Annotated in this window: 56 protein-coding genes and 5 pseudogenes (2 of these 61 only partly in view); 15 read left to right on the top strand and 46 right to left on the bottom strand. The window is 70.9% G+C overall.

Translation table 11 applies throughout. The features are described from left to right. Positions 1-597: pseudogene (locus tag ACFYP5_RS34115) on the bottom strand (phosphodiester glycosidase family protein); it reaches 2,831 nt to the left of the window's first position. Positions 598-819: 222 nt separating this feature from the next. Between ACFYP5_RS34115 and ACFYP5_RS34110 the strand changes: the two are divergent. Beyond that, positions 820-1,329, top strand: a complete 510-nt coding sequence (locus tag ACFYP5_RS34110) for an NUDIX domain-containing protein (RefSeq protein ID WP_389043013.1) — start codon at positions 820-822, stop codon at positions 1,327-1,329. Here the strand turns inward: ACFYP5_RS34110 and ACFYP5_RS34105 are convergent. From ACFYP5_RS34105 to ACFYP5_RS34090, 4 genes are all read right to left on the bottom strand, one after another. Further along, entirely contained in the window at positions 1,307-1,975 is a 669-nt protein-coding gene (locus ACFYP5_RS34105) for an NAD-dependent epimerase/dehydratase family protein (protein ID WP_389043011.1), read from the bottom strand. The two genes, ACFYP5_RS34110 and ACFYP5_RS34105, sit on opposite strands and share 23 nt — an antisense overlap. Positions 1,976-2,024: 49 nt before the next feature. Next, positions 2,025-3,674, bottom strand: a complete 1,650-nt coding sequence (gene abc-f / locus ACFYP5_RS34100; RefSeq protein WP_389043009.1) for a ribosomal protection-like ABC-F family protein — start codon at positions 3,672-3,674, stop codon at positions 2,025-2,027. A 332-nt stretch (positions 3,675-4,006) separates the two neighbouring features. Continuing rightward, the gene (locus tag ACFYP5_RS34095; protein WP_389043008.1) at positions 4,007-4,948 is read right to left on the bottom strand and encodes a M48 family metalloprotease; all 942 of its coding nucleotides are present in this window, start codon (positions 4,946-4,948) and stop codon (positions 4,007-4,009) included. Then, positions 4,945-5,409: a BlaI/MecI/CopY family transcriptional regulator gene (locus ACFYP5_RS34090; RefSeq protein WP_389043006.1), complete on the bottom strand. Its 465-nt coding sequence runs from the start codon at positions 5,407-5,409 to the stop codon at positions 4,945-4,947. Before ACFYP5_RS34090 ends, ACFYP5_RS34095 begins: the two co-directional genes overlap by 4 nt. 113 nt (positions 5,410-5,522) lie before the next feature. Here ACFYP5_RS34090 and ACFYP5_RS34085 point away from each other — a divergent pair, with 113 nt between their 5' ends. The 4 genes from ACFYP5_RS34085 (at position 5,523) to ACFYP5_RS34070 (ending at position 8,204) form a co-directional block, all read left to right on the top strand. Beyond that, positions 5,523-6,191, top strand: a complete 669-nt coding sequence (locus ACFYP5_RS34085; protein ID WP_389043005.1) for a DedA family protein — start codon at positions 5,523-5,525, stop codon at positions 6,189-6,191. Then, complete coding sequence (locus ACFYP5_RS34080; RefSeq protein WP_389043003.1) at positions 6,191-6,793, top strand: phosphatase PAP2 family protein; 603 nt, start codon at positions 6,191-6,193, stop codon at positions 6,791-6,793. Before ACFYP5_RS34085 ends, ACFYP5_RS34080 begins: the two co-directional genes overlap by 1 nt. Continuing rightward, a complete protein-coding gene (locus ACFYP5_RS34075; RefSeq protein ID WP_389043001.1) occupies positions 6,790-7,524 on the top strand; it encodes a phosphatase PAP2 family protein in 735 nt (244 codons plus the stop codon). Before ACFYP5_RS34080 ends, ACFYP5_RS34075 begins: the two co-directional genes overlap by 4 nt. 89 nt (positions 7,525-7,613) lie before the next feature. Then, a complete protein-coding gene (locus tag ACFYP5_RS34070; protein WP_389042999.1) occupies positions 7,614-8,204 on the top strand; it encodes an isochorismatase family protein in 591 nt (196 codons plus the stop codon). Between the two features lie 105 nt (positions 8,205-8,309). Here the strand turns inward: ACFYP5_RS34070 and ACFYP5_RS34065 are convergent, their stop codons facing one another. From ACFYP5_RS34065 to ACFYP5_RS34055, 3 genes are all read right to left on the bottom strand, one after another. After that, positions 8,310-9,521: a PP2C family protein-serine/threonine phosphatase gene (locus ACFYP5_RS34065; protein ID WP_389042998.1), complete on the bottom strand. Its 1,212-nt coding sequence runs from the start codon at positions 9,519-9,521 to the stop codon at positions 8,310-8,312. 220 nt (positions 9,522-9,741) lie between these two features. Continuing rightward, entirely contained in the window at positions 9,742-10,503 is a 762-nt protein-coding gene (locus ACFYP5_RS34060) for a GNAT family N-acetyltransferase (protein WP_389042997.1), read from the bottom strand. Beyond that, a complete protein-coding gene (locus tag ACFYP5_RS34055; protein ID WP_389042995.1) occupies positions 10,500-11,423 on the bottom strand; it encodes an NADP-dependent oxidoreductase in 924 nt (307 codons plus the stop codon). The genes ACFYP5_RS34060 and ACFYP5_RS34055 overlap by 4 nt, the downstream gene beginning before the upstream one ends. A 917-nt stretch (positions 11,424-12,340) precedes the next feature. Here ACFYP5_RS34055 and ACFYP5_RS34050 point away from each other — a divergent pair. After that, positions 12,341-12,868: a nuclear transport factor 2 family protein gene (locus tag ACFYP5_RS34050; RefSeq protein WP_389042994.1), complete on the top strand. Its 528-nt coding sequence runs from the start codon at positions 12,341-12,343 to the stop codon at positions 12,866-12,868. On the opposite strand, the gene ACFYP5_RS34045 is transcribed toward ACFYP5_RS34050, so the two are convergent. The 3 genes from ACFYP5_RS34045 to ACFYP5_RS34035 form a co-directional block, all read right to left on the bottom strand. Next, on the bottom strand, positions 12,844-13,740 hold the full coding sequence (locus tag ACFYP5_RS34045) for an NAD(P)-dependent oxidoreductase (RefSeq protein ID WP_389042992.1): 897 nt from the start codon (positions 13,738-13,740) through the stop codon (positions 12,844-12,846). The two genes, ACFYP5_RS34050 and ACFYP5_RS34045, sit on opposite strands and share 25 nt — an antisense overlap. Positions 13,741-13,795: 55 nt before the next feature. Then, complete coding sequence (locus tag ACFYP5_RS34040) at positions 13,796-14,425, bottom strand: adenosylcobinamide amidohydrolase (RefSeq protein ID WP_389043085.1); 630 nt, start codon at positions 14,423-14,425, stop codon at positions 13,796-13,798. Positions 14,426-14,549: 124 nt separating this feature from the next. Next, on the bottom strand, positions 14,550-15,785 hold the full coding sequence (locus ACFYP5_RS34035; protein WP_389043084.1) for a cytochrome P450: 1,236 nt from the start codon (positions 15,783-15,785) through the stop codon (positions 14,550-14,552). A 545-nt stretch (positions 15,786-16,330) separates the two neighbouring features. Between ACFYP5_RS34035 and ACFYP5_RS34030 the strand changes: the two are divergent. Next, a pseudogene (locus ACFYP5_RS34030) lies at positions 16,331-16,661 on the top strand (PRC-barrel domain-containing protein); the annotation flags it as partial. Positions 16,662-16,956: 295 nt separating this feature from the next. On the opposite strand, the gene ACFYP5_RS34025 reads toward ACFYP5_RS34030, so the two are convergent. From ACFYP5_RS34025 to ACFYP5_RS34000, 6 genes are all read right to left on the bottom strand, one after another. Beyond that, a complete protein-coding gene (locus tag ACFYP5_RS34025; RefSeq protein WP_389042990.1) occupies positions 16,957-18,180 on the bottom strand; it encodes a beta-ketoacyl-[acyl-carrier-protein] synthase family protein in 1,224 nt (407 codons plus the stop codon). Next, a complete protein-coding gene (locus ACFYP5_RS34020) occupies positions 18,177-18,455 on the bottom strand; it encodes an acyl carrier protein (protein ID WP_389042988.1) in 279 nt (92 codons plus the stop codon). Before ACFYP5_RS34020 ends, ACFYP5_RS34025 begins: the two co-directional genes overlap by 4 nt. An 89-nt stretch (positions 18,456-18,544) precedes the next feature. Then, positions 18,545-18,718 (bottom strand): hypothetical protein, encoded by a 174-nt coding sequence (locus ACFYP5_RS34015; protein WP_389042986.1) that lies wholly within the window; start codon positions 18,716-18,718, stop codon positions 18,545-18,547. Next, positions 18,715-20,586: an acyl-CoA dehydrogenase gene (locus ACFYP5_RS34010; protein WP_389042985.1), complete on the bottom strand. Its 1,872-nt coding sequence runs from the start codon at positions 20,584-20,586 to the stop codon at positions 18,715-18,717. Before ACFYP5_RS34010 ends, ACFYP5_RS34015 begins: the two co-directional genes overlap by 4 nt. A gap of 71 nt (positions 20,587-20,657) precedes the next feature. After that, complete coding sequence (locus ACFYP5_RS34005; protein ID WP_389042983.1) at positions 20,658-21,887, bottom strand: beta-ketoacyl-[acyl-carrier-protein] synthase family protein; 1,230 nt, start codon at positions 21,885-21,887, stop codon at positions 20,658-20,660. Further along, a complete protein-coding gene (locus tag ACFYP5_RS34000) occupies positions 21,874-22,959 on the bottom strand; it encodes a beta-ketoacyl-ACP synthase 3 (protein WP_389043083.1) in 1,086 nt (361 codons plus the stop codon). Before ACFYP5_RS34000 ends, ACFYP5_RS34005 begins: the two co-directional genes overlap by 14 nt. Positions 22,960-23,243: 284 nt before the next feature. On the opposite strand from ACFYP5_RS34000, the gene ACFYP5_RS33995 reads away from it, so the two are divergent. Next, positions 23,244-24,557, top strand: a complete 1,314-nt coding sequence (locus ACFYP5_RS33995; RefSeq protein ID WP_389042981.1) for a hypothetical protein — start codon at positions 23,244-23,246, stop codon at positions 24,555-24,557. 99 nt (positions 24,558-24,656) lie between these two features. Here ACFYP5_RS33995 and ACFYP5_RS33990 read toward each other — a convergent pair whose 3' ends face one another. Continuing rightward, entirely contained in the window at positions 24,657-25,589 is a 933-nt protein-coding gene (locus tag ACFYP5_RS33990; protein WP_389042979.1) for a carbohydrate kinase, read from the bottom strand. 121 nt (positions 25,590-25,710) lie between these two features. Between ACFYP5_RS33990 and ACFYP5_RS33985 the strand changes: the two genes are divergently transcribed. After that, positions 25,711-25,929, top strand: a complete 219-nt coding sequence (locus ACFYP5_RS33985) for a hypothetical protein (RefSeq protein ID WP_389042977.1) — start codon at positions 25,711-25,713, stop codon at positions 25,927-25,929. Between the two features lie 234 nt (positions 25,930-26,163). Here the strand turns inward: ACFYP5_RS33985 and ACFYP5_RS33980 are convergent, their stop codons facing one another. Then, positions 26,164-26,427 carry a type B 50S ribosomal protein L31 gene (locus ACFYP5_RS33980; protein ID WP_030920486.1) on the bottom strand — a complete coding sequence of 88 codons (264 nt, stop codon included), beginning with the start codon at positions 26,425-26,427 and terminating at the stop codon, positions 26,164-26,166. 226 nt (positions 26,428-26,653) lie between these two features. Next, positions 26,654-26,839 (bottom strand): annotated as a pseudogene (locus ACFYP5_RS33975) (phosphodiester glycosidase family protein); the annotation flags it as partial. A 129-nt stretch (positions 26,840-26,968) separates the two neighbouring features. On the opposite strand from ACFYP5_RS33975, the gene ACFYP5_RS33970 reads away from it, so the two are divergent. Together ACFYP5_RS33970 and ACFYP5_RS33965 are read left to right on the top strand one after the other, a co-directional pair. After that, positions 26,969-27,379, top strand: coding sequence for a phospholipase domain-containing protein (locus ACFYP5_RS33970; RefSeq protein WP_389042975.1), 411 nt, complete (start codon positions 26,969-26,971; stop codon positions 27,377-27,379). Between the two features lie 157 nt (positions 27,380-27,536). Then, complete coding sequence (locus tag ACFYP5_RS33965; protein WP_389042973.1) at positions 27,537-28,388, top strand: GntR family transcriptional regulator; 852 nt, start codon at positions 27,537-27,539, stop codon at positions 28,386-28,388. A 33-nt stretch (positions 28,389-28,421) separates the two neighbouring features. Here ACFYP5_RS33965 and ACFYP5_RS33960 read toward each other — a convergent pair whose 3' ends face one another. From ACFYP5_RS33960 to ACFYP5_RS33945, 4 genes are all read right to left on the bottom strand, one after another. After that, positions 28,422-30,056 (bottom strand): TauD/TfdA family dioxygenase, encoded by a 1,635-nt coding sequence (locus ACFYP5_RS33960; protein ID WP_389042971.1) that lies wholly within the window; start codon positions 30,054-30,056, stop codon positions 28,422-28,424. Between the two features lie 415 nt (positions 30,057-30,471). After that, entirely contained in the window at positions 30,472-31,356 is an 885-nt protein-coding gene (locus tag ACFYP5_RS33955) for a hypothetical protein (RefSeq protein ID WP_389042970.1), read from the bottom strand. 84 nt (positions 31,357-31,440) lie between these two features. Then, positions 31,441-32,322, bottom strand: coding sequence for an ABC transporter substrate-binding protein (locus ACFYP5_RS33950; protein ID WP_389042968.1), 882 nt, complete (start codon positions 32,320-32,322; stop codon positions 31,441-31,443). A 159-nt stretch (positions 32,323-32,481) separates the two neighbouring features. Then, positions 32,482-33,108, bottom strand: coding sequence for a GNAT family N-acetyltransferase (locus ACFYP5_RS33945; RefSeq protein WP_389042967.1), 627 nt, complete (start codon positions 33,106-33,108; stop codon positions 32,482-32,484). A gap of 198 nt (positions 33,109-33,306) precedes the next feature. Here ACFYP5_RS33945 and ACFYP5_RS33940 point away from each other — a divergent pair, with 198 nt between their 5' ends. Next, entirely contained in the window at positions 33,307-33,663 is a 357-nt protein-coding gene (locus tag ACFYP5_RS33940; RefSeq protein WP_389042966.1) for a YciI family protein, read from the top strand. Then, positions 33,663-34,964 (top strand): RNA polymerase sigma factor, encoded by a 1,302-nt coding sequence (locus ACFYP5_RS33935; protein WP_389042964.1) that lies wholly within the window; start codon positions 33,663-33,665, stop codon positions 34,962-34,964. The genes ACFYP5_RS33940 and ACFYP5_RS33935 overlap by 1 nt, the downstream gene beginning before the upstream one ends. 7 nt (positions 34,965-34,971) lie before the next feature. On the opposite strand, the gene ACFYP5_RS33930 is transcribed toward ACFYP5_RS33935, so the two are convergent. Next, complete coding sequence (locus ACFYP5_RS33930; protein ID WP_389042962.1) at positions 34,972-35,865, bottom strand: LysR family transcriptional regulator; 894 nt, start codon at positions 35,863-35,865, stop codon at positions 34,972-34,974. An 80-nt stretch (positions 35,866-35,945) separates the two neighbouring features. Here ACFYP5_RS33930 and ACFYP5_RS33925 point away from each other — a divergent pair, with 80 nt between their 5' ends. Beyond that, positions 35,946-37,193, top strand: coding sequence for an MFS transporter (locus ACFYP5_RS33925; protein ID WP_389042960.1), 1,248 nt, complete (start codon positions 35,946-35,948; stop codon positions 37,191-37,193). A gap of 67 nt (positions 37,194-37,260) precedes the next feature. Here ACFYP5_RS33925 and ACFYP5_RS33920 read toward each other — a convergent pair whose 3' ends face one another. The 10 genes and pseudogenes from ACFYP5_RS33920 to ACFYP5_RS33875 all read right to left on the bottom strand — a co-directional run bounded on the left by ACFYP5_RS33920 (position 37,261) and on the right by ACFYP5_RS33875 (position 46,589). Further along, the gene (locus ACFYP5_RS33920; RefSeq protein WP_389042959.1) at positions 37,261-37,578 is read right to left on the bottom strand and encodes a cupin; all 318 of its coding nucleotides are present in this window, start codon (positions 37,576-37,578) and stop codon (positions 37,261-37,263) included. An 80-nt stretch (positions 37,579-37,658) separates the two neighbouring features. Continuing rightward, the gene (locus ACFYP5_RS33915; RefSeq protein ID WP_389042957.1) at positions 37,659-39,281 is read right to left on the bottom strand and encodes a glycoside hydrolase family 13 protein; all 1,623 of its coding nucleotides are present in this window, start codon (positions 39,279-39,281) and stop codon (positions 37,659-37,661) included. A gap of 115 nt (positions 39,282-39,396) precedes the next feature. Further along, on the bottom strand, positions 39,397-40,347 hold the full coding sequence (locus tag ACFYP5_RS33910) for a carbohydrate ABC transporter permease (RefSeq protein WP_389042955.1): 951 nt from the start codon (positions 40,345-40,347) through the stop codon (positions 39,397-39,399). Between the two features lie 13 nt (positions 40,348-40,360). After that, on the bottom strand, positions 40,361-41,320 hold the full coding sequence (locus ACFYP5_RS33905) for a carbohydrate ABC transporter permease (protein WP_389042953.1): 960 nt from the start codon (positions 41,318-41,320) through the stop codon (positions 40,361-40,363). Positions 41,321-41,407: 87 nt separating this feature from the next. Then, entirely contained in the window at positions 41,408-42,832 is a 1,425-nt protein-coding gene (locus ACFYP5_RS33900) for an extracellular solute-binding protein (RefSeq protein WP_389042951.1), read from the bottom strand. A gap of 272 nt (positions 42,833-43,104) precedes the next feature. After that, positions 43,105-43,477 (bottom strand): annotated as a pseudogene (locus ACFYP5_RS33895) (hypothetical protein); the annotation flags it as partial. A 298-nt stretch (positions 43,478-43,775) separates the two neighbouring features. Beyond that, positions 43,776-43,991 (bottom strand): hypothetical protein, encoded by a 216-nt coding sequence (locus tag ACFYP5_RS33890; protein ID WP_389042949.1) that lies wholly within the window; start codon positions 43,989-43,991, stop codon positions 43,776-43,778. A gap of 214 nt (positions 43,992-44,205) precedes the next feature. After that, a pseudogene (locus ACFYP5_RS33885) lies at positions 44,206-44,997 on the bottom strand (IS5 family transposase). Positions 44,998-45,465: 468 nt separating this feature from the next. Beyond that, positions 45,466-45,954, bottom strand: coding sequence for a GNAT family N-acetyltransferase (locus ACFYP5_RS33880; RefSeq protein ID WP_389042948.1), 489 nt, complete (start codon positions 45,952-45,954; stop codon positions 45,466-45,468). Between the two features lie 458 nt (positions 45,955-46,412). After that, positions 46,413-46,589 carry a hypothetical protein gene (locus ACFYP5_RS33875; protein ID WP_389042946.1) on the bottom strand — a complete coding sequence of 59 codons (177 nt, stop codon included), beginning with the start codon at positions 46,587-46,589 and terminating at the stop codon, positions 46,413-46,415. A 494-nt stretch (positions 46,590-47,083) separates the two neighbouring features. Between ACFYP5_RS33875 and ACFYP5_RS33870 the strand changes: the two genes are divergently transcribed. Next, positions 47,084-47,704: a hypothetical protein gene (locus ACFYP5_RS33870; RefSeq protein ID WP_389042945.1), complete on the top strand. Its 621-nt coding sequence runs from the start codon at positions 47,084-47,086 to the stop codon at positions 47,702-47,704. Between the two features lie 338 nt (positions 47,705-48,042). On the opposite strand, the gene ACFYP5_RS33865 is transcribed toward ACFYP5_RS33870, so the two are convergent. The 11 genes from ACFYP5_RS33865 to ACFYP5_RS33815 all read right to left on the bottom strand — a co-directional run. Further along, positions 48,043-48,615: a hypothetical protein gene (locus ACFYP5_RS33865; protein WP_389042943.1), complete on the bottom strand. Its 573-nt coding sequence runs from the start codon at positions 48,613-48,615 to the stop codon at positions 48,043-48,045. Positions 48,616-48,822: 207 nt separating this feature from the next. Then, positions 48,823-49,620, bottom strand: a complete 798-nt coding sequence (locus tag ACFYP5_RS33860) for a hypothetical protein (protein ID WP_389042942.1) — start codon at positions 49,618-49,620, stop codon at positions 48,823-48,825. Between the two features lie 66 nt (positions 49,621-49,686). Beyond that, complete coding sequence (locus ACFYP5_RS33855) at positions 49,687-50,247, bottom strand: hypothetical protein (RefSeq protein WP_389042941.1); 561 nt, start codon at positions 50,245-50,247, stop codon at positions 49,687-49,689. Positions 50,248-50,356: 109 nt separating this feature from the next. After that, the gene (locus ACFYP5_RS33850) at positions 50,357-50,707 is read right to left on the bottom strand and encodes a hypothetical protein (protein ID WP_389042939.1); all 351 of its coding nucleotides are present in this window, start codon (positions 50,705-50,707) and stop codon (positions 50,357-50,359) included. A 62-nt stretch (positions 50,708-50,769) separates the two neighbouring features. Continuing rightward, positions 50,770-51,477 (bottom strand): hypothetical protein, encoded by a 708-nt coding sequence (locus ACFYP5_RS33845; RefSeq protein WP_389042938.1) that lies wholly within the window; start codon positions 51,475-51,477, stop codon positions 50,770-50,772. Between the two features lie 66 nt (positions 51,478-51,543). Then, a complete protein-coding gene (locus tag ACFYP5_RS33840) occupies positions 51,544-51,846 on the bottom strand; it encodes a hypothetical protein (protein ID WP_389042936.1) in 303 nt (100 codons plus the stop codon). An 81-nt stretch (positions 51,847-51,927) separates the two neighbouring features. Then, a complete protein-coding gene (locus ACFYP5_RS33835) occupies positions 51,928-52,116 on the bottom strand; it encodes a DUF4314 domain-containing protein (RefSeq protein ID WP_389042935.1) in 189 nt (62 codons plus the stop codon). A 351-nt stretch (positions 52,117-52,467) separates the two neighbouring features. Next, entirely contained in the window at positions 52,468-52,854 is a 387-nt protein-coding gene (locus ACFYP5_RS33830) for a hypothetical protein (protein WP_389042933.1), read from the bottom strand. A gap of 8 nt (positions 52,855-52,862) precedes the next feature. Beyond that, complete coding sequence (locus ACFYP5_RS33825; protein WP_389042931.1) at positions 52,863-53,576, bottom strand: hypothetical protein; 714 nt, start codon at positions 53,574-53,576, stop codon at positions 52,863-52,865. A 100-nt stretch (positions 53,577-53,676) separates the two neighbouring features. After that, positions 53,677-54,057: a hypothetical protein gene (locus tag ACFYP5_RS33820; RefSeq protein ID WP_389042930.1), complete on the bottom strand. Its 381-nt coding sequence runs from the start codon at positions 54,055-54,057 to the stop codon at positions 53,677-53,679. A gap of 156 nt (positions 54,058-54,213) precedes the next feature. Further along, positions 54,214-54,279, bottom strand: the end of a protein-coding gene (locus ACFYP5_RS33815; protein WP_389042929.1) for a hypothetical protein. Its footprint extends 372 nt past the window's final position; the window shows 66 of its 438 coding nt (coding positions 373-438); its start codon lies beyond the right edge, outside the window — the gene reads right to left on this strand; the stop codon is at positions 54,214-54,216.

Raw genomic sequence — 54,279 nt, 5'->3', positions numbered from 1 at the left:
CGGCCGGCACATTGGCGGCGTTGTACGCGGCGAGCTGCTGCTGCCCGGACGGCAGGGTGAGCGTGCCCTCGAAGTACAGGTTCAGGATGCGGCCCGCACTGTCGGGGCCGATGCCGACGGCCCGGTTGACTCCGGGGCCGGGGACTGGACGGTTGCTCCGTCCTCGATGCCGACGCCCTCGGGCGCACCGGTCTGGTTGATGTCGAAGAAGTCGGCGTTGATGGCGGCCACGGTCCGGCGGCCGGGGCCCGCGTCGTGTCCGGCTGCGAGCTCGGAGACCGTACGCCGGTCGGACACCTTGCCGGTGGAGAGGTAGTCGGCCTGTGCGCCGCTGCCGTCGAGCTCGACGGAGAGGGAGTCGACCCGCAGCCACTTGTCCGACTCGAGCCGGTCGTAGGAACTGAGGCGGATGCCGGGTGCGATCGGGCGGGATGTGCGGGCTGTCTCGATGCCGTCGCTGTCCACGACGGATCGAGGCGCTCCGAGTGCCTTGCTCGCGGCCGGTGGTGCGACGGGTCTGAGGACCTCGGCGGCGTTACGAGGACGGGGGTCGGGGGTCGAATCGGCGACGGCGGGGGCGATGGCTCCCACCGTCATCGCGGAGACCGTCGCAAGCAGTACGAGGGCTCGCGTTGCTCTGCCGACTATGCCAGGTCCCACAGATCCTCCTGGAATGGCGGTGGTTGGGCGGGCAGTAAGCGCTGTCGGCGGACAGCATGGCCGCGCGTACCGCCACGCACCAGAGGGCCTCGGGAACCTCAGGGGAAACAGGGTGCGGCGACTCGATGACACACGTGATCATTGGGGAGACTTGACGTCATGTCGTCTCAGAAGCGCAGTGCGGGTCTCCTGCTGTTCCGGTCCACGGACGGGGGCGCCGGGTTCGAGGTACTCATCGGGCACATGGGCGGCCCGTTCTGGGCGAGGCGCGAGGCGGCGGCGTGGTCGGTCCCCAAGGGCGAGTACGGCCCCGACGAGGAGCCCGAGGCCGCTGCCCGCCGGGAGTTCGAGGAGGAGTTCGGCCGACCGGTACCGGACGGTGCGTGGGTGCCGCTCGGTGAGTCCCGTCAGGCCGGTGGCAAGTCGGTGGTCGTGTGGGCGATGGAGGCCGATGTCGATCCTGCGCGTGCCGAGCCCGGGACGTTCACCATGGAGTGGCCCCGGGGGTCCGGCGTGCAGAAGGAGTTCCCGGAGATCGACCGCTTCGCCTGGTGCACGCCGGATGAGGCGGCGGAGCGTCTCGTCACGGGCCAGCGGGTCTTCGTCGAGCGGCTGGCGGAACACGTCCGGGACGGACGCCGAGAGGCTATGCGCCGGCCGCGCGATTGATCTCCTGGCTGTGCAGGACGTGCTCGCCGGAGCCCTGCCGGCCGACGACTGCGATCATGGCGCGCCCCAAGTTGTCCGTGGTCGTCACATGGTTCGGCAGGACCCGCCGAAGCACCGGGTACAGCCAGGAGACACCGCGGTACATCCAGCGGTACGAGGCGGTCTTCGACGTCGCGCCGTGCAGCGGCTGGATGTAGCCCGGCCGGAACATGTACGCGTGGAAGTCCATCGCCAGGAGCTCGTTCTCGGTACGCCCCTTGACCCGCGCCCACGCGGTGCGGCCCTTCTCGCTGCTGTCCGTGCCTTCCCCGGACACGTACGTGAAGGTCAGCCCCGGGTTGTGGGCGGCGACCGCCCGGGCCGCGGCCAGGGTGTACGTGTACGTGATGCGGGAGTACTCCTCCTCGCTCAGACCGGCCGAGGTGACGCCGAGACAGAAGAAGCACGCGTCGAGGCCGGTGAGTTCGGCGTCGATCGCCGAGAAGTCCGTGAAGTCGCGGTGGACGACCTCACGGACCTTCGGGTGCCGCACGCCTCCGGGCGTACGGCCGACGATCAGGACGCTTTCGACCCGGTCGTCGAGCAGGCAGGCCCGCAGTACGCCTTGGCCCACCATCCCGGTGGCGCCGAAAATGATCACTCTCACAGCAGCTACTCCGGGTGGCTCGTCTCGCGTCGGTCGTGCCGCTCGAACTCTACGTGCGGGTCCCGGCGACCGGTCGACCGGCACGGAGCTCCAGTTGGTCGCCGGTGAACCTGCTGCGGAAGCTGCGGTCGTGCGAGACCACGACCACCGCTCCGGTGTACTGCGCCAGTGCAGCCTCCAGCTCCTCCACCAGGTCGAGCGCGATGTGGTTCGTCGGCTCGTCCAGCACCAGCAGATCGGCCGGGCGGGTGACCAGCCGGGCGATGGCGAGCCGTCGTTGCTGACCGACGGAGAGGGCGGCGACGGGCACCGTAAGGTCCTCCGGCCGGAACAGGCCCAGGGCGAGCAGGTGTTCCGCCCAGGTTTCGGGGTGGCCGGGACGCCCGGCCGCAAAGGTCGCAAGGAGCGTACGGCGGGTCGGCCTGGCGGGAAGTTCCTGCGGGAGGTAGCCGATCCTGGCCCGACGTCGGACCGCGCCGCGGTCAGGGCGGAGATCTCCGGCCAGGACCCGCAGCAGAGTGGTCTTCCCGGCACCGTTGGGGCCGGTGACCAGCAGTCGCTGTCCCGGATTCACCTGCCAGGCGGGCAGGTCGAGCCGGTCGCCGACCACGACGGAGTCGAGTTCGGCGAGCGGTCCCCGGTGCGGTTCGCCGTCCGCCGCCACGGTCAGTTCGGCGGTGAAGCGCAGCGGCCGGGGCGGGGCGGGCACGGGTGACCGCCGCAGCTCGTCCAGTCGGGTTCTGGCCGCCCGGACCTGCCCGGACAGCTTGGCCTCGTGCGAGCGGCGGTGCTTTCCCCAGCCCTCGTGGGGGTCCTTTCCGGTGCCGGCCAGCCGTCGGCCCGCCGCGTCGGCGAGTTCCTGCGTACGGCTCAGCTCGTCCAGCCATGACTGGTGGTTCTGCGCCCAGCGGCGGCGGGCCGCGGCCTTCGCGCTGCGGTAGCCGTCCCATCCGTCCCCGTAGCGGACGACGCTGCGCAGATCCCGGTCGACCTCCACGATCACGGTGGTGGTGCGCTCCAGGAAGGCGCGGTCGTGGGTGATGACGACGAGGGTTCCTCGGTGGGCGCGCAGGTGGTCCGCCAGCCAGTTGGTGGCATGGAGGTCGAGGTGGTTGGTGGGCTCGTCGAGCAGCAGCAGTTCCGGGGCGGAGGCCAGTACGCAAGCGAGTGCGAGCCTGGACTGTTCGCCGCCGGACAGGGTGCCGATGAAGCGGTCGCGGGTGAGGTGGCCGATCCCGAGCCCGTGCAGCGCGGCGTCGACCCGGGCATCGGCCCGGTAGCCGTCGCGTTCCTCATACGCTGTCAACAGTTCGCCGTATGCGGCAAGTTCGCCCTCGGTCGGGGTCTCGGACCTGGCCAGCGCGGCTTCCGCGGTGCGGATCCGCTGTTCCAGTTCACGCAGCTCGGCGAGTGCCGCGTCGACGGCGTCCTGCACGGTGTGGGCGGCGCCGAGCGCGAGTGTCTGGGCGAGATGGCCGATGCCGGCGTGGAACCGGACGGTGACGTCGCCGGTGTCCGGCTTCTCGGCCCCGGCCATCAGCCGGAGCAGTGTGGACTTCCCGGAGCCGTTCTCACCGATCACGCCTACGCGGTCGCCGGGACGGACGGTGAGCGACACCTGGTCGAGGACGGTTCGGTCTCCGTACGCCTTGGAGACGTCTTTCATGGTCAGTTGGGCGCGATCGTGCTGGACGGGCATGGGTGGGCTTCCCTGAGGTGACATGCCCTCGACGGCGCACGGAAAGGGCGCGGCGGGGCGGGGGTGTCCGGCGGGCGGAGAGGGGGACGCGCGGCACGCGGTGGTGACCGCACGGGTCACACGGCGACGCTCAGCGTCGCGCGGCGGCGTCCATGCCCGGAATCAGCGGAAGAAGTAGTACGAACCCATGGCGCCCAGTGTAGCCACGCCGCAGTCGGTCGACGGTGTGGCTCAACGGCAGGCATGGCCCTGGGCCCCCGGCCATCGGCGAGGAGTTGCCCCCGGCCGCACACGCTCGGCGCTCGCAGGAAAGACACCCCCGCCGAGCGGTCTCAGTGCTGCGGGCTCTCGCCCTGCGCCACCTCGATGCTGCTGTGCAGATCATGTGTCGCGTCGAGCGCGGCCGCTCCGGACAGGGCCAGGCACGCCAGCAGTGCCGCCGCGGCCGCACGGGCGACGCGCGGTCGGGGGGTCGCCCGGCCGAGCAGCGCCTCGACACGGCGCGGTACCGGCCCAGCCGTTGCGGCGAGCGCCACGCGGGGACGGCCCTCGGCCCCCTCGGCGGCGCGTGCGGCGAGCGCGGCCCGGCCGATCGCGCGCGCAGCGACCCGCCGGTCGCCGACCGCCGTGGCCGCCGCCTCGTCGGCGCAGCGCTCCAGCGCGTAGCCCATGGGCGCGCGCAGAAAGCGCAGCGCGGGGTGGCAGAGGGCGGCCAGTTCGGCGGCGGCGAGGAAGAGGTGGTGGCGACCCGCGAGGTGGGCGCGCTCGTGTGCGAGGAGGGCGTCGCGTTCGGCGGGGTCCAGGGCGCGCAGCATGCCGGTGGTGACGACGATCCGGCCGGGACTGCCCGGGAGTCCGGGCAGCGCATAGGCGTCGGGGCGGCTGTCGCGCACAACGGCCAGTTCCCCGTCCGGGCCGTAGGCCGGCGCGCCTGCGCCCTGCAGCTCCACCCAGTGGCGGCGGGCGGCACGGACGACTGCGACGATGCACCCGGCCAGCAGGGCGACCGCGGCGGCCGCGAGTGGGACGGTCACGTCGGGTGCGGCGCCGGCGAGCGGCTTCACGAGTTCGCCGACCGCGGCCACGGCGGAGAGCCGGGTCGCGCCGGGCACCACGAGCAGCACCAGGGCGAGCGTGCTGAACAGGGCGAGGCCGACGGCCGTCGAGGCGAGCAGCCGCACGGCGCGCACGGGTGACAGGGCATCCGCCAGGCGGCGGGCCGCGGGGACCGCGACGAACGGCATCAGCAGCGGAACCCACACGGCGTAGATCATCGGGCGTCTCCGTCGAGCAGTTCCCTGAGCAGCTGCTCGTCCTCGTCGGTGAGCTGCGAGACGAATCGGGCCAGCACGGTGCTGCGGTCCTCCTCCTTCTGCAGTTCGCTGTGCATCCGGCGGGCGGTGAGGCCGGGCGCGTCCTCGGTGGGCGTGTACGCGAAGCCGCGCCCGGAACGGGTGCGGCTGACCGTGCCCTTCTCGTACAGCCTGGTCAGGATCGTGGTGACGGTGGTTCGGGCCAGGGGTGCGCCGAGGGCGCCCTGCACCTGACCGGGGGTGAGCGGGGCGTCGGCCGCCCAGAGGGCCGCCAGGACGGTGGATTCCAGCTCCCCGGCCGGCCGTCGCTCCGCACCCGGCGCCCCGGACTCCGGGCCCGGCCCGCCGTGCGGTCGAGGGCTTGTCTCGCCGGGCCCGAGCGGGTCCGGATCCCCGGTCGATATCCCCTGCGCCTGGGACATGGGAACTCTCCTCCCGCTTCGGGCGTCTACAGTGATGTAGACCGTCTACACCACTGTAGTCAGTCGGGCGCCCCGCCGGACCGCCCGCTCACCATTATGGGAGGCCCTCCGCCGTGTCCGTATCCTCACTGGCGGCCGCGCCGCAAGCGGTGAACCTGCTGGACGCCGGGTCGCTGCTCGCCGCGTTCGGCGTGCTCGGCATCGCGGCCGTGCTGTTCGCCGAGACAGGGCTGCTTGTCGGCTTCTTCCTCCCCGGCGACTCCCTGCTGTTCACCGCGGGACTGCTCAGTGTCCCCGGCACACACGGCCCGGTCCATCTCGCCCTGTCCCAGGTGCTCATCGCTTCCGTGGTCGGCGCGCTGCTCGGCGCACAGACCGGGTACTGGATCGGGCGCCGCGGCGGCCGCGCCCTGCTGGCCCGGAGCCGGGCCAAGAGGCTGCACGAGGGCGCGAACCGCGCGGAGGAGCTGCTCGACAGATACGGCCATGCGCGGGCGATCGTGCTGGCCCGCTTCGTCCCCGTGGTGCGTACGGTGCTCAACCCCCTGGCCGGGGCGCTCAACGTGCCGGCCGGACAATTCACGCTCTGGCAGATCGTCGGCGGAACGATCTGGACGGTCGGGCTGGTGCTCGCGGGCTACGGGCTGGGGTCGTCTGTGCCGCATGTCGACCGCTATCTCCTCCCGATCGTCGCCGTCGTGGTCGTCGTCTCCCTCATCCCCCTCGCCGCCGAGCTGCTGCGCTCGCGCGGCCGGCGCGCCGTCGAAGGAGACCGGAGCTGATGCTGCTCGCCTCGGCCGCCACCTCGCTCGACGGTGGCCTCTACACCACGATCACCGAGCTCGCCCGGCGCTCCCCCGCCGCTCTGGACTCCACGATCCGCGCCTGCTCGGACTACGGTCTCGGGCTCTACGCCCTGCTGATGCTCGCGGCCTGGTGGCGGTCCCGCGCCGGGGACCCGGCCCGCGCGGCCATGGCACTCTGTGCGCCGCTGATCGTGGTGGCCGCCTACGGGGCCAACGATCTGCTGAAGCTCGCCGTCCATGAACAGCGGCCGTGCCGGACCCTGCATGCAGTCACCGTGGAGGTATGCCCGCCGCTGGGCGACTGGTCCTTCCCCAGCAATCACGCCGCCGTCGCGGCAGCCGCAACGGTCGTGATCCTGCTGACCGACCGTCGGCTCGGTGCGGTCGCAGTCCCTGCGGCGCTGCTGATGGCGCTGTCACGGGTCTGGATCGGTGTGCACTATCCGCACGATGTGCTCATCGGGCTGGTCACCGGCGCGCTGGTAGCCCTGCCGCTGACGGTCACCGCCCGGCGCTGCGCTCCGGCCGTCGCACGGCTGCGCGACAGCCGGCTGCGTCCGCTGGTGGCGGCGCGGTGAGCGGGGAGACCTCGGCGACGGAGCAGGCCCGGTTCGCCGAGGGTCCGGTCGCACCTCCGATCCGTACGGCGCTCGGGGCCGTACTGATCGGGGTCGTCGGACTCCTGGGCCTGACGGCGGTGGTGCTCACAGCCCGGCACGGGTCCGTCCTGCCGATCGACCGGGTCGCACACACCTGGTCCCTGCACCATCGGCCCGCCGCTCTCGTCACCGTGGCCAGGATCGTCACGGCGACGGGTACGGGCGTGTTCCCCTACGCCGCCGCCGTGGCCGCCGGGCTGACCGCCGGCCGGGACATACGCCACGGGCTGGCGTACGCGGCGGGCGCCCTGGCCTTCCTGCTGCTCGGGCAGGGGCTGCGCTTCGGCCTGATGGAAGCCATCGGACGCCCTCGCCCGGCGGTGGGCGACTGGGCGACGCACGCCTCCGGGTTCGCCTTCCCGTCCGGGCACGCGACGACATCCATGCTGATCGCGGGTCTGCTGGCGGCGGCGGTCGGTCACCGGGCGCGGCTGCGCCGGGCCCGTGCCACTGCCTCCGGCAGAAGCACCGGCACCGCCGCCGTGGCCGTCCTGCTCGGCTGCTGGGCGGCAGCCGTCGGGATGAGCCGGGTTCTGCTCGGAGTGCACTGGGCGACGGATGTGGTGGCCGGATGGCTGTTCGCCGCCGTCTGGCTGGGGATCGGGTCCATGCTGATACGGATACGCGCGGCCCCGCCCGCATCCCGCTGACGGCCGGCCGCGCGGGGGCGGGTCCCTGTGGCCGTTTCTCCGGGACCCGGGGCCATCTCGCTGCCGGAGGCGGCCGCTACCGTTGCCCCATGCCGCACTCCTCCGCGCTCCTCGTGATCGACATGCAGAACACCTTGGTGGCGATCGCTCACCGCGCCCCGGAGACGGTTGCCGTGATCGCCGGGCTCCGTGACCGCGCCAGAGCCGCCGGCGTACCGGTCGTGACGATTCAGCACCGGGGCAACGGGATGGAGGCCGGTACCGAGGGCTGGCAGATCGTGCCCGAACTCACGCCCGGCGGCGACGAGGAGGTCGTCCACAAGACCAGCGCGGACAGCTTCCTGGACACCGATCTCGACAAGACCCTCAAGGCTCTGGGAGTCACCGAGGTGGTCGTCACCGGGTTCGCGACCGAGATCTGCGTGGACACCACGGCGCGGCAGGCACTGAGCCACCGGTACGACGTGGTGCTGGTCGCCGACGGGCACACCACGTCCGTCCGCCCCGACTCCGGCGACTACGTCGCGCCGGGTCGGTCGATCGCGCACCACAACGAGATCTACCGCCACATCGACTTTCCCGGGCGGAAGATCCGCGTGCTGCCCGCGTCCGAAGTGGATTTCGCCGATCCTTCGGTGCTCCGTGTCGGGACGGATCCGTGGACGCCTGCCGCGCCGTGACTCAGAAGGCCGTCGACGAGCTCGTGCCTGGGCGCCGACGGGAGTGGAAGACCGCTCCGAGGCTGGTGGCGACCACCCGGACGGGAACGCGGGTGGGCCCGATGCCTATCGTTCGCCGAATGCCTGCGCGGCACGCCGCGCGCCCTTGCCGGCCAGTACGGGGCTGCGGTTCCCGGCCGGCGCCCTGCGCAGCGCGAGGACCGCGATGTCGTCGCGTCGTACGCCATCGGTGAAGGCGTCGAGGTCCGTATGGAGGGCGTCCAGCACCTCGCGCGACCCGCTCCCCGCCCAGCGGCCGAGCCGGGTGTCCAGCGGGTAGAAGGTGCCGGCGGCGTTGCGGGCCTCGGTCACCCCGTCGGTGAAGACCAGGAGCGTCGTACCGGACGGGAAGTCGAGCTGTTCCGCCACCCGCGGCTCGCTGCTGAGCTCGGCCATACCCAGCGGGACGGAGGTCCGCCGGAGCGGCACCGGGGCGGCCGCACCGTCATACAGCAGCCTGGGCGGCAGGTGGCCGCAGTTCACGGCCTGCACCTGGTCGCCCTCGTCGATGCCGAGGACCAGGGCGGTGACGAAACGTTCGGTCTCTCCCGTCTGGGCGGAGAAGGTGTTGTGGCGGACGACCGCGTCCTCCAGGGCGTCCACCACCCCGGTCAGGGTGGGCTCGCGGATGGCCGCTTCCCGGAACGCGCCGAGTGCGGCGAACCCCGCTCCGATGGCCGCGATCCCCTTGCCCTGGACATCGCCGATGATCACCCGTGTTCCGTAGGGCGATTCGACGACCTCGTAGATGTCGCCGCCGACCAGCCGGTCCTCCTCGATCGGGGCGTAGACCCCGTGGACGACGACATGGCCGGTCAGGACGGGCAGCGGGCGCAGGATCTGCCGCTGGAGAGCGACCGCCGCGGTGCGCAGTCTGGCGATCTCGGTGGCGTGACGGATCCGCAGCACACAGGAACCGACGCCCAGGCCACAGGCCAGCACCGTGAAGACGACGCCGCTGGCAAGATCCCAGAACGACCCGCCGGACACCAGCCGGGAAGTGACGACGACGACCATGATCCAGGTGGCGACGCCCACCGTCTGCCGGATGGTGCCGAAGACCGAGACAAATGCGGGCACGACGACCAGCAGAGGCACGATGCGCAGGTCGTTGCCGGTCATCACGTCGAGGACGACGATCACTGCGGTCAGCAGAGCCAGTCCGCCGAACAGCGCCGCGTTCCCGACCCGGGCCGCGGAGGCCTCGGCTTCCCCTGCATCGGTCACCGGCGGCACCGCACTGTGTACGGCTGCGGAGCGCTGGAGCCCGATCGTCACTGCACTGCCTCCTCGTGAAGGTGCCGGAGAGTTCCGGCACTCACCTTCCAGTGCACCCGGAATCCAGCGTTCGGCACACGAGGCTTACGGCCTCATGGGCCGTGCCGAAGGTCCCGGGACGGAGCGGACCTACGGCATTAGGTCCGGAAGTCCGGGGCCGAAGGTCCCTTCCTTCGGCCCCGGACTGCAGGAGCCGGGACACAGAAGGGGTGGCTCGACGTCAGCGCAACGCCTCTGCGCGCGCGTCGTCCGCGCCGCGGGTGCGGCCGGGCACCAGGTCCGGCGGTACGACGACGGAGAGGAACGACGTCCGGCGCCGGAGCCGGAAGCCCAGCGATTCGTAGAGCCTGATCGCGTTGGTGTTGGTCGCCGACGCGTGCAGGAAGGGCGTTTCGCCGCGCTCCCTGATCTCGTGGGCGACGGCGAGGACGAGCCGGGTGGCGAGCCCCTGGCCACGCACGGTTTCATCCGTGCAGACGCCGCTGATCTCGCTCCAGCCGGTCGGGTGCAGCCGTTCCCCGGCCATGGCGACGAGGGCCCCGTCGCGACGGATACCCAGGTAGGTGCCGAGCTCGACGGTGCGCGGCAGGAACGGTCCGGGGCGGGTCCGTGCGACCAGGTCGAGCATCTCCGGCACATCGGCCGGGCCGAGGAGGACGGCCTCCGGATCCGTGGCCCCTGCCACCCCGTCGTCGACGAGCTGGACGCCCTCCGCGCTGAAGGTGACCTCCCAGTCGCCGGGCGGCGGCTCACGCAACGCGGTGAGGGTGACGGACGCTCCGGGGCCGGCGAGTGCGGCGACGTCGGCCCAGTCCTCCGCGTCCGGCAGGTCCGGCAGCGCGAGCCAGGGTGAGACGTCGGTCGGATAGCGCAGAACGCGGCCCGAGCGCTCGGCGAAATGGGCGTGCGGTCCGGTCAGCGAGGCGCGGGCCGGGTTGTCCAGCGGGTGTGCCCCGGGGACGGTGGGGTGCGCGGCGCTCATGCGGCGGCCACCTCGATCACGATCTTGCCGCGGGTGTGTCCGCTCTCCACCGCTCGCAGCGCCGCGGCAGCTTCGGCGAGCGGGTAGGTCTGCGTCACGTACGCATTGAATGCACCACTGACGGCAAGGCTGGCCACTTCGTCGAGGACGGCGGCGGTACGGGCCCGGACGACGGCTGCCCCGCCGAGTTCCACGGCGAGGGGCTTGCCCCCTGCGCTGATCAGCCGCTTCCGGTCCGTGAGCAGCTCCGCGACGGCCCGCAGGGCATCACCGCCGACCAGGTCGTAGACCGCGTCGACCCCGTCCGGGGCGACTGCCCGCACGCGGTCGACGACGCCGGGCCCCGACGGTACGTGCACGGCGCCGAGCGACTCGACGAAGCCCTTCTTGGCCTGGCTCGACGTACCGATGACCCGGACCCCGAAGTGACGTGCGAGTTGGACCGCGGCCACACCGACGCCGCCTCCGGCGCCGTTGATCAGCAGGGTCGATCCGGGCGCGGGGTCCAGCTGGCGAATGCCGTCGTACGCGGTGGCCGCCGCGACCGGCAGCGCGGCCGCGTCGGTGAACGACAGGCCCTCCGGCTTGTGCGCGGTGACCGCGACGGGCATCAGGGTGTACTCGGCGTAACCACCGGTCAGCGGATTTCCGAAGACCGCGTCCCCGACTTCGAATCCTTCGGCGCCGGGGCCGACCTGCTCGACCACCCCGGCCGCTTCGCTGCCGAACACGGCGGGATATTGCGGCGGTGCGCTGCCGGGCCTGGTGTATCCGTCGCGCAGCTTCCAGTCGACCGGGTTGACCCCGGCGGCACGGACCGCCACGAGCAGCTCACCGGGCCCGGGGGCAGGGGCCTCCTGCTCGACGAAAGCTTCCACCTCCGGTCCGCCGCTGCGGGTGAATACGTACGCCTTCGGCATGAGCTCCCTCGCTCCGGTTCATGGCATCGGCCATCTGGGCAGCCGCTACCGGCCACAGCTGCAAGAGCTCCGTGCGGCATGCATGTATTCCCGGGTGGTGGACTGTTCACAGGGTCGCAATGAATTCGGGTCGGGCCGGGTACGCACACCGATCGGCCCCGCCCGGCCGCCGTACACGGTCGATCTGCTCTGCGCCGGCCACGAGCCGGGCCGTATCGAGATCCGCCGGACCCGACTGCACCCGCACGCACAGAGCCTGGTCAGGTCGCACTGCGCGGACTCGGTGGAGTGCGTACCGGTGATGTCGGGCCAGGCGACGCCGATGACGGACGACGTCGCTCATCCGCCGGAGACGAGGGGACACGGGCCGCCTTCTCGGGACTCAGCAGCCACCACTGCACGGCGCGGGACCGGCCCGCCGCCACGCACATCCTCGTCGGACACTCGCGCGCCGGACGGCGCCCACCATCCGGTCCGGGATCGATTTCCACTCAACTGCCCACGGGCCCGTGCCGGTCGGGCCCCATTCGGTCGCCGCCTGTGGCAGGCTGGTGCCGACCGCCCCACCGGGCTCCCCCGTACCGGTGGGGCGGTTCTGCGCGGCTCCTGCCGCCGCCACTCCCCCACATTGCGGCCTGATGAAATCAGACCAGCGCCCGGGCGCCCGCCGCCGCATGCCCACCGGTCTCCGCGCACCCCTGCGGACGTGGCACCGCGAGACGAGATCAGCCCCGACACCGTACCGGCCCCGGCCTTCGGGATCCCGTCCGGCGCTTCCACGGCCGCCTGACCGCACCACAACGCCACGCCGTCGCTTCGACGAGGTCGTACGGTACGGGGTACCCCTCGTCCGACAGGCGGGGCGGCCGGCAGAAATGCTCTGGCAGGGCCGCGGCCAGGACTGATAGGACTTCGGGATGTCGAACAAATCCCGTGCGTCCCTTGACCGCTTGGAACTGCTGCTCGCCGAGCGGGCCTGCGAACGTCTCGTCATCGAGTTCGTCCGCCGGCTCGATCTCGGAGAACCCCCCACGGTCGCGGAGCTGTTCACCCCCGACGGCACATGGGAATGGCCCGGCGGCGAGCGTCGCATCGTGGGGCGCCAGGCGCTGCGTGACTATTTCGGCGGCCGGCCGGCAGACCGGCTGTCACGGCGGATGTGTACGAACATCCTGGTCACAGTGGACTCGGCGACGACCGCGTCGTCGACGACGTACTTCGCCACCTATCGGATGGACGGCAGGAGCGACAGCCTGCCGTCGCCCCGGCTGCCCGCCAACGTCGGGCACTACGAGGACACGTTCCGCAAGGTCGACGGGGTCTGGCTGCTCGCCTCACGCACCACGATCCTCGCCTTCGGCGGGGCCACGGAGCGCGTGGCCCCGGCTCCCGTCGCGGTCGCCGACGGTCAGTCGCCCGGCTACTCCGCCGGACGGCCCGCGTAGTAGGTGGCGATCATGTCCTCGTCGCCGTGGCCGGCCGCCTCCGCGCGCTCGAACCGGTCGGCCGACGCGGCGACCAGGTCCAGGATCACCCCGGACCGTCCGGCGGCCTCGAGGATGAGGCGGGTGTCCTTGAGCGCGGTGGACAGGGCGAAGCTGGGGGTGAGGTCGCCGGAGAGCACCGCCGCGGACTTGCCCTGGAGGTAGGCGGAGTCCAGCGGGCCGCCCCTCATCACGTCGAGGAACGACTGCGGGTCGATATCCAGTCCCTCGGCAAGATTGAGGCATTCGGCGATGCTGCCCACCATGTTGATCACCCAGGTGTTGACCACGAGCTTCAGTCGCGAGGCCTCCCCGGGTACCTCGCCGACCCAGATCGTGCGCTGCCCGATCGCATCCAGCACCGGGTCCACCGAGGGCCGGACAGCGGACGGGCCGGAGACGAGGACCGTCAACGCACCCTGTTCCGCAGGCTGTTTGGTGCCGACGACCGGAGCGTCAAGATAGACGAGTCCCAAGTCCGCGGCCCGTTGGGCGAGATCGGCGGTGGCGTCGGGTCCGACGGTGGAGCTCTGCAGCAGGATCTGACCGCTGTGCACGCCCGACGCGGCAGCGGTGAGTGCGGCGGCGACCGACAGGCCGTCGTTGAGCATGGTCACGATGACATCCGCGCCCCGTACGGCTTCCTCCGCCGTCTCTGTGACCGTGGCACCGTCGGCGGCGAGAGGAGCCGCCTTGGACTGCGTACGGTTCCAGGCGCGGACGCCGAGTCCCGTCCGGAGCAGGCTCCGCGCCATCCCTGATCCCATGATCCCGGTACCGAGGACGGCCACGGTCGGCCGCTTGCGGGTGACTTGGACAGGTGTGGACGTCATGAGAGCGTGGTCCCTTCGTCGGCCGCGCCCCGCGCCGGCGCGGGGCGGTGAGAGGTCAAGGTTGCCGCAATGCGCCGTCGAGCACAGCACCGTGCACTGCTCTGGCGAGTCGCGATCCCCACCGCGAGCGCGGACCCGCGAAGGGCTGCGCCACGGCCCCCTGTCCGGGCTCGGGCGCGGCGACGCACACGGCGTCCGTGGGAGTACCGGAGCAGTCGAGTCCCGCGTCCAGGAGCGCCTGGACCTTCGCCTCGGTGGCGGTCGCGACCGCGTTGACCAGTGCGGCGTCGGACAGAGCCACCGGGACCGTGACGACGATGTTGACCGTGCCCGGCGGCGGCGGTCCGTCGGTGCCCGCAGCCGGGTCGGCAGCCCAGCCCCGTACACCGAGGCCACTGGTCACGGTGGCGGTCACCCCCTCGTCGGCGGCGACCGTGTACGCGGTGACATCGGCCGCCGTCATCAGCGCGGCGCCGGGGCCGGCAAGGGCCTCCGCGGCAGCGATCTCGGCAAGGTGGGCATCGGGGTCGAGCCGCGGATAGCCGCCGGGAACCTGCGCGTTGAGGATCCATGCGCGCGGACCGATGCCGCCGCCGAGCACGGCGCTGCTGCACACCCGCCAGCCGGGTCCGAGCCGCCAGACGAGATGGTGCAGGGCGAGGCCGTCCTCCTGCCGGGCCAGCAGCTCGACGCGCCGGCGGGGCGGGCGGACGAGTACGGAACGAATGGTGCACTCCCGGTGACACAGAAGACGACGGCCCGTCGATCATATGGGGTGGTGCCGGCAGCACCGCGTGCGGTGTCCGGCCTCAGCCCCTGCCGGGGCTCGTGACCGGGCGGAGCCGCACCGGCAGTGTCCGCACGCTGTTGCCGACGAAGCTGGCATGACGCACCAGTTCCTCGTCGGGCACGGTGACGTCCAGCTCCGGGAAGCGGCGGAACAGCTGCTCCAGCGCGATCGTCGCCTCCATCCGGGCGAGCGGCGCTCCCAGGCAGTAGTGCGGTCCGTGGCCGAGGGAGAGGTGGCGCGCCGCCGATGTCCTGGCCGGCCGGGTGACGTCGAAGCGGTCGGCGTCGGGGCCGTGTACGGACGTGTCGCGTCCGGCGGCCGAGTATCCGGCGAGTACGGGGGTGCCCTGCGGGATGACGGTCCCGTCGAGGGTCAGGTCGCGGGTCGGATAGCGGAACGGGAAGTAGCTGACCGGGCTGTCCCAGCGCAGTGTCTCCTCCACCACGTCGGCCCATGCCGCCCGGCCCGTGGTGACCAGGTCGAGCTGGTCGCGGTGGGTGCACAGCGCGCGTACGGCATTGGTGACGAGGTTCAGCGTGGTCTCGTGACCGGCGATGATCATCAGGAGCAGGGTGCCGATGAGTTCGTGCCGGCCGAGCCGGTCTCCGCCGTCGTCGCGGGCGGCGATCAGCGCACTGGTGAGGTCGTCGCCGGGCTGCTCGGCGCGGGCCGCGGCGACGGTGCTCAGCAGTTCCACCAGCTCCCGGTTGGCGGCCATGGCTTCGAGGGGCCCGATGTCGGTGGCGACGATCTGGTTGGACAGATGGTGCAGGCGGTCCTGGTACCGGCCGTCGACGCCGAGGAGCTCGCAGATGACGCCCATCGGCAGGGGCATCGCGAACCCGGCGCGCAGGTCCACCGTCCCGTCCCCCTCCTCGGCCGCCGCGTCGAGCCGGTCGAGCAGCTCGGTGGTGAGAGTCTCGATGCGCGGCCGGAGCGCTTCCACCCGCCGGGCGGTGAACGCCTTGCTCACCAGCCCACGCAGCCGCCGGTGGTCCGCATCATCGGCTGTGGTCATGCCCTGCACGGTGGCGAACGTCCGCAGCGGCCAGCCGTCGGGGATCCGTCCTTCGGCCAGCGCGGTGAAGTGGCGTGCGTCCTTTGCGACATCGGGGTGGGCGAGAAACTCCTTCAGTGCGTCATGCCCGAGCACCGCCACCCCCGGCACATCGCCCGGCAGTACGACGGACGCCACGGCACCCCGGGCCAGCAGCCGGGCATTGTCGGCGTGCGGGCACCCGCCGGCCGGATCCATGCGGTGTGCGGCGGCCTGCCCCGGTATCGGCGAGATGTTCAACGGGCCTCTCCTGACGGTCGTCGGCTCCGGACCGGCGGCTGACGCAGCCTTTCGGCGCGGCCGATGGCGGGATGCCGATCCTACGTTCAACGCGCCCGGAACGAGGATGATCGGGCGGACGGGCGACTGTTCCGCGTGCGGGCACCATGGGGAGAATGACGCGGAGACGGACCCTTCGCGAACCGGTGGCGGGCACGGCCACCGTCAGTCGAATTCGCTCCGTCCGGGCGGAACATGCGTACCTCGGACGCCGAGCAAGAAGGTCCGCCCGGCGCATGTGCCCGAATGTCACCGACCCGCGCGGCCTCACGAGGTCTCACCCGAACGGAGCAGTGCACGGACGGGTGCCCCACCGGTGTCGCACTGCGCTCCCGCGGACGCAGCGGACGGCCGTGCCGGGCCGCGAGGTTGCACCGTCCAGCCGGCTGAGGCGCGATGGAGTCCGGACGCGCTTTCCCCGGTGGGCCCGCCCACGGACGCGCCCGGGCGAGGAGGGAACGGTCATGGCGTCCCCTGACGGTTTCGCGGATCCCGGAGAGCTCGACGGCCTGACGGTGTACGACACCGCGGGCGAGCGGGTGGGCAGCGTGGGGCGGGTGTATGTCGACGACGACAGCGGCCGGCCGGACTGGATCACGGTGAGAACCGGCCTGTTCGGGATGAAAGAGAGTTTCGTGCCGCTCGACGGGGCCCGCAAGGTGGGCTCCGACCTGCACATCAAGCATCCGAAGGACAGCGTCAAGGGAGCCCCTCGGGTGGACGCGGACGCGCATCTCTCCGTGGCCGAGGAGGAGGAGCTCTACCGGCACTACGACCTCACCGGGAAGCCGGGAGGACAGGCCCGGTGACCTGGCGCGTGGGTGTACCCGGGAGGCGAGGGTCGGAACCGCTCCGTGCCGGGTTCCGCCGGCCGGCACGATCACGCCGCAGTCACGCCCGGCGGGACACCGCGCATCAGGCCGTCCGGCTCCGGGGCCGGCATCCACGACAACGGCACTCCACCGTCAGGCGAACAGCGACACACCGCCGGAGCGGCCCCCGGCGGCGCCGCGGAACCGCGCCGGTGACGACGTCGTGTATGACGATGCCTCCCGCGGGTTCGCATGGCGAACCGCCGGTACCGCAAGGCCTACGGGCGCTGGAGGGCGAGCACGGCGTTGTGGCCGCCGAATCCGAAGGAGTGACTGACTGCGCGGCGGACCGGCTGCAGGAGAGGCGCCTTGGTGACGCAGTCGATGTCGAACTCGGGTGCCGGGGCGTCCAGATTGGCGATGGGTGGTACGACTCCGTGCTGGAGCGTGAGGATCGTCAGCCCGGCCTCGATGGCTCCGGCCGCCCCCATGCAGTGACCCAGCACTCCCTTGGGAGCCGTGACGGGCGGCCGGTGCGGATAGACCCGGCCGATGAGGGCGGCTTCGGTGGCATCGCCCAACGGTGTCGACGTGCCGTGCGCGTTGACGTGCTCGACGTCCTCGGCCCGCCAGCCCGCGTCCCGCAGCGCCGCCTCGACGGCAGCCCGGGCCACGGCGCCGGACGGATGCGGGCTGGTGGGATGGTGGGCGTCGGTGGTGGCTCCCGCACCTGCGAGCACGGCCCTCGGCGCCGCACCCCGCATCCGGGCGTCGTCCCCCCGCTCCAGCACCATGAGGGCGGCGCCCTCACCCATGACGAGTCCGGCACGGTCGGCTGCGAACGGCCGGCAGAGACGTGCCGGGTCGGCATCCCTGCGGGCGGCGGCGCCGGACCGGGCGAAGCCAGTCATGGCGACCGGGAAGACGATGGACTCGGTGGCTCCGGCGATCGCGATGTCGCACTGGCCGGTGACCAGCAGGTCCCGGGCCACGGACAGCGCGGTGGCACCGGACGAACAGGCGGTGCACGGCGCCAGGCTGGGACCCGTGGCCCGCATCCGGATGGCGATCTCGGCCGCGGGCATGTTCGGGATGGTGAGCAGGATGCCGGACGGGGAGGTGGCCTCCGGCCCACGCCGGTGGAGTGCGACGGCCTGTTCGGTCAGGCCGGCGGACCCTCCGCTGCTGGTTCCGACGACGACGGCCACCCGGCTGCCGTCCCAGTGGGCCGGGTCGAGTCCGGCGTCCGCGACCGCCTCCCGTGCCGCGAGGACGGCGAACTTGACGTACTTCCCCATCCGGAACGCCGTCCGGCCGCCGACCGCCTCGTCCAGATCGATGCCGGAGACCGTGCACGCGAAGTCGATCTCGCAGCCTTCGAGTTCGGGAACGGTGCGGGCGGGCGAGATCCCTGAGCAGACCCCGTTCCAGGTGGTTTCGGTGTCGTTGCCGGCCGGGGTGATCATCCCCAGGCCGGTGACGACGACGGGGGGCCTGTTCATCGGGGGTTGCTCATCGCGGCCTCGCCGCTCGCCGCCGTCACGCCGCCGGCCGTCTCCTCGATGAACCGGGTGATGTCGGCAAGGGTGGCGTCCTTGTAGAGCTTCTCGGAGCCGGCGTCGACGCCCAGCTTCTCCTTGACGATGACGGCGAACTCGGCGACGGCGAGCGAGTCCATCTCCAGGCTGTCCATGGTGGAGTCCGGGAGGATCTCGGCGGCAGGCACCTTGAAGGTGCCGACGAGGATGTCGGTGATCTTGGGATGAATCGCGCTCATGATCTTCCTCTTCACTCTGTGGTGCAGGTGCGCCGGGCCGGATGAATGCACCGTCCCGACGCCGAAGTAACGGGATGACGTTCCTCCAGTTACGCCTTGCGGCGAACCGATTCGCATGCGCCCGTACGCGCGTTCGCGCGGCGCCGGGCGAGAACGGATGTGGTGCCCCAGTACGCCAGCAGCACCGCCCGGACACCGAGGGCCGCCGCGGCCTCCCGTACCCGGCGCGTCCGCCCGGCGGCCCGCTCCTGCGGGGCCGTCACCGCTCCCCCTCGGTCCCGGCGGCGGTCTGCCAAGCCGCCTCCGGGTCGTCGTACGCGTCGGCGTAGTCGGCGCCCGCGATGGGCCAGTCCGCAAGCACCTCCTCCGGCAGCGCGAAGGACTCGATCAGGGTGGACAGATGGGCGGCGACATCCGCGATGAGCCCCTCGATGGCGTCCGGCAAAGCGTGGACCTGGTCGATGGTCAGCCGACCGGCGGCGAGCAGATCGCCGCTGTTGCGATCCACCCACCGCAGGGCGAACAGCCGCTGCAGTTCCGCGAGTCGATCGCGCGCGGGCCCTTCGGGCAGTCCGGCGACCGCGTCCGCGTACGCCTCGGCCGCCTGCCGGTGGGCGTGTGCCTCGACCCCGCGCAGCGCCGGCCCGGACGCCGCGTTCCACCGGTCCAGCGGACCGTCGTTCCGGGCGCCGCTCATCCGCGCCCTGGCCCGGGCGAACCAGAGATCCTCCACATGCGCGTGCAGCCGCCCGAGGAACCGGGGGTCGCCGAGATCTCCCGGCGCGGCGTCAGGAGTGCTGTCCTGCGGAGTCTGCGGAGCGGCGAACAGCATTTCGGCGGCGGCCTTGGCGTGGATGGCAAGGTTGTCTCCCTCGGCGGTGATCACGCCCTCCGCACCGGCTACGAGGTCGGCCATGCCGTTGTTCTCCAACAACGCCTGCGCTCCGCACCGTTCACGGCATTCGACGATGACCGCGCGAGCCCGCCAGGTGATCCACCCCTTCGCCACGGCGACCAGCCGCTCCGCCTCCGCCCGCCCCGTCGCCGTGCCCGGATCCGTGCCGGCCTGTGCCTCCCACCGGTCGAGGGCTCTGCGGTGCAGCAGGCTCATCGCGAAGACCGTGGCCATGGCCTCGGCCAGCGGCCCGTGGTGGCTTCGGTGGGCGATCACGGGCACCGGCTGCGTGGCGCGCGGACCGGAGATGTACCGGTGGCCGCCGTAGCGGACCGCGACGGCCAGCGTCGCGCGCGCGGCGCCGACCGCGCAGGCGCTCATGGAGATCTTGCCGACCGTGACGCGCCCGATCGCGGTGAGGAAGCGACGCCTGCGGCTACCCATGGCGCTGCTGAACTCCCTGTTGTCGCCGACCCGTCCGTGTTCGCCGCCGAGCAGCGCCTCGCGTTCCACGAAGACCTGGTCGAAAGAGGTCAGACAGTGGTCGACCGGGCTGCCCAGGCGTGCCGGGAGCCTGCGGACCCGCACCCCGGGCATCGGCCGCACCTCGTCGGTGAGAGGCACCAGAAAGAGGAAGACCCCGTGGTCCGCGCCGTCGGCCAGCAGGCGTGCCACGACCAGTCCGGTCTTGGGGCCGCCGGCCGGGCTGGCGTTGGGCATGAACTTCTGTGCCCCGGAGTGCGGGGTGTGCAGGACGAATCCGTCGCGTGCGCGGTCGTACGTCGCGGTCGTTTCGACGGCCGCCGCATCATTGCCGTGTGCCACCTCCGTACAGAGGAAGGTGCCGATGCGCCGTAGTCGGAGGAAGTCCGACAGATCGCGACGGGTGTCACCGTCATGGTCGAGGAGGCTGCCGAGGAAGAGGTTGTAGTGGATGCCGGCGACGGTGGTGAGTGCCGGGTCCACCGGGCCGATCCACTCGTGCAGGGCTGCGAGGGCGCGCGGGTCGGTGGCCGTTCCGGCGGCGCTGTCGAGAGTGCTGTTGAGGATCTTCAGCCGTTCGTACGCGAGGGAGAGGCGCTCGTCGGGTGTGCGGTCGGCGGGACGGCGGAACGGCGCTGTGGAGATCAGCCGACGCCAGGAGCCGTGCTCCTGGCGGAAGTTACCCCCGAAGAGCACACCTTTGAGAAGGTCCGCGGTGGACTCGGTGGCGATGCTGTCGATCGTTGCGGTCATGAATTCTAGAACGATCAATGAACGGCGAGGACACACTTCCTCGCCGTCCGTTGCACAGGCGGGACAAGCGGTCAGGCACGCTCGAAGGCCAGCGCGACGTTGTGTCCGCCGAAGCCGAAGGAGTGACTGACGGCCCGCCGGACGTCCTGCCGGCGCGGCTCCTTGGTCACGCAGTCGAGGTCCCACCCGTCCGGCAGGGCGTCCAGGTTGGCGATCGGCGGAACGACTCCGTGTTCCAGCGTCAGTACGGTCGCCACCGCTTCGATCGCACCGGCAGCGGCGAGAGTGTGCCCGATCACCCCCTTCGCGGCGGTGAGGGAAGGACGGTGCGGGAAGAGCCGGGAGACCAGCTCGGTCTCCATCGCGTCGTTCAGCGGGGTGGACGTGCCGTGCGCATTGATGTGGTCGACATCGCGGGGGGTCCAGCCCGCCTCGTACAGTGCCGCCTCCACCGCCTGTTGCGCACCGCAGCCGTCGGGTGCGGGCGCTGTGGGGTGGCGGGCGTCCGTACTGGCCCCCGCGCCGGTCAGCAGCGCGCGCAGCCGGCCGCCGCGGGCACGGGCGTGGGCGGTCCGTTCCAGTACGAGCATGGCGGCGCCCTCGCCGAGGACGAATCCGTCCCGGTCCGCGGCGAACGGCCGCGACGCGCCCGCCGGATCACTCGTCCGGGTGGAGAGCGCCCCCATCTTCGCGAAGGCCGCCACCACCAGCGGCGTCAGCACGGACTCCGCCCCACCGGCCACCACGGTGTCGCACCGGCCGCTGGTCAGCAGGTCACGGGCGACAGCGATGGCGGTGGACCCGGAGGCGCAGGCGGTGGCGGGCGCGAGGCTGGGGCCCTGAGCGCGGAGCTCGATCGCGACCTCGCCGGCCGCGGCGTTCGGGATCATCATCGGCACCAGCAGCGGGGAGACCGCCTCCGGTCCGGCGTCGTCGAGTTTGCGAACGTTGTCGACGAGCAGGGACACGCCGCCGACGCCGACGCCGACCACCACGCCGACCCTGGATCCGTCCCAGGTCTCCGGGGAGAGTCCGGCGTCCGCCACGGCCTGCCGGGCGGCGATCAGTGCCAGTTTCACGAACCGTCCCATCCGCCATACCGATCGGCCTCCCACCACCAGGTCCAGGTCGATCCCGTCGACCGGGCAGGCGAAGTCGACCGGCAGTCCTGCCAGTTCGTCGCAGCGCCGCGCCATGGAGCGCCCCGCGCACAGCCCCTCCCAGAAGGTGTGCTCATCGGCGCCGGCGGGGGTCACCAGCCCCACTCCCGTCACCGCGACCCCCATGTCAGCCTGCGTCATATTCTGTTCCCTCCGTCGCGCACCGTGCGTCGTTCATTCGGGATCCCGGCCAGCGAAGAGCGGCGGACCCCCAGGTCAGACCGCCTCCGAAGGCGGTGATCAGCATCTGGTCGCCGGCTCGGAACCGGCCCTCGGAAGCGGCGTCGGCGAGCGCCAGCGGAATCGATGCGGCGCCTGTGTTCCCCACCCGTTCCAGGTGCGTGACACAGCGCGGTGCGTCGATGCCGAGGCGGGCGGACACCGCCCGCAGAATCCTCGCGTTGGCCTGGTGCGGGACGAAGTGGTCGACGTCGGCGGCGTCCCACCCCACCTTGGCCAGCAGCGCCCGGCAGGATCCCGTCATCCGCTCGACGGCGTGCTGGTACACGGCAGGTCCTTGCATCCGGAAGAACTCGTCGCCCTCGGCGGCCTGCTCCGGCGTCGAGCGGGACCGCGCACCGCCCCCGGGCACGGTGATCAGGTCGTACCCGGTGCCGTCGCTGCCCAGGTCGAAGGCGAGCAGTTCACCGGGGGTCCCCGCCCGCCCGGCCCCCACGAGTGCCGCCCCGGCCCCGTCGCCGAACACCACACCGGCCGACCGGTCGGCCGGGTCCAGCCAGGCCGAGTACACATCCGCGCCCACCAGCAGCACCCGGTCGTGGAGGCCGGAGGCCACGAGTCCCCGGCAGACGGCGAGCCCGTAGACGAAGCCGCTGCACGCGGCGCCGATGTCGAATGCGGGGACCGTTCCCAGACCGAGCCGGGCAGCGAGGGCGGGGGCCGTGCCGGGGCAGGGATGGTCCGGGGTGGCGGTCGCGAGCACGAGTGCGTCCACCGGCCCGACGGCGGTCGAACCGCCGTCGCCGACCAGTCGCCGGGCGGCTTCGAAGGCGACATCCCCGGTGGCCAGTCCCACCCCGGCCCGGTGGCGGCTGACGATGCCGGTGCGGGCGCGTACCCAGGCGTCGTCCACGCCCCAAGCGGCGGGCAACGCGTCATTGCCCACCGGCTCTCCCGGCACCCACCCCGCGACGGCTTCCAGGACCGCGGTCCGCACCGGAGCCGGGCCTGGCCCCTGGCCGGGCACGGTCAAGGGCCGGGCGGACAAACCGGTGAGCCGTTCCGTGTCCCGCTCCGTATCCGGCTGCACGCCGCCGTGAAGTACGTGTCCCCTCGCCACTCGCTGCTCCGATTCCGTGCTCGATCACGCCTGCCGGCTGTCGAACGGCAGTCGCCCCGTCGAGGATGCGCCTACTGGGCCGAACAGGGGCGCGCGACGCTCAGGGGCGTGAACCGCGTACCCCCGCGAGCCCCCTGGCTCACCCTTTCGCAGCAACTCGCCGCGCTGCGCGGACGCGCAGGGCATCCCCTTGGGTCATGGCAACACCGGACCCCGGCCACTCGGATCACTCGGCCTCCCGCGCCGAGCTGGATGCGCTGCGCGCACGGATGGCGCGGCTGGAGGCGCGAACTCCGGCGCGGTCGCGGCCCCGGATCCGTTCATTCTTCGCCGTGCTCCTGATCCTCGTCGCGGCGGTCCTCACCCCACTCGGCATCGTCGCCGCCTGGGCCAAGAACGACATCGGTGACACCGACCGTTATGTGGCGATGGTGAAGCCCCTGGCCTCCGATCCCGATGTGCAGGCCGCGGTGTCGAAGCGCGTCACCGATGCCGTGATGACGCATCTGGACGTCCACGCCCTCCTCGAACAGGTGGCGCCCGCGGACCGGCCGGTCGTCGACAAGGCGCTGGGGCGGCTGAGCGGCCCGATCACCACCGGGGTCTCGAACTTCGTGCACGGGACGGTGGACAGGTTCGTGGCGTCCGGCGCCTTCGAGAAGGTGTGGGTCGCCCTCAACCGGGACGCCCACGCGGCGGCCGTCAAGGCGCTGACCGGCAGGGGGGGCGGGGCCGTGAAGCTCACCGGCGACACCGTCGTCATCGATCTCGCCCCGGTGATCGACCGGGTGAAGCAGCTCCTCGTCGACCACGGGCTGACGATCGCCGCGAAGATCCCCGAGATCCATACCGACTTCACCGTGCTGACGTCCGATGCGATCGGCAAGGCCAAGAAGGGGTTCCGGCTGCTGCAGATCGTCGGATTCTGGCTGCCGTTGCTGGCCCTCGTGCTCGCCGCCGGTGGGGTGCTGCTCGCGGTGCGCCGACGCCGCGCGCTGATCACGGCGGCCCTCGCGGTCGCGGTCGGCGCCGCGGTGCTCGGGTTGGCGTTGTGGGTGTTCCGGGCGTTCTATCTGGACAGCCTTCCGGCGGCGGTGTCGCAGCCGGCGGCCGGTTCGATCTTCGATGCCCTGGTCGGCTACCTCCGCGCCGGGATCCGGATGGTGATCACACTGGGCGTGGTGGTGGCACTCGCCGCCTGGCTCTCCGGCGAAGGTCGCGCCGCCACCCGGGTCAAGGCCATGTGGCACGGCGGCATCGGCGCCGTGCGCGACGCGGCCGGGATCACCGGTGGTCCGGTCGGCGCATGGGTGCACCGGGCGAAGGACCCGCTGAACTGGACGGTCGTCGTCGTGGCCGCCGTCGTGCTGATCGTGTGGGACAGGCCTACGGCGATGGTGACCGTATGGATCGCGATCGCGGCCCTCTTCGCCCTCGCGGTCGTGGAGTTCCTCGACGACGACAGCACACCGCATCTGCTCCCGGCACCGCACGGGCAGGCGCACGGGTGATGACCGGGTGAGGCGGGCCTTCCCACTGGCACGCCGCAGGGCATGACGGTGCCACCGTTCCCGCGAGGGGGCGGTGGCACCGTCATGCCCGGACCCTGTTCAGAAGCGGCTGAGCGCCTCCTCCAACTCCGCCTCGTCCGGCGGGTTGGCGCCCGCCCGTGCGACGGTCACGGCGGCCGAGGCCGCCGCCTGGCGCAGGACATCGGTCACGGTGTCCCGGTCCAGGGAACGCAGCCGCTCCCGGCCGCCCGCGCCGAGCAGCCCTCGCGAGGCGAGAGCGTGCAGCGTGCCCGACATGAAGGCGTCGCCCGCACCCACCGTGTCGACGACGTCGGTGGGAAGGGCGTCAACCGTCACGTGCCCGCCCGCGAACACGGCCAGCGCGCCGTCACCCCCTCGGGTGACGAGGACAAGGGCCGGGCCGGTGGTGCGCCACCGCTCGGCGACCTGCTCCGGCTCGTGGCCCGGGTACAGCCACTCCAGATCCTCGTCACTGGCCTTGACCACATCGCTGAGTGCGACACAGCGCTCGACCTCGCGCACGGCTGCGTCGTGGTCCCCCATCAACTCGGGCCGCACATTGGGGTCGTAGCTGACCGTCGCGCCCGCCCGCAGTGACTCGACCGCGCCCAGGACGGTCGCGTTGCCGGGGCTCATGACCGCCGCGATGGAACCCGTGTGCACGTGGTGCGGCGGCCGGTCCAGGGAGACCGGGGCCAGCGTCCAGGTGATCGCGAAGGTGTACGTGGCCCGGCCGGCGCCGTCCAGGGTCACGGCGGCGGACGGGGTGGGCGTCGTCGCGCCGTCCGTGCGGACCTCGACCCCGGCGGTGGCCAGATGATCCCTGATCAGCCGCCCGTTGTCGTCCCGGCCGAGCTGGGTGAGCAGCGTGGCGCTACCCCCGAGCCGGGCCAGACCGTACGCGACATTGGCCGGACTGCCGCCCGGGTGGACCTGATCGGCCGCACCCGGCAGCCGGACGATGTCGGCGACGCATTCGCCGATGACCAGCAGGTCGAGTCTGTCGAGCATGGGGGTGGGATCTCCTAGAGTGCGCAAACGACGGTGTCCTGTCGACATCCTCCGCCCCGCAGGCTTGGCAGGATCCATCCAGGTCAGGGTGCGACTCGGTAAGTGCTCGACGCTTCACCGCATGCCCGTCGGCGAAGACTGCACTGACACCCGCGATGTCCTGGGGCGTTCGGCACTCGGTGACGATCTCGCTGTCGAGCGCACCGTTGGTGTCGGCGTTGCCGGACCAGCAGGTCTCTTCCTGGCACACGAACACGGCCAGGCTCTCGCGGCTGCCGTCGGTGGCGAAGCCGCAGCCCTCGCAGCGGTTCGTGTCGGGGCGGGAGCGATGACAGGCTGATCCGCAGGCGCCGTTCACCGTCCACCGTGTCGGGGGACAGCGGTGTGCACCCGGCGCCGGCGTCGTAACCGACCACCGTTCGCCCCCCCGGTGCGGATCCGGAAGCCGAGTTCGGTCGCGGCTCCTGTGCCCGGCAGGGCGATCTCTGCCTCAAGTTCGTACGACCGGCCGCGCACGGCGACGCGAAGGTCGGCGGAGTCCGGAGAACATGCGGGGCTGCGGCGCGGTGATGCGTCAGGAGGCGTCCTTGTTCCCTTCCTCCCCGTACCGCCGCTCGAACTTCGCGACCTGCCCCTCGGTGTCGACGACTCGGGCCTTGCCGGTGAAGAAGGGGTGGCTCTCGGCGGAAATCTCCACATCGATGACGGGGTAGGTGTTGCCGTCGTCCCAGTCGATGGTCTGGTCGCTGGACGCGGTGGACCGGGTGAGGAAGGCGTAGCCCGCAGAGCGGTCGCGGAAGACGACGGGACGGTAGGAAGGGTGCTTGTCCTGCTGCATGCCTGCTCCTGGGGACGTACGGACTCGGCTCAGCCCAGCCTCGCGAACGAAGCCGGTGGGCGCGATCGCAGGCGGTCCGTACGGGGGCGCGAGGCATCACCCCGTTGCGGGGCCGTAGGCATGGAAGCGGCTTGACCGGAGCCCGGGGGAGCCCTTCACCACCATCCATCGCGGAGGACCCGCCTCCGTCGAGGTTGAGAGCCTGCACCGCGCCCAGCGACCGCATGAAGCGCGCGGCCTCGCCCAGCGTGAAGCCCTCGCTCACTCCCGGCTGCCGCCCGTCCACCGTGACCAGCAGCAGCCGTCCCCGCCCGTCGATGCCGGCCAGGGTACGGGGCTGGCGAACGTTGGACCAGGCGAAGCCGAACGACAGGTCCTGCGGGTCGAGCGTGCCTTCGGTGGCGGCATCGATGTGGATGCGGCCGTCCTCGACGAGGGTGGGAGCCGCACTGACGATGCTGTCATCGGAACCGAGCCTGACCTGCCGCCCCGAGGAGTCCCGGACGAGCTCACGCAGCGACAGCCGCTTGCCGACGCGCGCGTGATCTGTGAGCCAGTTCCCGGCTGCCCCGGGGACGCCACGGCGACCGACGGCCGCTACGACTTGTCCGTGCGCGGTGCCGACGGCTTTGTCCGCCGTCTCTCGGGCACCGTCCTCCGCGAGGGACAGGACGACGTGGCAGTTCCGTCGGTCCGGGCGTCATTGCGGCACGCCGGGCGGTCGAAGGATGCCTCGATCGAACTGGACCTGCGCAACGACGGCGGCACCGAGGTGGCCTTCACGATCACTCCGAACGACTTCGCCGGCAAGGAGCAGACCGTCTGGGTCCATGCGGGTGGCCACTCCCGGATGACGTGGCCCACTGACGACGGGCGGTACGACGTCACCGTCACCGCAGGCACCGGCACCCGCTTCGCCCAGCGTTACGCGGGAACCGTCCACACCGTGTGAGGCGGGGCGGGACCAGGTGACGACCGCAGTGCCGACCCGGTCCCGTCCCCGGCCCACACTCTTCGCGACACGCCCCTGGCCCGGGGGCGCGGTGGATCGGGAAGCGGCCGCGCCACCTGGCCGCTCGGCCAGGTGGCGCGGCCGGTAGGGTCTGGTGATGTTCGGCCAGAAGGCCTCACGGCACAGCAGCGGCCCAGGAGACACGGTGCAGGAGGAGCACGGCACCCCAGACAGAGATCTTCGCTACCGCAAGGTTGCCGCCGAACTACGCGAGGCGATCATCGCGGGCGAGTACGCCGCCGGTGCGAAGCTACCGCCGGAGGGAACGCTCGCCGAGCGCTACAACGTCTCCCGGGGCACGGTCCGGCACGCGCTGGCCGTGCTGCGCACGGACGGCCTGGTCACCTCGCGGCGCGGAACGCGGCGTACTGTGCTCGGTGGCCCGCGGGCACAGAGTTTCTCGGAGCTGCTCAGCTTCACCAACTGGGCCCGCTCCACCGGCGAGACGCCGGGCGGCCGGGTCGATCGCGTGGTGCGACGGCCGGCCGAGCCCCTCGATGCAGAGCAACTGGGCCTGGAGGCAGGGGCGGAGGTATATCTGGTGCTGCGCCTGCGGACCTTGTCGGGAGAGCCGGTCATGGTCGAACGGTCGGTCTACCCGGCCAGGGTTGGCGCCCTGGTGGCCGAACTGCGGCCTGACACCGTCTCGCACACCGAAGCCCTCGTCGAGCAAGGGGTGCATTTCACCGACGCCGACCACACCATCGACCTCACGTGGGCCGACGCGGACGACGCCCGACTCCTGGACTGCCCGGTCGGGCAGGTGCTGCTGCGCGAGAGGCGCCGCACCACCGACCCGGCCGGAGTGCCGGTGGAGTGGTCCGAGGACCGCTACCTGCCCGGCACCATCGCCTTCACGGTGCACAACTCCGTGGCCACCTCGACCTTGGGTCGGCGGCACAGCCCCCGCACGGTACCGGTCGGCACCGACGGGCCGTCGGCTGCGTGACGCGTCGCGGCACCGGCGGCCGGGACTTGTGGCCTAACCCCGCAGCAGTGCGGTGAGCAACGGAAGGAAGTGCTCGAACGGGGGGGTGGATGCGTCCGGATCCTTCGCCTCATCGTCCCAGCGGCGGATGGCGACCGCGTCGGCCGCGTCCGGCAGGGCGGCGAACTGCGCCACCTGTGCCGGGGACATCACGCCGCCCTGGACGCGCAGCGTGTGCTGCGACGCCTCCGACAACCGGTTGTGGTACCCGGGTTCCACAGCGCACAGGTAGCGTTTGGCGGCCACGTGCAGGCGCACCGGCTCGGTGACTGCGGGCCCGAACCAGCGGGCCAGCAGGTCGGCTCCCGAGTGGCTGTGCCGGTTGTCGGTGCCGGACATCAGTTCGTGGCCGGTCACGGCGCCCGCGAAGTGCCCGACGTCGTGCAGCAGTGCCCCGGCCACCAGGTGCGGCGGGGCGCCGTCGGCCTCCGCCCTCGCACCGGCCTGGAGCATGTGCTCGGCCATGGAGACCGACTCGCCCAGATACTCCGCCGACCCCGGTCCGGCGAACAACCGGGCCAGCGGCTCCAGGGTGTCCGCGCGCCGCAGCACCGCCAAGGTGCTCGCCAGACCGTCCAGATCGGCGTAGCAGCCCTGGAGGTGGCGTGCTCCGTCCTGGGCGAAGGCGGTACGGGCGTGCAGCAGCCGGGTGTTGTCGAACACCAGGCAGTCGCCCGGCGACAGCCGCAGGTCCAGTTGCAGTTCGGGGCGGAGCAGCAGTTCCGCGAACGTGCGGTAGGCCGCGTAGAACGCTTCCACCTCGGCGGCGGGCAGCCGGAGCGTGCCGATCGAACGGTTGTTGAACCGCACCTCGCGCACCCGGCCGAGGGGGTCGGTGCCGATGAGCGGACGGTCGGCTCGCAGTTCGGTTCCCGCGTCGCGGAAGACGAACGGCACGGGCGTACGGGTGAGGACGTCGAAGGCCTCCGGATCCTCCTCCCGCAGCAGCGCGGCCGCGGCGAAGCCGTCGACGAGACCCGAGTCGCCGCCGTCGGCGTCGTTGACCAGACAGTGGAGCAACTGGATCGTCGGGACGGGATCGCGGTACGGGTTGTCTGTGTGCGGCGTGATGCAGGCCGATGTGAAGGCGAGGTTGTTCGGGTCGGGCTCGACGCGTACGTCGAAGAGCTTCCCGTAGTTGGTCTCGCGGACGTAGCCGAAGGTCTCCGCCACGTCGAGCACCTGTCCCTCGCGTTCCGGTACCCCGCTCAGCAGCATGAAACCCAGCCGCAATACGTAATCCAGCATGCGGGCCCGCACACCTGGCTCGCCCAGATACTCGTCCCAGCCCGCTTGCGGCAGCCGTCCGGTGAGGTCGCCGGCCTTCCACAGTTCCTTCCGGTCGTCGGTGCGCCGGTCGCCGGTCGCCGGCCCACCGGGCCGGTTGGCCTCCAGCCAGGTCAGCGGGTAGGTCGAGCGGTGTCCGTCGGGGGCCCATATCACCTCGACGGCAGGCCCCTCTGCCTCGTCCATGTCGGTCACCGTGTCGAGCCGGAGCGCGGCGGGCAGCGCGCTGATCTGGAACAGCTTCTGTCCTGAGCGCGGATCGCGGCAGTCTGCGCACGGGCAGTTGTCGCGAAGCCACATCACCGGAAAGTCGTCGATCGGGAAGGTGGGCCGGGTCGGCACGGTCACTCCTCGGGTCAAAGTTGTATAGCCAACTTTTTCGACCGTCACAGGCGGATACGACCGGAACATGATCGCAAGGTGTCTGCCGAGCCAACCCCCGTCGGAAAGCGGACCCGGGCGCTACCTCGGCGCGCCGACGAGCGCCGCGCCCCGGTCCGCTCCCGGCGCAGAACCCCGTTGATCACCTTGCGGTGGCCGGCCCCACAACCGCACCGCTGAGCGAACTTCGGCAGATGCGCCAGCAGCCGAGCCCACTCGTCGTTCGTCGGATCTCCCCTCCCCGTGGCGGACACGACGCCCCCGCCCCGAGATGGTCACGTGATCCGCCGGGCAGGGGCCCGGCGCCGTACTGCGCCGATCCGGCGCTCGACGACGGACCTCGGCCCCGTCATGAGGGCTCGGTACGCCGGACTGGTCATCGGCATCCCATGTGCTGCTTCATGGCGGGCCACGCCTCCACCCCGTCCGAGGTGCGGACATAGACCCTGGACATGTCGTCCGTCAGCCACAGTTCCCAGTCGTCCAGGTGGTAGCCCGTGGACCGGGCACCGGCGGGCATCGTCACGTCGCCGTCGTACGCCGATGTGAGCATGCCCGAGGGGAGGACGGCCGCCGGATCTCGCGCGTACACCTTCCGATCGGCCGAGCCCTTCCCTCCCGAACCCGCTCCCCATTCGAGGAAGTCCGCCTTCTGCCAGTCGCAGTGCGCCGAGCCGGCCGAGCTGCTCACCTCGGACACGGGCACCCGGCGACCGTCCTCGTCGGTCCAGACCCGGTACGGCTGCTTGTCCGTATAGCTCGTCGGCAGCTCCGCCGGGTCGCACGTGGCGGTGGTCTCCGGACCCCAGCCCGGGCGCCCCTTGCGGTCCTTGGCGACGATGATGGCGATCTTCGTCCTGCGGTCCACGTCGAACGAGTACAGGACCCGGTCCGCTTCCTTGCGTTCCACGCGGTAGCCGTACCGGGGCAGATCGGGCTGCTCGATCTCGAAGTGCAGTTTCAGCCCCTCCTCGGGCGTCGCCCCGCCGTCGCCCTTGCTCCAGGGTTCGCTGCCGCCGCCGGAGTAGATCTCCCCGTCGCACTCCAGAGCGCGGCCGGCGGCCCCCGATTCCGTCCTCCTCGCCTGCGGGGTGTCGCCTTCGACGTTCGGGTGGGGCAGGTGGAGCGGGCCGCTGTAGGGCGCGGCCGGCCGGTTCCCCTCGGTCACGAGGTCGTCGGGCACACCCCCACCGCACGCCACCGCCGACAGCGCGGTCACCAGGACCACCGCGACCGATCCGCCCACCCGGCCTCTGTTCATATGCCCCACCCCTGTCCGACCGGGCCTCAGCCCGTGCTGGTTGCCGGTCGGACGTGCGGGGCGGTGCCGTGGTTCCGGCGCGCGCTAACGGGCCTGCGCCGCCTCGACAGCGTCCGCCACCAGCGTCAGGAACCGAGCATGCGCCTGGGGACTGCAGATCGGTTCCGGATTCCACGGCACCACCGGGGCCGCCGGCTCCAGCGCCGACCGGGTCGCGTCCGAACGGAGCCGGTCCAGAGGTGTGGCGTTGGACCGGATGTCGGTGAGCAGGATCCCGGGCCGCAGGGCCGTCACCTCCGGCCAGCCGACCGTTGACCAGTTGGCACCGGGCCCGGCCGGCGGTTCGAGTACGTCGACGCCCAGCTCCGTCAGCGCGCGCAACTCCGGCCACATACGGGGACGGGCGAGATGCGCCTGGTCCTGCCCGGCCGGTGACAGGGCCAGCACCCGGGGCCGGGACGGACCGGCGGTGAGGGTGCGCAGCCGGTCCCGGGCGGCAGCCAGGTCCTGCGTCGCCGTCGGTGTCTCCTCGGCGCCGAGCGAGCGGGCCAGCTCGGCGAACCGGTTGCCGATGTCGGTGAGGGTGCGTGCCTGTCCCACGTCGACGACAACGACCGGAACGTGCTCCTCCAGGTGCTTGGCGGTCTCGGGAGCGAGCCCGTAGACATGCCCTCCCCCGTAACTGACGGCCACCACGAGGTCCGGCCCGCCCCGTAACAGAGTGTCCACGTCGAGGACGCCGCCCGCACCGAGGTACTCGACCTCGGTCAGCGGCAGGGAGCCGGTCTTCGCACGGTCGGGCTCGTCGCCGTCGTGGCCCGAGCCGAAGATCCCCCACGGATGTATCCCGTGGTCCCACAGGGTGGCGCCGGCCTGGACATAGGCGAGCACCTTCGACGGCCGCCGCTCGGCTGCCGACAGCTGCCCACGGTCGTCGGAGAACTGCCACACGGTCTGCTCCGTCACGCCCCACACCCCTCTGTACCGGCTGCCTCGCCCCTGTTCCGGGCTCGTGCACCAGTACCTGCCCAGCTCTTCGGCGCGACACCCCTGCCAAGCGGAGTTCCCGGAGCCTCGTCCGCCATGGGTGGAACCGACGGGGTCAGCCGGTGTGCGCGCTGCGCCTCACAGGTCCGCTGCGGTGCTGCGCCCCAGGTAGGTGATCGGTCCGGGGTCCGGTACGTCGATCTTCTCGAAGCCCAGGCGGTCGTAGAAGGCCCTGGCCGGAGTGTTCGCCGTGACCATGGAGAGATGCACGGCTTCCACACCCTTGGCGTTCAGCGCGGCCAGGAACGTCCGCATCAGCGCTCTGCCGTACCCCTTCCGCTGCCATGCGGGCAGCAGATCGATGTGCAGGTGGGCGGGGTGGGCGGCCACTTCGGGGACGATCATCCGTTCCGGGTTGTGCAGGAGGGCGATCATCTCCTCGCTGGGGGTCCGCGGCGCGCCGTCGAGTTTCGGGAAGCGGTCCTCGACCAGCGGCAGCCACTGCTTGCGGAGGGCGGCGACGAACTGCGGCGTGTCCGCGGTCCCCAGGATGTAGCCGACCGCCCGGCCCGTGCCGTCGTCGACCACGAACGTCAGATCGGGTTCGAGGTACGCATAGGGGGCGGCGAAGATCGAGGGCATCAGGTCGAGGTCCGGATACAGGTCCCGGGAGTCGCCGCCGTTGTCGGCCGTCCGGACACAGATGTCCGCGAGGGCCTCACGGTCGTCGGGGTGGTAGGCCCGTAGGCCGGCTGGCTTGGTCATCACCCCATCCTGCCGGTGCTGGGAGCGCTCCCACAAGACTCCGTGCGGCTGCGTCCTCGGGATCACGAGCGTCCCGGGGTGCTCCCCGGAAAACTTTCCGGGAACACGACCGTGCTCCGTGTCGATCCGGGCGGAAGCCGTTCGTATGGAGGGTGAGATGCCGGCATGGTGCCGACGTCGTACTCGAGGAGGCACACCATGAAGCACTACCTGCTGAGCGTCATCACGCCCGCCGACGGCGAGCCGCCCGCCCCCGAGGTGCTGGAGGGGATCATGCGGAACGTGGGCATCTTCCACCAGGAGCTCCAGGAGGCCGGGGCGTGGGTGTTCGCGGGTGGACTGCACGCCCCCGGCACCGCCACGGTGGTGCGGCCGAAGGACGGGGACACACTGATCACCGACGGGCCGTATGCCGAGGGGAAGGAGTATCTCGGCGGGCTGTGCATCATCAAGGCACCCGATCTGGACGCTGCCCTCGACTGGGGTCGCAAGGCCGCGCGGGCGATCACTCTGCCCGTCGAGGTCCGGCCGTTCGAGGGTGAAGTGGAGGGCTGATGCCCGACTCGCCCGGGCCGCCCTGCGCCTCCGAATTGCCCCGCACTCCGGACGACACACCCGACGACGTACCGGCCGTACCCACCGCGGACATCGAGCGCCTCTTCCGCGCGGAGTACGGCCGCGCGGTCGCCGTGCTCGTCCGCACCTTCGGCGACATCGACATCGCGGAGGAAGCCGTCCAGGAGGCGTTCGCCACCGCGCTGGAGCGGTGGCCGTCCGCTGGGCTGCCGCCCGCCCCGGCCGGCTGGATCATCACCACCGCGCGCAACCGGGCGATCGACCGCCTGCGCCGCGAGGCGTCCCGCGCCGACCGCCAGGCCCGGGCCGCGCTCGCGCAAGAGCTGAACGTCCACAGCGAACCGGCCGAGGAGGGTCCCGTGCATGACGACCGGCTACGGCTGATCTTCACCTGCTGCCACCCCGCACTCTCCACCTCCGCGCAGGTCGCGCTGACCCTGCGACTGCTGGGCGGCCTGACCACCTCGGAGCTCGCGCACGCGTTCCTGGTCCCGGAGCCGACCATGGCCCAGCGACTGGTGCGCGCCAAGGGCAAGATCCGTGACGCCCGGATCCCCTACCGGGTCCCGGCCGACGCAGACCTTCCGGACCGGGTGGGCGCGGTGCTCGCCGTTGTGTACCTGATCTTCAACGAGGGGCATACGGCGAGCTCGGGCGACCGTCTCGCACGCGAGGATCTCTGCGTGGAAGCCATCCGTCTCGGCCGGCTGCTGGCGGGTCTGATGCCGGACGAACCGGAGGTGCTGGGTCTGCTCGCCCTCATGCTGCTCACCGAGGCGCGCCGCACCGCCAGGTCGGGCCCGGACGGCGTACCGGTCTCCCTGGCCGACCAGGACCGCGGCCGGTGGGACCGTGCGCTGATCGACGAGGGGCAGGCGCTCGTACGCCGGTGTCTGCGCCGCAACCGGCCCGGCCCGTACCAGATCCAGGCGGCGATCAACGCGGTGCACAGCGATGCGCCGACCGCGGCCGCAACCGACTGGGGGCAGATCCTGCGGCTCTACGACCAGTTGCTGGCGCAGGCGCCGACTCCGGTGGGGGCGCTCAACCGTGCCGTCGCGGTGGCGGAGGTCGACGGACCGGGTGCGGCGCTCGTTCTCGTAGAGGGTCTCGGGCTCGACCGCTACCACGTGTTCCACGCCGTACGGGCCGATCTGCTGCGCCGACTGGGCCGCTGCGCCGAAGCGGCATCGGCGTACGACGCCGCGATCGCCCGGACGGACAACGCCGCCGAGCGGGAGTTCCTGCGGCGTCGCCGCCGCGTCCCGCCCCCTGCCTGAGGGATCGTCACGGCTGGTCGGCGGCAGCCTCCGTGTCGATACCGAGCCCGGTCAGGAACGCGGCGGCCGCGGGGGTGGGGCGGAACCTGCTCCAGACCAGGCGTTCCGTGCGGGCCGGGGCATCGCGCACCGGCAGCACGGTGACTCCTGCCAGTTCGGCCGCGAACGCGGCAGGCAGCAGCGCGACGACCAGTCCGCTGCGCACGAGCCGGACGATGAAGTCGGTCCCGCTGACTTCGAAGGCCACCACGCGGGTGAGCCCCGACGCCTCGAACGCCTCCTCCGACTGGGCGCGGGCCGCGGTGCCTTCGGGGTAGTCGACGAACGTCTCCGCCGCCAGCCGCTCCAGACCCACTTCGGCCTCACGCGCCAGTGGGTGGGTGGGAGCGACCACGGCGGCGAGCTCGCCCCGGGCGAGTTCGTGATCGCTCACGCCCTTCGGCCGATAGCTCGGCAGCACGCCCAGGAAGGCCACATCGAGCGTGCCGTCCTGCACTTCCTGGACCAGATCCTTGCTCGGCCCCTCCTTGAGGTCGATACGGACCTTCGGATGGCGGAGGTGGAACTCCCGCAGCGCGACCGGGATGTCGACCGCGCAGAGCGTCGGGATCGCCCCGATGGCGAGGCGCCCGCTGACTTCCCCCGCCGCTGCCGCCACCTCGGCGCGAGCCCGTTCCGCCGCGTCCAGGGCCTGGCGGGCCGCGGGCAGGAACGCCTCACCTGCTGCGGTGAGCCGGACATGGCGGCTCGTGCGGTCGAACAGCCGGGCCCCCAGCTCCTTCTCCAGACGCGCGATCTGATGACTCAGCGCGGACTGGACGACCAGGCATTTCTTCGCCGCGCGGGTGAAGTTCCGCAGGTCTGCCACCGCCACGACGTATCGCATCTGCTGAAGCTCCATCCATCCATCGTGAACCACGATCGATCGAATGAAAAACATGTGTTGGACTCATCAGTGGCCGCACCCCGAGGCTGTGGGACATGGCATTTTCCGCACGCACACACCACGGGACGCGACACCCCGACGCCCCGACGACCGCTCCGAAGCCGCTGCCCGTGCTCGGGCGCGGACTCGTCGCCCTGATGGCCGTCGCGGCCGGCCTCTCTGCCGCGGGCAACTACTTCGCCCAGCCCCTGCTGGACGTGATCGAGGCAGACCTGCACATCGGTGTCACGGCAGCGGGGCTGATCGTGACCGCGGCCCAGGGCGGGTACGCACTGGGCCTGATCCTGCTGGTGCCGCTCGGAGATGTCATGGAGCGCCGCCGGCTCGCCGTGGGCCTCTTCGGTCTCACCGCGCTCTTCCTGCTGCTGACGGCAGCGGCCCCCAGTGGCCCCCTGCTGATAGCGGGGACGGCTCTCACCGCTCTGGCGTCCGTCGGCGCCCAGATCGTGGTGCCGTTCGCGGCGACCCTCGCGGCTCCGGCCGAACGCGGCAGGATCGTCGGCGTCGTCATGTCCGGTGTCCTGCTCGGCGGACTGGTCGGCCGACTGGCCTCCGGCGCCCTTTCGGAACTCGGCGGCTGGCGCACCGCCTACTGGATGAACGCCATGCTCATGGCCGTCATGGCCGTGCTTCTGCACCGCAACCTGCCCCGGCTGTCCAGGGCGGGCGCCACCAGCCCGATGTCCTACGGCGGACTGCTGCGCTCCACGCTCTCGCTGCTGGGCGAGGAGCCCCTGCTGTGCATGCGGTCAGCCGTCGCGGCGTTCTCGATGGCCTCGTACAGCGTGCAGCTCACCGCGCTGACCTTCCTGTTGGCCCGGCCGCCCTTCGGCTGGAACGCGGCCGCGATCGGGCTCTTCGGTCTGCTCGGCGTCATCGGCGTGGTGGGTATGAACGTCGCGGCGAGGCTCGGTGACCGCGGCCGAGTCCAGCTGGTCTCCGGGGTGTCGGCCGCCCTGCTCACGCTCTCCTGGCCACTGCTACTGGCGGGCGAGTCCTCTCCGCTGTGGCTCGCCGTCGGCGTGATCTCCCTGAACGTGGCCCAGCAGGCGGGGCTGAACAGCAGTCAGTACGTGATCTACGCACTCCGCCCCGAGGCCCGCAACCGGATCAACTCCGGCTTCATGACCCTGTTCTTCCTGGGCGGGGCGGCCGGGGCCGCACTCGCCTCGGTGGTCTGGTCGCACACCGGCTGGACCGGCGTATGTGTCCTGGGCGGTTCCCTCGCCGCGGGCAGCCTCGTGCTGTGGGTGTGGGAGCGGGTGCGCGTACGGACGCGGTGACACCGTCACGGACGGTCCCGCGCCGGGCGCGCCGTGGTACCGCCGTATCCCCGAGCGGTGGCAGGAATCAGTCGTTGACCGCGGTCAGCAGGACCACCGCGTCCTCCAGCGCCAGCAGCCCGTGCCGTTCGTGCGGGATGGGCTGCAGTCCTCCCGTGGTCAGTTCCACGTCGCCGGAGGCCGCGGTGAGGCGGACGGCCCCGCGCAGCACCTGGAGCGAGGCCGCGGGCGGCGCGTTGTGCTCGTCGAGGGCAGAGCCCGCGGTGAGCGCGATGACCGTCTGCCGCAGCGGCTCCTGTCGCAGCAGCAGGTGGGCGCTGCGGCCGTGCGGGGACGTACGCGCGACGGCCAGATGCTCGTCGGCGAGGGCGTTGAGATCATCCATGTGCCCACTCTGCCGCAGCCCCGAGTCCGCCGCGATCCGCCCGCGGACCCGCGTGTCGGCCCGCGGGCACACGCCCCGGATCAGATCCGCAGCCAGGCCGCGGTGTCCTGCGGGAGTCTCCCTCCGTCGGCCGGCGGGCCGCTGATGAGCAGGACCTCGGTGTGGCTGGGCAGTTCGACGGGCTCCTCGGTCAGATTGACGATGCAGATCAGCCGGTCGTCGCGGGTGAAGGCAAGCACCCCGGGCGCGGTCGGCAACCACACAAGGTGCTCCCCCGGTGTACCCGAGCTGCCCAAGCCGGGCGCGGTGCGGCGCAGCCGGAGCGCCGCGCGGTACAGGCTGAGCATCGAGTCCGGATCGCCGCGCTGCAGATCGGCGGCGTACGTCGACCAGTCCGCGGGTTGTGGCAGCCAGGGCTCGACGGTGGATCCGAAACCGGCGTACGGCGCCTGAGCCGACCAGGGCAGCGGCACCCGGCAGCCGTCGCGCCCCGGGTCGGTCCCGCCGGAGCGGAAGTGCATCGGGTCCTGGATCCGGCCGCGGGGGATCTCCGCTTCCGGAAGACCCAGCTCCTCGCCCTGGTAGAGGTAGGCCGCGCCCGGCAGGGCCAGCGAGAGCAGCGCAGCGGCGCGCGCCCGCCGGGTGCCGAGTACGAGATCCGTCGGGGTGCCGAAGGTCTTCGCCGCGAAGTCGAAGCCGGTGTCCTCACGTCCGTAACGGGTGACGGTGCGGGTCACATCGTGGTTGCACAGGACCCAGGTGGCGGGGGCACCGACCGCGGCGTGCTCGGCGAGCGTGTCGTCGATGGCGGAGCGCAGCCGTCCGGCGTCCCAGGGGCAGGCCAGGAAGTTGAAGTTGAAGGCGGTGTGCAGCTCGTCGGGGCGCAGATAGCGGGCGAAGCGTTCGGCGTCCGGGAGCCAGACCTCACCGACGAAGATGGCCCCGTACTCGTCGGCGATGGCGCGCCAGGAACGGTAGATGTCGTGCAGTTCGTCCCGGTCGATGTAGGGGTGGGGGTCACGGCCCTCGACGAAGTCGGGCAGTGCGGGGTCCTTGACGGGCAGGGCCGCCGAGTCGATCCGTACACCCTCCACACCTCGCTCGAACCAGAAGCGCAGGACGTCCTCGTGCTCCTGACGGACCGCCGGGTGCGCCCAGTTGAGGTCGGGTTGCTGCGTGGCGAACAGGTGCAGATACCACTCGCCGTCGTCGAGCCGGGTCCAGGGCGTGCCGCCGAATTCGGACACCCAGTCGTTGGGCGGGATCTCGCCGTCCGCGCCGCGTCCGGGCCGGAAGTGGAAGAGCTCCCGTTCGGGGCTGCCGGGGCCGGCCGCGAGGGCGGCCCGGAACCAGACGTGCTGATCGGAGACGTGATTGGGCACGATGTCGATGATGGTACGGATGCCCAGTTCACGGGCCTCGGCGATCAGCTTCTCGGCCTCGGCGAGGGTACCGAAGGCGGGGTCGATGGTGCGGTAGTCGGCCACGTCGTATCCGCCGTCGGCGAGCGGCGACAGATACCAGGGGGTGAACCAGAGTGCGTCCACGCCCAGTTCGACGAGATAGGGCAGCTTGGCCCGTACCCCCGCGAGATCGCCGGTGCCGTCACCGTCGCCGTCGGCGAAGCTGCGTACATAGATCTGGTAGATGGCGGCGTCGCGCCACCAGTTCACGGTGGCCTCGGACGGGGGGTTGGCTGCCACGTGGCGTTCCTTTCGGGCAGGTGGGACTCCGCCGTCGGCCCCGGACAGCGGGGCGCTGGATAGGAGGGCCGGCGGCGGAGCGCTGAGGAGGAGAAGGCTGCTGCGGTGGGTGGCGCTAACCCTTGAGGCCGCCCGCGGTGAGTCCGCTCATGATGTTGCGCTGGAAGAGCAGGAAGATGAGCAGCGTCGGGATGGACGCGATGGTGAGTGCCGCGATGAGGACGTTCTCGGGGACGCCGCTGGCCAGCGAGTAGATGCCCACGTTCAGGGTCTGTTTGCCGGGGTCGGGCAGGGTGAGCATCGGCCAGAGGAAGTCCTTCCAGACGCCGACGATCGCGAAGATGGAGACGACGCCGAGGATCGGCCGGGAGATCGGCAGGACCACGGAGCGCAGGGTACGCAGGGGCGAGGCACCGTCGATCGCGGCGGCGTCGAGGAGTTCACGCGGGATCGAGTCGAAGAACCGCTTCAGCAGAAAGATGTTGAAGGCGTTGGTGACGGACGGAAGCCAGATCGCCCAGGGCGAGTTGAGCAGATTGCGCTGCACGATCGGCACGTCGAGGACGGTGAGGTACTGGGGTACGACGAGGACGGTGGCCGGGATCATCAGCGTGGCCAGCATCATGCCGAGGATGACTTTGCCGAAGACGGGCCGCAGCTTGGAGAGCGAGTAGGCGGCGGCGACGTCGAAGAGCAGCTGGAAGGCGAGCGCGCCGAACGCGTAGTAGAGGGTGTTGAAGAGGAGCCGGGACAGGTCCATCACCGTCCACGCCCGGGAGTAGTTCTCCGTGTGGACCGACGTGGGGAAGGCGGTCGGCGGGCTCTGCACGACTTCCTGGGTGGTCTTGAGTCCGCCGGTGACCATCCAGTAGAGCGGCCCGAGGAAGGCCACGGTGAACAGGGCGATCACCACTGCGAACACGATCCAGTAGACGGTCCTGCCACGGGGCCGGGCGAGCTGGGCCGGCGAGATCAGGGTCCGCTGGCGGCCCAGGTCGGCGGCGCGCCGTTCGGCCCTGCGCTGTCCGGAGACGCGCCGTCGGGAGACGAAGGCGTTCGATGCCATGGTCGGGCCCTTCCTAGTCTTCGCTGCTGCGGCTGAGTCGTACGTACACCGCGGAGAAGCCCGCGAGGACGACGAGCAGGACGAGTCCGAGGGCCGCCGCACTGCCGTAGTTGTTGAAGTTGAAGGCGTACTGGTAGATGAGGTAGACGACGGTCGTGGTGGAACCTTCGGGGCCCGCACCGTTGGTGAGGAGGAACGGCTCGGTGAAGACCTGCATCGTCGCGATGATCTGCATCAGCAGAAGCAGCGAGAGGATGAGCCGGGTCTGCGGGACGGTGACGTGCCAGACCCTGCGCAGCAGTCCCGCGCCGTCGAGTTCGGCCGCTTCGTACAGTTCGCCAGGGATCGACTGGAGTGCGGCGAGGTAGATCAGCGTGGCCCCGCCCATGTTCATCCAGGTGGCCGCGATGACCACGGAGAGCATCGCGGTGTCCGTGGACTGCAGCCACTGCTGGGCGGGGAGGTGGAAGACCTCCAGGATGCGGTTGAAGAGTCCGTAGCCGGGGTCGTAGAAGTACTTGAAGAGCAGGACCGAGGCGACGGGTGGCAGCATCACCGGCAGATAGACCAGCAGCCTCAGGTAGCCCTGGCCGTGCCGGAATTCGTTGAGTACGACGGCGACGACGAACGGGACCAGGAAGCCCAGCAGCAGGGCCAGGCAGGTGAAGAGCAGGGTGTTGCGCCAGGCCTGCCAGAAGGCCGGGTCGTTGACGACGTAACTGAGATTGGACCAGCCGGCCCAGGTGGTCTTTCCGTTCTCGTTCTTCTGGAAGGCCAGGATGAATTCCCGGACCATCGGATACCAGGAGAAGAACGAGAAGCAGAGCACCGCCCCGATCAGGAAGCCGTGCGCCGAGATGTTGCGGCGCACGGCTCGTACGAACTCCTCACGGGCAGAGTTCGGGCGGGCGGGGCCCGGGTGTCCGTGGCGTGGCCTGGTCGCCTTGCTGGTGGACAGGGTGGGGGCCGACATGGTGTCTCCTCGGTGCCGGTGTACTTCAGACGCGGATCGACGGCCGGGGGCGGGGCCGGGTTCGCGTGCCCCGGCCCCGCGCGTCCGTCACTGGTTCGCCAGCACCTGGTCGACCTGCTTCTCGGCGTCGGAGAGCAGCTTTTCGATGTTTGCGTTCTTGTTGGTCAGGACGCCGGACATGGCGTTGTCGAGGATCTTGTAGATCTCCTGGGCCTTCGGCGGCTCGGCCTTGCCGGTAACCGGGTTGTCCATGAAAGCCTTGAAGTTCTCGACCGGCATCGTGGCGTTGGCGACCCGCTGTGCGTCGTCCTTTGTCTTGGTGCCGCCCAGGAAGAAGTTCGGCTGCGGCAGTCCGACGGGCAGCTGGTCGGCCTTGGTGCGCGCCCAGTCGAACTGGCCCTTGCCCTGGGTGAGGTTCTTGAAGTTGAGCCAGGCGATGGCGGCCTTGATCTGGTCGGGCGAACTGCCCTGCTTGATCATGTAGTTGTTGCCGCCGAAGAGCGTTCCCTTGGCGCCGGGGATGGGGCCCATGCCGAAGTTCTCGTACTTGGCGCCGAGCTGCTGGACCATGTACGTGATGTCGTCGGGCGCGGCGAGGAACATACCGAGCTTGTCGCTGGCTATCTGCTTCTGCAGATCGCCCCACTTCAGCAGCTGGGTCTGGCCCATGCTGTTGTCCTCCCACCGCATGTCGTGCAGCTGCTGGAGAACCTGCTTGCCCGTGTCGTCGTTGAAGGCGGCCTTCTTACCGGTGGAGTCGACCACGTCCCCGCCGAGGGAGTACTGGGCGGCGGTGAAGTGCCAGCCGCCCGTGTTGGCCGCGCTGTACTCGCCGTAGCCCGCGATGCCCTTGCCGAGGGCCGCGATCTTCTTGGCGGCGGCCCGGACCTCTTCCCAGGTGGCCGGCGGCGTGTCCGGGTCGAGGCCGGCCTGGGTGAAGAGCTTCCGGTTGATCATCAGGCCCATGGTGTAGTTGCTGGTCGGCAGGGCGTAGAGCTTGCCGTCCTTGCGGGCCACGTCAAGGACTTGCGGCTGGATGTCCTTCAGAGCCGGGACCGACTTGTCGGTGACGTACGCGGAGATGTCCGTCGCCCCGTCGTTGTCCAGTACCTGTTCGAGGTCGGTGAAGTACGCGTAGAAGACATCGGGCTGCGACTTCGCCTTGAGCATGGCGGTGAAGCGCGGCGGCTCCAGGCACTGGCCCGGGGTGGACTTTCCGTTGATCTTGACGTTCGGGTACTTCTTGTTGAACGTCTTGATGTCCTCGTTCCACTCCCGCAGTTCCGCGGCCTTCGCGGCCGGCGGCATGCAGTCGATCGAGAGGGTCACCTTCGCCTTCGGGTCGAGCGGAGCTGACGGGTCGGACGAGCCGCCGGAGCCGCCGCCGTTGTTGTTGTCGCTGCTGCTGCTCGTCCCGCAAGAGGCGAGAGCGGTCAGGGCGAGTGCGGTGACGAGGGCGGCCGCGGAGGTGCGGCGTGTACGGCGATGACTGCGGAACCCAGCACTTCTCATCGATGGTCCCTTCGGGCATGGGCGTGGAAGTCCCTCGGCCGGCTCTCTGCCGGGGCGCGGCACACTCAACCACCGCTGACATCCGTGCGCAATATCTCGCGCAGATTTCGTAAAAGTTTGACAGCGCTACGCATGTGACGTGCGTGGCGGAGCTTTCGAGCCGTCCGGGACGCCGCCCGCCCGGCGTCCCGGACGGGGCCCCTGACCTGTGGTTCCGTGCTACGGGTTGATGTCGATGCGGAAGGCGGAGCTCGTGTTCCTCACGTCCTGCACGTTGTTGCTCTGGTGGTGAACTCGACATGGTCGCCTGTGTTGTCGAGGGTGACTGCCTTGCGGCCCGACGCCTCGCCCGCGATGGCACCGACAGTCATGTTCGGGCCGACGACGTGGGCTCCGCCGCCCGTGACACCGCCCTCGGGCTCGTACGTGTCGTACGGCATGTCGGCCCCGCGGCCGACGAAGAGCGACTCGGTGCTGGTGTTGTTCCCCCGCTTCACCGGGAGCTCATCGGCGTCGTCGGCGAGGTCGACCTTCACGGTGTACGAGGCGTTCGCGGCCGTCCAACTGCCCAGGTTCACCGGCGGCGATGGCTCCGCTGTGCGCGCCTGTGAGGGTCTTCACCGTGGCGCCCCTGGCGTCGATCAGAAGAGCTTGCTCGCCGGCGCAGCGACCGCTCCGCTGTTGCACATGGTCGCGGCCAGGGTGACGCGTTCAGCCCCGCGACCGGGTGATGTTCACACGCACGAAGCAGGTCCGGGTGACCGGGAAGCTGATGGTCACCTCGTTGGAGCTGCCTAAGGGCTGCCCCGTAATCCCTGGTGGATCAGCGCGCGGCGTCAACTTCGGCGCTTAGTGGCGTACGTATCTCGGTGTAAACGTGATGTTGCAGCATGCTCGCGCGGGAGCGCCCCGCGGCGCGTGGCTGCGGGGCGCCCAGTGGGCGTTAGTCGACCATCTGCCCGTTGCCCGTACCGCCGACGCACTTCATCCCGACCACCTTTCCGCCGCCGTCCACGCACTCACCCGGGGTGAGGCTCTCGGTGTGGGCGGCGGCGGTGGCGTTGTGGGTGGCGGCCGTGGCGGTGGCGGCACCTGTGAGGCCGAGTCCGGCGAGGGCTGCCGTGGCGATGACGGCGGCGAGAGTTCGTCGAATGCGCATGTGGTTTCCCTTTCACGATTGCCTCGGTTGGGGCACTACTCAGCTTGATCTTCACCCATGTGGGTGGCGCGTTTGGTTACTCCATCCGAGTGACACCTGCCGAGAGTGGGCCACCGGCGACGCAGGGACGGATGGCCGGCGCCGCAACCCGCCGGAGAGGCCTTGAGGGCCGTGCTCGCATTCACGTACGCAGGTATCACCAGTACGACAATCCTTAGAGCCGGCGCCAGCAGATGAGGCTGCAGGCGAGGGAGACGAAGGCGTCGTGGAGTTCGGTGCGGCGTTCCCAGCGGACGGCGAGTCGTTTGAACTGGTGGAGCAGGGCGAAGGTCTGCTCGAGACGTAGCGGAGCTGGCCCATGTCTTTGATGTTCGGGCAGCCCTTGCGGGAGATGACGGGCAGGATCCGGCGTTTGCGCAGCTCATCGCGGTTCGGGTTCGAGTCGTAGCCCTTGTCGCCGAGCAGGGCTTCTGGGCGTCGGCGGGGCCGGCCGGGCCTGCCCGCGACGGGCGGGATGCCGTCGACCAGGGCGAGGGTCTGGGTGACGTCGTTGACGTTCGCTGCAGTGGTGATGACCTTGAGTGGAGTGCCGCGTCCGTCGCAGATCAGGTGGTGTTTGCTGCCCGTCTTCCGCCGGTCGACCGGCGACGGACCGGTGTCGGCGCCCCCTTTTTCGCGCGGATGTGGGAGCCATCCACGCAGGCCCGGGACCAGTCGAGCTGGCCGGCTGCATTGAGCTCGGCGAGCAGGATGCGGTGGAGCTGGTCGAAGACGCCGGCCTTCTGCCACCGCTCCGGTCGCCTCCAGCACATCTGTCCGGAGCCGAACCCCAGCTCCAGCGGGAGCAGTTGCCAGGCGAGGTCGTTGCAGAGCCCATACAGGATCCCTGCAGGCACAGCCGGTCCGGCACCGGCCGCGGCCCCGGTGACCGCTCCGGCCAAGGCGGCAGCAACGGCTCGATCAGCAACCACAAGCCGTCGTCCACGATCCACCGGCGAGTACTCACACACTCCCGAACGGTCGAATCGTCACACCGGTCACGGCCGACCAGGCCACTTCAGCAAGATCCTGTTACGAGCTCTAAGGCTTTTACGGGCACACCGGCCCGCTCTGCAAGTGATCCGCAAATTGCGCAATCAAATTGCGTGACCGTGCAAGGTCGCGCAAGGTACCTGCTCACGGGGGCCGCACGATCGCACGCGACGCAGCACGAAACGGGCCCGCAGATGCGGACCCCGCCCGTTGTTCCGATTCAGCCGGTCGGCGTGAGAGACCGGCGGTGCAGAGGAGGTAGCCGGGCGAACGCGCCCCCGGGACGTACATCGGCACGCGCGAGCCGTAGTTGCTGAGGCTCGTTTCCCCGTCCTGGCTGTCGTCGGCGCCGCAGGACCCGCCCACACCGTCCTTGTCCGGGATCCGCTTCCCCTTGGGCGTGATCAGCCGGGCAACTCGACTCGTCGGCACGCGGATGCAGTCAGCCCCGCGCCGTCCACCGGTAGAGGACGTCCGGTTCCTTCTCCTCGTTGCGGCTGCCGTCGTTGAAGTCGACGGCGGTGAATCCGTGGCGCTCGTAGAACGCCCGGGCATCGGTGTTGCGCTGGAAGACATGCAGGGTGAGCTCAACGGGAGAGCTCTCGCGGGCCTTCGCCAGAAGCAGCGAACCGATACCCCGGCGTCGCACATCGGGGCGCAGATAGAGGTGTTCGAGCTCGGTTCCGTCCACGGAGGCGAACCCGAGCACGTCGCCCGTCCCGGTCTCGGTCTCGGCGACCCACACCGTGGTCCCGGGCAGGACCACGTGGGTCATCCAGGCGAGGGTGTCCGCGTCGTTGTGCAACTTCGGGAGATACGGCATGGTGCGGGCGCGCGAGGCGAGAAAGAGCCGGGTGAGGGGCTCCGCGTCCTGGGCTGCGGCCTTCCGCAGCAGTGGGCGGTCGGCCGGATCGGGCGCGTTCGGTGCCATGTCGTCTCTCCGTGTCCAGGCGGAGCCCCTCGCGCCTCCCCGTGCGCGGTGAGCTGCTCACATCGCGGACGAACCTATGCCGGAGACTCTGCGGACCGCCACACAATTAGAATCAGGGCAGCGCTTCACGCCGCTGACGCTTCCTCACCTCGCCAGAGCGCGCCCCTGTCCTTCCCTGACCGTCCCCGGATGCGCCGTTTCAGCAGGTCAGCACACATGAACGTACTCGGGACACGTTGATCATTCACGGGGTTTCTCCGTCCTTCCGGCCCCCATACGGCCCCCATCGGGCCCCGCTGACGGGCATCTGGGCCGCGGGCGGACGGGCTGCAAGGTCAGCAGCGGGCGGACAAGGGTCTCTGGCGCATCGCCCGTTGCGCAGCAAAGAGGCCCTACGCCGCTGGGGGTAGGGCCTCTTTGACCGTCTCACGCGCCCTGTCCGGGCCGCTGAGGACAGGCTAGCCCAACGCCTCCGCCCTCCTCACCGTGATCTCCATGGCGAACGTCACTGCGTGGAACTTGGACTCGAACAGCTCGTCCGCCTTGTTCTCCGCGTCGGAGAGATACTCGGCCTCGACCTCGAGTTCGATCGGCCCAGTGGTGTCGGGGTGCTTGAGGCTTGCGATGTACTTCACGACTTCATCCCCTCGTTGACAATGATGATCCGCTGTTGGGTGCCTACCGCCCGGCCTGTGCGGTATTGGGGTCGGTTGCCTGGCAGCCGAATGTACGCCCGTTGTCTCCCGGCGGGATGAACGGCATGGGCGTCCTTCCTGGCGGGTCAATGGGCGCGGTGGGCCGGCGTGGCGGAGGGGCTGAGTTGCGGGACCAGTCCGTACGAAATGAAGTCGCCGCCCGCACCGGTCAGTTGCCTGCGGCAGCTGATTCCTTGATCGCGGCCGGGCAGTCCGTACGGATCGTGGTCGCGGCCTCGCGTGCGGCGGGCTCCGCCATCGCGCCCGGCGCGCCCTGGGCGGCCTGGTCAAGGGCGTCGGCGAGGGTGTCGATGGCGTCGGCAAGGGGGACCCATCGGGGGTCGAGATCGGCGCCGTGTCTTATCGCGACATTCGCGTTTCTGTGGACGACCGCGTCGATCTTCGGCTACTGATCGTTGTGGCAGGGTGCACGCATGTCCAATGACGTCGCGTACCCCGTCTTCCGCACTCCCGATCCCGCACTCGCCCTGCGCGTGGCCCGTCAGTTGCTCGGCGTGGGTGACCTGGAGGACGCGAAGGTAGACGTGGATGTTGAGCTCCCCAGAGTTGAAGATGTCCTGCTCATCCTGAGGACAATGCCCGACGCGTGGTTCAGGAAAGAGGACGTCGACGACTGGGTTCGGGATGAAAGCGACCCGACTGGGCTGCACGCTGGGGTTCATGGGTCGCAGTTGTCCGTGGACGCCGCCTTCCTGACCACGCACCTGCCGCTGTGGGCTTCGATGCTTGATCAACCCGTAGGGAGCATTGTGGACACCTTCACAGCGGTCGCCAGCACGTACATGGCAGAGATTCGCTGGTATTTCTTCGGATGGCCGGAAGTTCCAGAGCATGGGCTCTACGCGGATTACAAGCACGCCGAAGTCACCGTGCTGTTCAACGCCGCCACCCGCGAGATGGACGAGTGGTCCGACGGGCACACGGTCCTTGTCCACGTCCGCGACCGGAGCAACAACGGGTATAGCGAGCGGCATGCCTCGTGGTTGGCTAAGCAGGTTGGCCAGACCGTCATCGGCCCACCGCAGTTCTGCTAGTCACCGTGGCCATGCGGTACAACACGGAAGTACAGCAACCATGCCGACCACCACCGACCGTAATAGCACCACCGGCTGCCTGAGCAGCCCAGGAGACCTCAGCGAACCTCGGCCGGGTCGGTGGAGGTGAACAGGGTGTCGTCGGACATGAGCGTCTGGCAGCCGGTGGCGGCGAACTTCAGCCCCCACTCCGGGTTCGTTTCACGCCGCTTCCAGAGCAGCCGGATATGAGGGTGGCCGCGAGAGCGGCGATCAGTGCTGTTGTGGCGGTGCGCATGGGGTCTCTCCAGGTGTGAGCGTGACGATGGGACTCGGAATCTGTCATGCCGGCTGCCCGCCTACTGGTTCGGGGTGAGCTGTGGGACCAGTCCGTACAGGACGTCGGGGCGTGCTTCCGGCTGGTCAACGTATCCGCAGGCGTGCGGGCAGGGCACCCACTTCCAGGGCTGGGCGTAGGGGGCGCGGATGGACACGCGGGCGCGGCCGGGGTCGTCGGCGGTGCAGCGGTGTTGGATGCGGCCGCGCAGCCCGCAGCCGGTGCACAGGCCGAACGCGTCGCGGTACGGGCCGCATCGTTCGGCCTCGATGGCGGCGATCTCGCGCGGGAGGACGGGGTGGGGGTAGGGGCGGCCGCTGCCTGGGACGGGTGCACCGGTGGTGCGGTCGAACTCGTAGGTGCGCTCTCCGGGGCGTACGGGGAGGGACCACCAGGGCTGTCCGGGGGTGGTGGTGAAGACGTGCCGGACGTTGTAGAGGCTGCGGTCGTCGTGGTCGGTGAGAAAGGTGGTGCGGGCGAGGATCCAGAAGCGTCCGCCGAAGGTGGTGTACGCCTGGGCAATGTTCTTGGCGAACGGTTGCTGGTCGCCGGCCAGGCCGTTGCGGAGGTCGCCGCTGCGCAGGAGGGCTTCCATGGCCTTCTTGGTCGTGGTGCTGACGATGGGGCTATCTGGGCGGGATTCCGTCGAGCGGGATGACTGGCATGGGTGGTCCTTCCTGGTCGGCTGGGCCGGGGGCGGCGGTCGCCGCCCCCGGGGGGTTCGGTCAGGCGGTGGGGCCGGGGTTGTGGCGGTGCCGGGTCGGTGCGACTCGGTGTCGGTGGCGGTGTAGGCCTGCCAGGTTCAGGAGCTGCCGCCGATGTGGAAGAGGCCGTCTTCGTCGGGAAGGCAGAGTTCGATCCATGGCGCGCCGTTGGGGCCGCCGTTCTCGACGCGGACCTCCGCGTATCCGTCGTGCCAGAACACCTGCGATTCCCAGTTGGCGGTGTCCTTGGCCAGTTGCAGTGCGACGTCGGCGGTGAAGCGCGGGATGAGGAAGCGGCCCATCCAGCGGTGGTCGCTGATCTCGGCGTCGTAGGGGCCGAGCTGGTTGGGGTCTTCGTCGATGGTGACCTTGGCCTGGGTCCAGCTGTGGCCGCCCGGGTCGAGGTTGTCGTGGATCCCGATTGACGGGAGTCCGTTGAGGGCGAGGCCGGTGCGGATGGTCTGCATGTCGTCGATGTACTGCTCGGCGCCGACGACGTCGTTGCGGCGGGACAGGAGGAGCGCGTCGAGGAGGTACCGCTTGCGGGCGACCGTGAAGTCGTCGGGGGCGGTGGTGGGGTTGGGTGCCAGCTCGGTGGCGGGCGGGAGGATGCCGAGGCGGCAGAAGGCTTCGGTGATGTGCCATTCGGTGGTGTCGGTGGTGAGGGGCAGCAGGCCGTGTTCCATGTCTCCTGTGAGGATGAGGGCCACGGGGAGGTCGGCGATGGTGGCGGCCGCCTGGTCGGGGTCGAGGTGCAGGGCGAGGATGTAGTAGAAGAGCTCGCCGGTGGGGGCGGTGTGGGCGCCGTAGGCGGTGGTGTGCTCGCCGTTGTAGGCGACGTGGCGGCCGGCGTTGTGCTCCGGGGCGGTGACTGGTTTCCAGTTCTCGGGGGTCACTGTTGGGTTCCTTCCTGATGGGTGCGGCCCGGCCGGTTGGCCGGGCCGCGGGGGGAGGGGTGCAGGTCAGGCGACGATCGAGCCCATGGCGTGGACGAGGGCTCGGGCCTTGCCCGCGACGGTGTGGTCGTCGGCGCTGTCCCAGTGGCCGCAGAGGACCTGGTCGCCGCCGTGCTGGTAGAGGCACCAGGACCACAGCTCGCCGGGGGCGTCGGCGAGCTCCAGGCGGGCGAAGGGGGTGAGGGTGATGGAGGTGGCCCGGCAGTTGCCGCCGGTGTTGGTGGTCTCGGCGTTGATGCCGAGGTCGACCAGGCGGCGGGTCATCGCCTCGGCGGCCTCGTGCTCGCTGCGCTCGGGGTCGGACGTTGCGGCGGGGCCTGTTTGGGTGTCCTCGAACCGGTGCTTCTGGGCGGCCATGACGGTGTGCCCGAGCTCGATGAGCTGCTTCGTGATCGAAGCGATCTGCTCGAGGTCCTGCCCTCCGGGGCGTATGAAGGCTTGGAGGTCGGAGCGCCAGGTGAAGCCGGCGCTCTCCACGGCGAGGGACGTCTCGGCGTTCAGGTCGAAGGCGCTTTCCGGCGCGACGGCGTAAGCCTTGAGTCCGGTGTCGAATGTCACGAGGTACATGGGGCTTGTTCCTTCCGGGTTCGGTGGCCCGGCTGTTGGGCCGGGGCCGCAGGTACGTACGGGTCGGGCCGCCCACCTGGTGTGGTGGGCGGCCCGGCGGGGGGTGCGGTCAGGTGGTGCGGCGGACCATGCGCTGCAGGTCGCGGTCCCAGTCGCATTCGGCGTAGAGGCGGTTGAGGTCTGGGACCTGTTCGCGGACGGGGTCGGGGCCGAACACGAGGACGAAGCCGTATTCGACGCACTCGGCTTCGCCGGGCCACTGGCCGGTCCAGCGGGTGTTGCAGACGTCGCTGCCGTGTACGCATCCGGCGCGCTGCCGGCCGGTGATGGCACAGCGGGCCACGTCGCAGCCGGGGAGGTGGAAGCGGCCGGGCCGGACGGAGCAGTCGGGGCAGTTGTCGAGTGTGGGATCGGCCGAGGGTTCGGGCGCAGCAGGCTGGGTCTCGGGCTTGGGGGCCATGGGTGTCCTTGCCGGATGGGTCCGGCCGCCCGCTGTGGTGGGCGGGCGGCCGGGCGGGGTGGTCAGGAGGTGGCGGGCTTCGGCTTGGCGGGGGTGCGCTTGCGGGCGGCGCGCGGCTTGGGTTCGGCGGCGGCCGCGGGGGCGGGCTTGGTCGTGGTGCGCTTGCGGGTGGGGCGCGGCTTGGGTTCGGCGGCGGGGTCCGTCTTGGTGCGGCGGGTCCGCTTGGCGGCGGGCTTGGCCTCGGACTCCGGCTCCGGCTCCGGCTGGGGCTCCGGCTGGGGTGCGGGCTGATCGGCCGGGGCCCGCGACTCGGGTGCGGGTGCGGGCTGTTCGTCGGCGCCGGCGGCGGGCGGCGCCGTCACCTCGGCGTCCGGCTCGACGGCGGGTGCGATGTCGGGCTCCCAGGGCCGGTGGCCGACGTAGTACGGCTTGGCGTCGAAGACGGGCAGCAGGTCGTCCCTGACGGTGTTGTAGAGGACGACCCCGGGGTCCTGGTCCTCGGTGAGGGCGCCGATGTGGACGGCGGTGTTGTAGCGGTGGCCGTGCGGCAGCGGGGCGATGCCGTCGGCGGGCTGGTCGGTGGGCTGGGTGCCGCCGGTGGCCCACAGCTGAACGGTGCTGCCGTTGTTGATGAGGCGCATCCCGATCTGGCGTTCCAGGTCGCCCTGGAGGTGGACGATCCCGTCGTAGTCGAGCCCGTCGAGCTGCCAGCCAAGGCGCGTGGCGAGGTCTTCGGCGGTGGCGTGAAGGGCTGAGGGTGCGAGTTGCACGGTGTTCTCCAAGAGGTCGGTGGTGCTGGCTGGTTGGGGCCCCGCCCCTAGTGGGGCGGGGGTGGGTCAGGCCGGGAGGCTGTCGAGGACGGTGCGGGCGGCGATGGCGAGCTGGGGGGCGGCCGCTTCTTCGCAGCCGGCGTAGCTGCAGGCGGCGCGGAGGGCGTCGCGGGCCTTGTCGGTGTCGCCGCGGTTGAGGAACTTGGCGGCGGAGTCGAACTGGAAGGCGGCGACGCCGAGGGCGTTCTCCTGGTCGTCGCAGACGGCGCGGTTGACGAGGGCGCGGGCGCGGGTGGCGGACTTGTGGGCGGCGGCTTCGAGGAGCGACAAGTCGAGGTGAATGGCGAGGGCCGGGGCTGCGAGCTGCATGGGGTTCTCCAAGAGGTCGGGTGGTGCTGTGCGAAGGCCCCGCCCAGGTGGGCGGGGCCGGGTGCGCGGGGGCGGGTGGGGTCAGCTCAGGACGCTGACTTCGTCGCCGTCGTCGAGGAGCATCGAGAGCCTGGAGTCGCTGTCCCAGGTGACTCTGAGCTGCTGGAGGCGGGTGTCGAAGGAACGGACGGTGCCCTTGTCGCCGGGGCGGAGCTCGGTGTGGGGGTCGGCGGTGGCGACGAGTGCGATGCGCTGGCCGGTTCGGTACATGGGTTGCCTTTCCGGTGAAGTGCAGTTCGGTCAAATGGTGTGGCACATATCGAGGCACATTCCGCCGTCCGCGCTCGGATCATGCCGGGCGAACGGCGACGTCGCCGTCGGCGTTCAGCGTCGTCTCGCTCAGCTTCGCGCCGAACGCCCAGACCTCGGCGATCGAGGTCTCACCCTCGCGTCGCACTCGCACGCTCCAACCGCACCGGCAGTTCTCGGGCGTGCAAGCCGGCTGCTGACACATATGCAGTTCTCCTCGCGTTGGGGCAGGGGGGCGTTTCCCCCTCACCATCACCCTTATTCTACCAACACAGCCATGGGGGTCAAGAATTTTTTCAGAGAAACCCCAGGTCAGGCGGCGTTTGCTCCAGTCATGAGCCGGTCGGCGAGCTTGATGGCCTCGTCGAACGCCTCGACCGCCGCGCGGTACCCGACGATCTGGTTGCGCTCCTCGATGAGCGCCGTGCGCTCCCGCATCGCCTGGTCCACCACGTCGCCCTGCCGCAGAGCATCGCCGCAGGAGACGACGACGTTGGGGCCCAGGCCCCACACGATCGCGTTGACGGCGGCACCGGCGGCCGCGAGCGGGTCGAGGTCGTTGATCGCCCACCCGTAGTCGGCCGGGTCCAGGTGATGGTTGCGCAGGTGCTGCGCCAGCGCGCGGAACATGCCGCCGGTCCCGCCGGCGGGCTCGTGGAACCATGCGCCCTTCTGCAGCGCCTCGGCGTCGCAGGTCATGGCGGCCATCATGTCGCAGAGCTCCGACGGGGTGTGGTACTCGCCCATGCCCTGGCGGGCGCCGTGAAGCGCAGCGAGGTGATCGTCCACGACATCAGGTCGGTGTCGGAGCGGCACCACGGGTCGGGGTCGCCGGTCAGCTGCAGTACCCCGTACTTGAGCGCGGTGTCGGTGACCCGCCGTACCGCGTACGCCTTCTCCTCCACGCCGTCCTCGGTGAGCCAGCTCATCAGCGGGGCCATGCGGGCTCCGAGGTCGGGGCGGCTGGACCAGGTCGCCGCGTAGATCTCGCGGTAGCCCTGCACGAGCTCCCAGTCGGTGCAGGTGCTGATGATGCGGGTGACGTCGGCGGTGTGCCCCTTGATGGGGAACAGGGCCAGGCCGGCGACGATGCTGACGGGGATGTCCATGCGATAGCCACCCCAGTTGGAGGCGTGCCAGGTCTCGGCGACGGCCTCGCCGAGGCGCTGCCCGGCGTCGCGGGGGTTGCCGATCAGCAGCGGTGTGACGCCGCGACGGGCGGGGATGGGCGTCTGCACGGCGGGCAGCTCCCGGCGCGGGTCGGCGAACAGGGCGTCGGGCTCGGTGGCGGCCGCGGCGACCGGGCGCGGCGCCGGTGCCGGGCGGGGTGCGGGTACAGCGGCCGGGCGGGGCGGGACGGGTCGGGCGGTGAACGTCGCCGGGATCTCCTCGACTTCGGCGAACAGGTCGAGCTGGTCCATCAGGTGCTCCTCGAGGTGTGGGTGTGACGGCGCCCCACCGCCCGGGCCGGGGTGCGGCCTGGGCGGCGGGGCGCCGAAGAGGGGTCGGGGGTGAGTGGGGTCAGTCGCTCCAGGGGGTGCTGCGGATCCCCTCCCAGCCGTCGTCTCCGGGGACCAGAACCGCAAGGCGCTCCGGGTGCAGGACGTAGACGTATTCGGCTTCTGAGGCGGTCTGCTCGGTGGTGGGCTCCGTCGAGGCGGCGCCGTTGCTGGGCGGGGCGTCGTGGCACAGGCACCGGCAGTCCGGGTCCGGGACGTCGATCCAGCCGCCCGGGTGCTCATCGATGAGCACGCGGGCAGCGGCCTCGACGTCGCCCTCCTGGACGTTCAGGACGAAGCCGCGCAGCACACTCATGGCGACGTCGGGCGCACCGTCGTTGAGGAAGATGCGTCCGGTGAAGCCCTGCGGCGTAGGGCGGGCGACAACTGCTCTGGTTCCCATGGGGTACTCCGGGTGTGGAAGGGGCCGGGCTCCCTCAGGTGCGGGGCCCGGCCCAGTGGGTGAGGTGAGGTCAGGTGCCGGCGGGGGTCGCGGTGCCAGGGGCGGCCCCGTCGGCGGCCTCGTCGTCGGGGCGGGGAACACCGCACTCGCAGTGGGTCACGTGCCATTCCTCTTCGCCACCGCAGATGCACGGCCAGGTCGCGAAGTGCCAGGTCCACGCCC

Source organism: Streptomyces sp. NPDC005262 (assembly GCF_042872425.1).
In the GTDB taxonomy this organism is placed as follows: Bacteria; Actinomycetota; Actinomycetes; order Streptomycetales; family Streptomycetaceae; genus Streptomyces.
The sequence above is the reverse complement of the archived record's forward strand: the minus strand, read 5'-3'. Positions and strand labels throughout refer to the sequence as shown.

What these genes read in the sequence shown, in the direction of transcription:
- ACFYP5_RS33835 (WP_389042935.1), bottom strand. Translation starts at nt 52,116, where the DNA reads ATGTACCGAACCGGCCAGCGCATCGCACTCGTCGCCACCGCCGACCCC.
- ACFYP5_RS34050 (WP_389042994.1), top strand. Translation starts at nt 12,341, where the DNA reads ATGTCGAACAAATCCCGTGCGTCCCTTGACCGCTTGGAACTGCTGCTC.
- ACFYP5_RS33985 (WP_389042977.1), top strand. Translation starts at nt 25,711, where the DNA reads ATGCCCGTCGGCGAAGACTGCACTGACACCCGCGATGTCCTGGGGCGT.
- ACFYP5_RS33820 (WP_389042930.1), bottom strand. Translation starts at nt 54,057, where the DNA reads ATGGGAACCAGAGCAGTTGTCGCCCGCCCTACGCCGCAGGGCTTCACC.
- ACFYP5_RS33990 (WP_389042979.1), bottom strand. Translation starts at nt 25,589, where the DNA reads ATGCTCGACAGACTCGACCTGCTGGTCATCGGCGAATGCGTCGCCGAC.
- ACFYP5_RS33920 (WP_389042959.1), bottom strand. Translation starts at nt 37,578, where the DNA reads ATGGATGATCTCAACGCCCTCGCCGACGAGCATCTGGCCGTCGCGCGT.
- ACFYP5_RS33925 (WP_389042960.1), top strand. Translation starts at nt 35,946, where the DNA reads ATGGCATTTTCCGCACGCACACACCACGGGACGCGACACCCCGACGCC.
- ACFYP5_RS34045 (WP_389042992.1), bottom strand. Translation starts at nt 13,740, where the DNA reads ATGACGTCCACACCTGTCCAAGTCACCCGCAAGCGGCCGACCGTGGCC.
- ACFYP5_RS33855 (WP_389042941.1), bottom strand. Translation starts at nt 50,247, where the DNA reads ATGTACCTCGTGACATTCGACACCGGACTCAAGGCTTACGCCGTCGCG.
- ACFYP5_RS33830 (WP_389042933.1), bottom strand. Translation starts at nt 52,854, where the DNA reads ATGACCTGCGACGCCGAGGCGCTGCAGAAGGGCGCATGGTTCCACGAG.
- ACFYP5_RS33905 (WP_389042953.1), bottom strand. Translation starts at nt 41,320, where the DNA reads ATGTCGGCCCCCACCCTGTCCACCAGCAAGGCGACCAGGCCACGCCAC.
- ACFYP5_RS34090 (WP_389043006.1), bottom strand. Translation starts at nt 5,409, where the DNA reads ATGTCCCAGGCGCAGGGGATATCGACCGGGGATCCGGACCCGCTCGGG.
- ACFYP5_RS34025 (WP_389042990.1), bottom strand. Translation starts at nt 18,180, where the DNA reads ATGAACAGGCCCCCCGTCGTCGTCACCGGCCTGGGGATGATCACCCCG.
- ACFYP5_RS33995 (WP_389042981.1), top strand. Translation starts at nt 23,244, where the DNA reads ATGGCAACACCGGACCCCGGCCACTCGGATCACTCGGCCTCCCGCGCC.
- ACFYP5_RS33945 (WP_389042967.1), bottom strand. Translation starts at nt 33,108, where the DNA reads ATGACCAAGCCAGCCGGCCTACGGGCCTACCACCCCGACGACCGTGAG.
- ACFYP5_RS33910 (WP_389042955.1), bottom strand. Translation starts at nt 40,347, where the DNA reads ATGGCATCGAACGCCTTCGTCTCCCGACGGCGCGTCTCCGGACAGCGC.
- ACFYP5_RS33870 (WP_389042945.1), top strand. Translation starts at nt 47,084, where the DNA reads ATGTCCAATGACGTCGCGTACCCCGTCTTCCGCACTCCCGATCCCGCA.
- ACFYP5_RS33865 (WP_389042943.1), bottom strand. Translation starts at nt 48,615, where the DNA reads ATGGAAGCCCTCCTGCGCAGCGGCGACCTCCGCAACGGCCTGGCCGGC.
- ACFYP5_RS33965 (WP_389042973.1), top strand. Translation starts at nt 27,537, where the DNA reads ATGTTCGGCCAGAAGGCCTCACGGCACAGCAGCGGCCCAGGAGACACG.
- ACFYP5_RS34060 (WP_389042997.1), bottom strand. Translation starts at nt 10,503, where the DNA reads ATGAGCGCCGCGCACCCCACCGTCCCCGGGGCACACCCGCTGGACAAC.
- abc-f (WP_389043009.1), bottom strand. Translation starts at nt 3,674, where the DNA reads ATGCCCGTCCAGCACGATCGCGCCCAACTGACCATGAAAGACGTCTCC.
- ACFYP5_RS33850 (WP_389042939.1), bottom strand. Translation starts at nt 50,707, where the DNA reads ATGGCCCCCAAGCCCGAGACCCAGCCTGCTGCGCCCGAACCCTCGGCC.
- ACFYP5_RS33930 (WP_389042962.1), bottom strand. Translation starts at nt 35,865, where the DNA reads ATGGAGCTTCAGCAGATGCGATACGTCGTGGCGGTGGCAGACCTGCGG.
- ACFYP5_RS33980 (WP_030920486.1), bottom strand. Translation starts at nt 26,427, where the DNA reads ATGCAGCAGGACAAGCACCCTTCCTACCGTCCCGTCGTCTTCCGCGAC.
- ACFYP5_RS33890 (WP_389042949.1), bottom strand. Translation starts at nt 43,991, where the DNA reads ATGCGCATTCGACGAACTCTCGCCGCCGTCATCGCCACGGCAGCCCTC.
- ACFYP5_RS33935 (WP_389042964.1), top strand. Translation starts at nt 33,663, where the DNA reads ATGCCCGACTCGCCCGGGCCGCCCTGCGCCTCCGAATTGCCCCGCACT.
- ACFYP5_RS34020 (WP_389042988.1), bottom strand. Translation starts at nt 18,455, where the DNA reads ATGAGCGCGATTCATCCCAAGATCACCGACATCCTCGTCGGCACCTTC.
- ACFYP5_RS34010 (WP_389042985.1), bottom strand. Translation starts at nt 20,586, where the DNA reads ATGACCGCAACGATCGACAGCATCGCCACCGAGTCCACCGCGGACCTT.
- ACFYP5_RS33880 (WP_389042948.1), bottom strand. Translation starts at nt 45,954, where the DNA reads ATGGCACCGAACGCGCCCGATCCGGCCGACCGCCCACTGCTGCGGAAG.
- ACFYP5_RS33940 (WP_389042966.1), top strand. Translation starts at nt 33,307, where the DNA reads ATGAAGCACTACCTGCTGAGCGTCATCACGCCCGCCGACGGCGAGCCG.
- ACFYP5_RS34070 (WP_389042999.1), top strand. Translation starts at nt 7,614, where the DNA reads ATGCCGCACTCCTCCGCGCTCCTCGTGATCGACATGCAGAACACCTTG.
- ACFYP5_RS33900 (WP_389042951.1), bottom strand. Translation starts at nt 42,832, where the DNA reads ATGAGAAGTGCTGGGTTCCGCAGTCATCGCCGTACACGCCGCACCTCC.
- ACFYP5_RS34110 (WP_389043013.1), top strand. Translation starts at nt 820, where the DNA reads ATGTCGTCTCAGAAGCGCAGTGCGGGTCTCCTGCTGTTCCGGTCCACG.
- ACFYP5_RS34005 (WP_389042983.1), bottom strand. Translation starts at nt 21,887, where the DNA reads ATGACGCAGGCTGACATGGGGGTCGCGGTGACGGGAGTGGGGCTGGTG.
- ACFYP5_RS34080 (WP_389043003.1), top strand. Translation starts at nt 6,191, where the DNA reads ATGCTGCTCGCCTCGGCCGCCACCTCGCTCGACGGTGGCCTCTACACC.
- ACFYP5_RS33825 (WP_389042931.1), bottom strand. Translation starts at nt 53,576, where the DNA reads ATGGACCAGCTCGACCTGTTCGCCGAAGTCGAGGAGATCCCGGCGACG.
- ACFYP5_RS33840 (WP_389042936.1), bottom strand. Translation starts at nt 51,846, where the DNA reads ATGCAGCTCGCAGCCCCGGCCCTCGCCATTCACCTCGACTTGTCGCTC.
- ACFYP5_RS34055 (WP_389042995.1), bottom strand. Translation starts at nt 11,423, where the DNA reads ATGCCGAAGGCGTACGTATTCACCCGCAGCGGCGGACCGGAGGTGGAA.
- ACFYP5_RS34095 (WP_389043008.1), bottom strand. Translation starts at nt 4,948, where the DNA reads ATGATCTACGCCGTGTGGGTTCCGCTGCTGATGCCGTTCGTCGCGGTC.
- ACFYP5_RS34035 (WP_389043084.1), bottom strand. Translation starts at nt 15,785, where the DNA reads ATGGATCCGGCCGGCGGGTGCCCGCACGCCGACAATGCCCGGCTGCTG.
- ACFYP5_RS33955 (WP_389042970.1), bottom strand. Translation starts at nt 31,356, where the DNA reads ATGAACAGAGGCCGGGTGGGCGGATCGGTCGCGGTGGTCCTGGTGACC.